This window comes from Micromonospora sp. DT228 (assembly GCF_049841595.1).
In the GTDB taxonomy this organism is placed as follows: Bacteria; Actinomycetota; Actinomycetes; order Mycobacteriales; family Micromonosporaceae; genus Micromonospora.
Genome location: NZ_JBNCKO010000001.1, coordinates 185400 through 242001, shown reverse-complemented (window position 1 = coordinate 242001; position 56602 = coordinate 185400). Strand labels below are relative to the sequence as shown.

51 protein-coding genes and 1 pseudogene (1 of these 52 running past the window's edge) are annotated in these 56602 nt (G+C 71.1%); 34 read left to right on the top strand and 18 right to left on the bottom strand.

Annotated features, from left to right (window positions below; genetic code table 11):
* Window positions 1-228: the 3' end of a class I adenylate-forming enzyme family protein gene (locus ACLQ29_RS01040; RefSeq protein ID WP_425769790.1), read on the top strand. The gene continues 1170 nt to the left of window position 1, outside the view; 228 of the gene's 1398 nt are visible here — the last part of the coding sequence; its start codon lies beyond the left edge, outside the window; the stop codon is at window positions 226-228.
* 51 nt (window positions 229-279) lie between these two features.
* On the opposite strand, the gene ACLQ29_RS01035 is transcribed toward ACLQ29_RS01040, so the two are convergent.
* On the bottom strand, window positions 280-402 hold the full coding sequence (locus ACLQ29_RS01035; RefSeq protein WP_030490864.1) for a 50S ribosomal protein L36: 123 nt from the start codon (window positions 400-402) through the stop codon (window positions 280-282).
* Window positions 403-598: 196 nt separating this feature from the next.
* Here ACLQ29_RS01035 and ACLQ29_RS01030 point away from each other — a divergent pair, with 196 nt between their 5' ends.
* Window positions 599-1516: a lytic polysaccharide monooxygenase auxiliary activity family 9 protein gene (locus tag ACLQ29_RS01030; protein ID WP_425769789.1), complete on the top strand. Its 918-nt coding sequence runs from the start codon at window positions 599-601 to the stop codon at window positions 1514-1516.
* A gap of 19 nt (window positions 1517-1535) precedes the next feature.
* On the opposite strand, the gene mgrA is transcribed toward ACLQ29_RS01030, so the two are convergent.
* Window positions 1536-2531, bottom strand: coding sequence for an L-glyceraldehyde 3-phosphate reductase (gene mgrA, locus ACLQ29_RS01025; protein WP_425769788.1), 996 nt, complete (start codon window positions 2529-2531; stop codon window positions 1536-1538).
* A gap of 70 nt (window positions 2532-2601) precedes the next feature.
* On the opposite strand from mgrA, the gene ACLQ29_RS01020 reads away from it, so the two are divergent.
* The 8 genes from ACLQ29_RS01020 to ACLQ29_RS00985 all read left to right on the top strand — a co-directional run bounded on the left by ACLQ29_RS01020 (window position 2602) and on the right by ACLQ29_RS00985 (window position 11157).
* The gene (locus ACLQ29_RS01020) at window positions 2602-3582 is read left to right on the top strand and encodes an aldo/keto reductase (protein WP_425769787.1); all 981 of its coding nucleotides are present in this window, start codon (window positions 2602-2604) and stop codon (window positions 3580-3582) included.
* A gap of 5 nt (window positions 3583-3587) precedes the next feature.
* Window positions 3588-4085, top strand: a complete 498-nt coding sequence (locus ACLQ29_RS01015; RefSeq protein WP_425769786.1) for a hemerythrin domain-containing protein — start codon at window positions 3588-3590, stop codon at window positions 4083-4085.
* 55 nt (window positions 4086-4140) lie between these two features.
* A complete protein-coding gene (locus ACLQ29_RS01010) occupies window positions 4141-5385 on the top strand; it encodes a histidine kinase (protein WP_425769785.1) in 1245 nt (414 codons plus the stop codon).
* Window positions 5382-6032 (top strand): response regulator transcription factor, encoded by a 651-nt coding sequence (locus ACLQ29_RS01005; protein WP_425769784.1) that lies wholly within the window; start codon window positions 5382-5384, stop codon window positions 6030-6032. The genes ACLQ29_RS01010 and ACLQ29_RS01005 overlap by 4 nt, the downstream gene beginning before the upstream one ends.
* Before the next feature lie 76 nt (window positions 6033-6108).
* Window positions 6109-7185 carry a hypothetical protein gene (locus ACLQ29_RS01000; RefSeq protein ID WP_425769783.1) on the top strand — a complete coding sequence of 359 codons (1077 nt, stop codon included), beginning with the start codon at window positions 6109-6111 and terminating at the stop codon, window positions 7183-7185.
* Window positions 7186-7242: 57 nt separating this feature from the next.
* Window positions 7243-8709, top strand: coding sequence for a sigma 54-interacting transcriptional regulator (locus tag ACLQ29_RS00995; protein ID WP_425769782.1), 1467 nt, complete (start codon window positions 7243-7245; stop codon window positions 8707-8709).
* Between the two features lie 2 nt (window positions 8710-8711).
* On the top strand, window positions 8712-10664 hold the full coding sequence (locus tag ACLQ29_RS00990; RefSeq protein WP_425769781.1) for a vWA domain-containing protein: 1953 nt from the start codon (window positions 8712-8714) through the stop codon (window positions 10662-10664).
* 28 nt (window positions 10665-10692) lie between these two features.
* Window positions 10693-11157 carry a hypothetical protein gene (locus ACLQ29_RS00985; RefSeq protein WP_425769780.1) on the top strand — a complete coding sequence of 155 codons (465 nt, stop codon included), beginning with the start codon at window positions 10693-10695 and terminating at the stop codon, window positions 11155-11157.
* A gap of 173 nt (window positions 11158-11330) precedes the next feature.
* Here the strand turns inward: ACLQ29_RS00985 and ACLQ29_RS00980 are convergent, their stop codons facing one another.
* Window positions 11331-12338, bottom strand: a complete 1008-nt coding sequence (locus ACLQ29_RS00980; protein WP_425769779.1) for a GlxA family transcriptional regulator — start codon at window positions 12336-12338, stop codon at window positions 11331-11333.
* A gap of 1 nt (window position 12339) precedes the next feature.
* Between ACLQ29_RS00980 and ACLQ29_RS00975 the strand changes: the two genes are divergently transcribed.
* On the top strand, window positions 12340-13695 hold the full coding sequence (locus ACLQ29_RS00975; protein ID WP_425769778.1) for an MFS transporter: 1356 nt from the start codon (window positions 12340-12342) through the stop codon (window positions 13693-13695).
* Between the two features lie 19 nt (window positions 13696-13714).
* Here ACLQ29_RS00975 and ACLQ29_RS00970 read toward each other — a convergent pair whose 3' ends face one another.
* Both ACLQ29_RS00970 and ACLQ29_RS00965 read right to left on the bottom strand, forming a co-directional pair.
* Complete coding sequence (locus ACLQ29_RS00970; RefSeq protein ID WP_425769777.1) at window positions 13715-14425, bottom strand: RICIN domain-containing protein; 711 nt, start codon at window positions 14423-14425, stop codon at window positions 13715-13717.
* 72 nt (window positions 14426-14497) lie between these two features.
* The gene (locus ACLQ29_RS00965) at window positions 14498-14968 is read right to left on the bottom strand and encodes an aminoacyl-tRNA deacylase (RefSeq protein WP_425769776.1); all 471 of its coding nucleotides are present in this window, start codon (window positions 14966-14968) and stop codon (window positions 14498-14500) included.
* 93 nt (window positions 14969-15061) lie between these two features.
* Here ACLQ29_RS00965 and ACLQ29_RS00960 point away from each other — a divergent pair, with 93 nt between their 5' ends.
* The 8 genes from ACLQ29_RS00960 (at window position 15062) to ACLQ29_RS00925 (ending at window position 24287) form a co-directional block, all read left to right on the top strand.
* Window positions 15062-16459: an FAD-binding oxidoreductase gene (locus tag ACLQ29_RS00960; RefSeq protein WP_425769775.1), complete on the top strand. Its 1398-nt coding sequence runs from the start codon at window positions 15062-15064 to the stop codon at window positions 16457-16459.
* Complete coding sequence (locus ACLQ29_RS00955) at window positions 16456-17799, top strand: class I SAM-dependent methyltransferase (protein WP_425769774.1); 1344 nt, start codon at window positions 16456-16458, stop codon at window positions 17797-17799. The genes ACLQ29_RS00960 and ACLQ29_RS00955 overlap by 4 nt, the downstream gene beginning before the upstream one ends.
* A gap of 100 nt (window positions 17800-17899) precedes the next feature.
* On the top strand, window positions 17900-18457 hold the full coding sequence (locus ACLQ29_RS00950; RefSeq protein WP_425769773.1) for a helix-turn-helix domain-containing protein: 558 nt from the start codon (window positions 17900-17902) through the stop codon (window positions 18455-18457).
* On the top strand, window positions 18450-19319 hold the full coding sequence (locus tag ACLQ29_RS00945; protein WP_425769772.1) for an SRPBCC family protein: 870 nt from the start codon (window positions 18450-18452) through the stop codon (window positions 19317-19319). The genes ACLQ29_RS00950 and ACLQ29_RS00945 overlap by 8 nt, the downstream gene beginning before the upstream one ends.
* A gap of 107 nt (window positions 19320-19426) precedes the next feature.
* Window positions 19427-19660 carry a zinc-ribbon domain-containing protein gene (locus ACLQ29_RS00940; protein ID WP_393366778.1) on the top strand — a complete coding sequence of 78 codons (234 nt, stop codon included), beginning with the start codon at window positions 19427-19429 and terminating at the stop codon, window positions 19658-19660.
* A 725-nt stretch (window positions 19661-20385) separates the two neighbouring features.
* Window positions 20386-22638 carry a putative bifunctional diguanylate cyclase/phosphodiesterase gene (locus ACLQ29_RS00935; RefSeq protein WP_425769771.1) on the top strand — a complete coding sequence of 751 codons (2253 nt, stop codon included), beginning with the start codon at window positions 20386-20388 and terminating at the stop codon, window positions 22636-22638.
* 39 nt (window positions 22639-22677) lie between these two features.
* Window positions 22678-23436, top strand: a complete 759-nt coding sequence (locus ACLQ29_RS00930) for a MerR family transcriptional regulator (RefSeq protein ID WP_425769770.1) — start codon at window positions 22678-22680, stop codon at window positions 23434-23436.
* A gap of 89 nt (window positions 23437-23525) precedes the next feature.
* Window positions 23526-24287 carry a hypothetical protein gene (locus tag ACLQ29_RS00925; RefSeq protein ID WP_425769769.1) on the top strand — a complete coding sequence of 254 codons (762 nt, stop codon included), beginning with the start codon at window positions 23526-23528 and terminating at the stop codon, window positions 24285-24287.
* Between the two features lie 7 nt (window positions 24288-24294).
* Here ACLQ29_RS00925 and ACLQ29_RS00920 read toward each other — a convergent pair whose 3' ends face one another.
* Window positions 24295-25647, bottom strand: coding sequence for a serine hydrolase (locus ACLQ29_RS00920; protein WP_425769768.1), 1353 nt, complete (start codon window positions 25645-25647; stop codon window positions 24295-24297).
* Between the two features lie 156 nt (window positions 25648-25803).
* Between ACLQ29_RS00920 and ACLQ29_RS00915 the strand changes: the two genes are divergently transcribed.
* Window positions 25804-26088: a putative quinol monooxygenase gene (locus tag ACLQ29_RS00915; RefSeq protein WP_425769767.1), complete on the top strand. Its 285-nt coding sequence runs from the start codon at window positions 25804-25806 to the stop codon at window positions 26086-26088.
* Window positions 26089-26179: 91 nt separating this feature from the next.
* Here ACLQ29_RS00915 and ACLQ29_RS00910 read toward each other — a convergent pair whose 3' ends face one another.
* Window positions 26180-27742 (bottom strand): gluconokinase, encoded by a 1563-nt coding sequence (locus tag ACLQ29_RS00910; RefSeq protein WP_425769766.1) that lies wholly within the window; start codon window positions 27740-27742, stop codon window positions 26180-26182.
* A gap of 240 nt (window positions 27743-27982) precedes the next feature.
* Here ACLQ29_RS00910 and ACLQ29_RS00905 point away from each other — a divergent pair, with 240 nt between their 5' ends.
* The 7 genes from ACLQ29_RS00905 (at window position 27983) to ACLQ29_RS00875 (ending at window position 34988) form a co-directional block, all read left to right on the top strand.
* Entirely contained in the window at window positions 27983-29125 is a 1143-nt protein-coding gene (locus tag ACLQ29_RS00905; protein ID WP_425769765.1) for a hypothetical protein, read from the top strand.
* Window positions 29126-29170: 45 nt separating this feature from the next.
* Entirely contained in the window at window positions 29171-29710 is a 540-nt protein-coding gene (locus tag ACLQ29_RS00900; RefSeq protein WP_425769764.1) for a WapI family immunity protein, read from the top strand.
* A 59-nt stretch (window positions 29711-29769) separates the two neighbouring features.
* Window positions 29770-31044 carry an RNA polymerase sigma factor gene (locus ACLQ29_RS00895; RefSeq protein ID WP_425769763.1) on the top strand — a complete coding sequence of 425 codons (1275 nt, stop codon included), beginning with the start codon at window positions 29770-29772 and terminating at the stop codon, window positions 31042-31044.
* 115 nt (window positions 31045-31159) lie between these two features.
* Window positions 31160-31834 carry a DUF998 domain-containing protein gene (locus tag ACLQ29_RS00890; RefSeq protein ID WP_425769762.1) on the top strand — a complete coding sequence of 225 codons (675 nt, stop codon included), beginning with the start codon at window positions 31160-31162 and terminating at the stop codon, window positions 31832-31834.
* Window positions 31835-31867: 33 nt separating this feature from the next.
* Window positions 31868-32248, top strand: coding sequence for a YciI family protein (locus ACLQ29_RS00885; protein WP_425769761.1), 381 nt, complete (start codon window positions 31868-31870; stop codon window positions 32246-32248).
* 204 nt (window positions 32249-32452) lie between these two features.
* A complete protein-coding gene (locus ACLQ29_RS00880; RefSeq protein WP_425769759.1) occupies window positions 32453-33589 on the top strand; it encodes an epoxide hydrolase family protein in 1137 nt (378 codons plus the stop codon).
* 139 nt (window positions 33590-33728) lie between these two features.
* Entirely contained in the window at window positions 33729-34988 is a 1260-nt protein-coding gene (locus ACLQ29_RS00875; RefSeq protein ID WP_425769758.1) for a hypothetical protein, read from the top strand.
* Window positions 34989-35091: 103 nt separating this feature from the next.
* Here ACLQ29_RS00875 and ACLQ29_RS00870 read toward each other — a convergent pair whose 3' ends face one another.
* Window positions 35092-35529, bottom strand: a complete 438-nt coding sequence (locus ACLQ29_RS00870; RefSeq protein ID WP_425758091.1) for a VOC family protein — start codon at window positions 35527-35529, stop codon at window positions 35092-35094.
* Between the two features lie 286 nt (window positions 35530-35815).
* Here ACLQ29_RS00870 and ACLQ29_RS00865 point away from each other — a divergent pair, with 286 nt between their 5' ends.
* From ACLQ29_RS00865 to ACLQ29_RS00850, 4 genes are all read left to right on the top strand, one after another.
* A complete protein-coding gene (locus ACLQ29_RS00865; protein ID WP_425769757.1) occupies window positions 35816-36931 on the top strand; it encodes an RICIN domain-containing protein in 1116 nt (371 codons plus the stop codon).
* Window positions 36928-38181 carry a cellulose binding domain-containing protein gene (locus tag ACLQ29_RS00860; RefSeq protein WP_425769756.1) on the top strand — a complete coding sequence of 418 codons (1254 nt, stop codon included), beginning with the start codon at window positions 36928-36930 and terminating at the stop codon, window positions 38179-38181. Before ACLQ29_RS00865 ends, ACLQ29_RS00860 begins: the two co-directional genes overlap by 4 nt.
* A 204-nt stretch (window positions 38182-38385) precedes the next feature.
* A complete protein-coding gene (locus ACLQ29_RS00855; protein ID WP_425769755.1) occupies window positions 38386-38685 on the top strand; it encodes a helix-turn-helix domain-containing protein in 300 nt (99 codons plus the stop codon).
* Between the two features lie 193 nt (window positions 38686-38878).
* The gene (locus ACLQ29_RS00850; protein ID WP_425769754.1) at window positions 38879-39619 is read left to right on the top strand and encodes a PT domain-containing protein; all 741 of its coding nucleotides are present in this window, start codon (window positions 38879-38881) and stop codon (window positions 39617-39619) included.
* Between the two features lie 121 nt (window positions 39620-39740).
* Here the strand turns inward: ACLQ29_RS00850 and ACLQ29_RS00845 are convergent.
* Window positions 39741-40096, bottom strand: a pseudogene (locus ACLQ29_RS00845) (DUF3427 domain-containing protein); the annotation flags it as partial.
* Between the two features lie 318 nt (window positions 40097-40414).
* Between ACLQ29_RS00845 and ACLQ29_RS00840 the strand changes: the two are divergent.
* Window positions 40415-42514 (top strand): MMPL family transporter, encoded by a 2100-nt coding sequence (locus ACLQ29_RS00840; protein ID WP_425769753.1) that lies wholly within the window; start codon window positions 40415-40417, stop codon window positions 42512-42514.
* 67 nt (window positions 42515-42581) lie between these two features.
* Here ACLQ29_RS00840 and ACLQ29_RS00835 read toward each other — a convergent pair whose 3' ends face one another.
* The 6 genes from ACLQ29_RS00835 to ACLQ29_RS00810 form a co-directional block, all read right to left on the bottom strand.
* On the bottom strand, window positions 42582-45668 hold the full coding sequence (locus ACLQ29_RS00835) for a DUF3427 domain-containing protein (protein ID WP_425769752.1): 3087 nt from the start codon (window positions 45666-45668) through the stop codon (window positions 42582-42584).
* Window positions 45655-46197 carry a type II toxin-antitoxin system antitoxin DNA ADP-ribosyl glycohydrolase DarG gene (darG, locus tag ACLQ29_RS00830; protein ID WP_425769750.1) on the bottom strand — a complete coding sequence of 181 codons (543 nt, stop codon included), beginning with the start codon at window positions 46195-46197 and terminating at the stop codon, window positions 45655-45657. The genes ACLQ29_RS00835 and darG overlap by 14 nt, the downstream gene beginning before the upstream one ends.
* An 85-nt stretch (window positions 46198-46282) precedes the next feature.
* A complete protein-coding gene (locus tag ACLQ29_RS00825; protein WP_425769749.1) occupies window positions 46283-47248 on the bottom strand; it encodes an aminoglycoside phosphotransferase family protein in 966 nt (321 codons plus the stop codon).
* Window positions 47245-47763: a flavoprotein gene (locus ACLQ29_RS00820; protein ID WP_425769748.1), complete on the bottom strand. Its 519-nt coding sequence runs from the start codon at window positions 47761-47763 to the stop codon at window positions 47245-47247. The genes ACLQ29_RS00825 and ACLQ29_RS00820 overlap by 4 nt, the downstream gene beginning before the upstream one ends.
* Window positions 47764-47820: 57 nt before the next feature.
* Window positions 47821-48360 carry an isochorismatase family cysteine hydrolase gene (locus ACLQ29_RS00815; protein WP_425769747.1) on the bottom strand — a complete coding sequence of 180 codons (540 nt, stop codon included), beginning with the start codon at window positions 48358-48360 and terminating at the stop codon, window positions 47821-47823.
* Entirely contained in the window at window positions 48357-49517 is a 1161-nt protein-coding gene (locus ACLQ29_RS00810) for a helix-turn-helix domain-containing protein (protein WP_425769746.1), read from the bottom strand. The genes ACLQ29_RS00815 and ACLQ29_RS00810 overlap by 4 nt, the downstream gene beginning before the upstream one ends.
* Window positions 49518-49749: 232 nt before the next feature.
* Between ACLQ29_RS00810 and ACLQ29_RS00805 the strand changes: the two genes are divergently transcribed.
* Window positions 49750-50856 (top strand): FAD-binding oxidoreductase, encoded by a 1107-nt coding sequence (locus tag ACLQ29_RS00805; protein WP_425769745.1) that lies wholly within the window; start codon window positions 49750-49752, stop codon window positions 50854-50856.
* A 14-nt stretch (window positions 50857-50870) separates the two neighbouring features.
* On the opposite strand, the gene ACLQ29_RS00800 is transcribed toward ACLQ29_RS00805, so the two are convergent.
* Together ACLQ29_RS00800 and ACLQ29_RS00795 are read right to left on the bottom strand one after the other, a co-directional pair.
* A complete protein-coding gene (locus ACLQ29_RS00800; RefSeq protein WP_425769744.1) occupies window positions 50871-52346 on the bottom strand; it encodes a hypothetical protein in 1476 nt (491 codons plus the stop codon).
* Between the two features lie 76 nt (window positions 52347-52422).
* Complete coding sequence (locus ACLQ29_RS00795; protein WP_425769743.1) at window positions 52423-53313, bottom strand: cellulose binding domain-containing protein; 891 nt, start codon at window positions 53311-53313, stop codon at window positions 52423-52425.
* A gap of 423 nt (window positions 53314-53736) precedes the next feature.
* On the opposite strand from ACLQ29_RS00795, the gene ACLQ29_RS00790 reads away from it, so the two are divergent.
* The gene (locus tag ACLQ29_RS00790) at window positions 53737-54123 is read left to right on the top strand and encodes a peptidase inhibitor family I36 protein (protein ID WP_425769742.1); all 387 of its coding nucleotides are present in this window, start codon (window positions 53737-53739) and stop codon (window positions 54121-54123) included.
* Window positions 54124-54168: 45 nt separating this feature from the next.
* Here the strand turns inward: ACLQ29_RS00790 and ACLQ29_RS00785 are convergent, their stop codons facing one another.
* A complete protein-coding gene (locus ACLQ29_RS00785) occupies window positions 54169-56574 on the bottom strand; it encodes a hypothetical protein (protein WP_425769741.1) in 2406 nt (801 codons plus the stop codon).
* Between the last annotated feature and the right edge of the window lie 28 nt (window positions 56575-56602).

Sequence of the window (56602 nt, the reverse complement as noted above, 5' to 3'; positions counted from 1 at the left end):
GTCGTCGGGGGGCCGGACGAGACGACCGGCGAGGCCGTGCACGCCTTCGTGGTACCGGCGGCCGGGAGAACGCCCGACCCGGACGTGCTGCGCGCACTCGTGGCCGTACAGGTGAACGATCTCGCGGTGCCGCGAACCGTCACGGTCATCGACCGGGTCCCGCTCGCGCCCAGCGGCAAGCCGGACAAGAGTCAGCTCCTCCGCGGGGGGAAAGACCAAACGCCCTGACCGGTTGACCGGTCAGGGCGTTTGTCGACTGTATGTCCGGTAAGGGCGGGGTCAGCCCTGGCGGCTCTTCCACTGCGGGTTGGCGCGGTTCACCACGACCACCCGGCCACGACGGCGGACCACCACCGAACCCGGCTTCTGCTTGAGCGCACGCAACGAGCTACGTACCTTCATGTCTGCCTCCTCGGTTCCAGCGGTTCCGTGTATCGAAACGCCGCACCCAGCCCGGAGATTCCCGCCGCCGTGGCGCCCCCACCTGGGGCCATCTCGCCGATCGCGGCGCGGCCCGCCTCGACCGGAAACGGTGACAGGTGCCGACGTCGAACCTTTGCCGTCCGCCGGCCGTACCAGTGGGCGGGAGGTCAACCTCATGACCGTACGCCGGCTCCTCGCCACGGTGCTCGTCGCTGCCGCGACCGTGCCGCTGGCCGCCACACCCGCCGCCGCGCACGGCGCCCCGACCGACCCGATCAGCCGGGCGGCGGCCTGCGGACCCGAGGGCCGGTACGCGACCACCGCCGCCTGCCAGGCCGCCGTCGAAGCGGGCGCGGCCGTCCGGGAATGGGACAACGTGCGGGTCGCCGCGATCAACGGGCGAGACCGGGAACGGATCCCGGACGGTGAGCTGTGCAGCGGCGGGCTGTCCGCGTACCGGGGGCTGGACCTGCCCCGCACCGACTGGCCGGCCACCGACCTGACGGCGGGCGCGACGTTCACCTTCCGGTACCGGACCACGATCCAGCACCGGGGCACCTTCCGGCTCTACGTCACCAGGCCCGGGTACGACCCCAAAGCCCCGCTGACCTGGTCGGACCTCGAAACACGTCCGTTTCTGACGCTTACCGACCCGGGGGTGCGAGCCGGGGCGTACCAGTTGCCGGGTCGACTGCCGACGGGCCGCACGGGTCGACACCTGATCTACACGATCTGGCAGAACTCCACCACCCCGGACACCTACTACTCCTGCTCGGACGTGGTGTTCCGCGACGCCAAGGCCAAGACCACCCCGACGAAGGCCGCGACGAAGGCGGGTGCGGCCGCGCCGCGTACCGCCGCGAGCCGGCCGGCCGCCACCGACACGGCGGTGGCGGCGGCGGCCGACCCGGGCGTGCCGGTGGCGTCGGTGACCGACCTCGGCGCGCGCTGGCCGGTGCTGGCGGGCGCCGCCGTCGTGCTGCTCCTGGTGCTGCTTGTCGGCGCGGCGCGGCGACGCCGCACCCCCGCGGCCCCGGTCGGCCGTCAGTGCGAGGTACGCAACCACCGCGTCGGGCGGCGCCGGATCTGGTGACCCGGCCCGCCCGCGCGGGTCAGCGCAGCAGACCGTCGATCTCGGCCAACTCCTCGGCGGTGAAGTCGAGGTTGTCCAGCGCGGCGATGTTCGTCTCCAACTGCCCGACGCTGCTCGCTCCGATGATCAGGCTGGTCATCCGTGGATCACGCAGCGCCCAGGCGAGCGCGAGCTGAGCGAGGGACTGGCCGCGTCGCTCGGCGACCGCGCCGAGCCCCCGGATGGTGGCCATCTTCTCCTCGCTGAGGTCGCTCTCGTTGAGGAAGACACTCGTGCGCACCCGCGAGTCGGCCGGGATGCCGCCCAGGTAACGGTCGGTCAACAGACCCTGGGCCAGCGGGCTGTACGCGATGCAACCCGCCCCGACCTGCTCCAGCGTGTCGAGCAGGCCGTCGGACTCGGTCCAGCGGTTGAGCATCGAGTACGACGGCTGGTTGATCAGCAACGGCGTACCCAGGTCGCGCAGGATCGCGGCGGCCCGCACGGTCTGCTCCGAGGTGTAGTTCGAGATGCCCACGTAGAGCGCCTTGCCGGAGCGGACGACGGCGTCCAGCGCGCCCATCGTCTCCTCCAGCGGGGTGTCCGGGTCGAACCGGTGCGAGTAGAAGATGTCGACGTAGTCGAGCCCCATCCGGCCCAGCGACTGGTTCAGCGACGAGATCAGGTTCTTCCGCGAGCCCCACTCGCCGTACGGGCCGGGCCACATCAGGTAGCCGGCCTTGCTGGAGATGACCAGCTCGTCGCGGTACGCCCGCAGGTCGGTGGCGAGCAGTCGACCGAAGTTCTCCTCCGCCGAGCCGGGCGGCGGCCCGTAGTTGTTGGCCAGGTCGAAGTGGGTGACCCCCAGGTCGAAGGCCCGCCTGACGATGTCGCGCTGCCGGTCGAACGGGCGGTCCGGGCCGAAGTTGTGCCAGAGCCCGAGGGAGACGGCGGGCAGTCGCAGGCCACTGCGTCCGCTGCGCCGGTAGGTCATGGTGTCGTAGCGGTCATCCGCGGCGAGGTAGGTCACGATCATGAGCCTAACTCCGGGCCGTGGTACCCCGGATCAGGCGTGCGAATCAGGACAGCGGGGTAGTTTCGACGCCATGCGGTTCATCGCCCTCGACACGCCCAAACCGTTGTCCAGGATCGGGTTGGGCACCTGGCAGTTCGGCTCCCGGGAGTGGGGCTACGGGCCGGACTTCGACAGTCGGGCGGCGCAGATCGTCCGGCGGGCCGTCGAGGTGGGCGTGACGGTCTTCGACACGGCGGAGATCTACGGCTTCGGGCGCAGCGAGCGGATCCTCGGCGCGGCGCTCGGCGACGACCGGGCCACGGTCGTGGTCGCCAGCAAGATCCTGCCGGTCCTGCCGGTGGCGGCGGTGGTGCAGCAACGGGCGGTCGCCTCGGCGGCCCGGCTCGGCGTCACGCGCATCGACCTCTACCAGGTGCACCAACCCAACCCGCTCGTCGCCGACCACACCACGATGCGCGGCATGCGGGTGTTGCAGGACGTCGGGCTGATCGGCGAGGTCGGGGTGAGCAACTACGGGCTGCGCCGCTGGCAGGTCGCCGAGGCCGCGCTCGGCCGGCGGGTGCTCAGCAACCAGGTCCGCTACAGCATGCTGGACCGCGCGCCCGAGCAGGACCTGCTGCCGTACGCGCGGCAGGCCGGTCGGGTGGTCATCGCGTACAGCCCGCTGGCGCAGGGTTTCCTCTCCGGCCGCTACGACGCGAACAACCCGCCGAGCGGCGCGGTCCGGCGGGCCAACCCGTACTTCCTGCCGGAGAACCTGGCCCGCGGCGCGGTCCTGATCGACACCCTGCGCCAGGTGGCCGACGCCCACGACGCCACCCCCAGCCAGATCGCGCTCGCCTACCTGCTGCACCACCCGAACGTGCTCGCCATCCCCGGAGCGTCCGGGGTGGAGCAGATGGAACGCAACGCCGCAGCCGCGGACCTCGACCTCGCCGACGACGAGTACGCGGCGCTGGCCGAGGCCGCCAAACGCTTCCGACCGGTCACCGGGCTCGCCGCGATGCCCCGCATGCTGCGTGCCCGGTTCGCCGGCCCAACGGGAAAGTGAGCACAGTGGACGACATCACCGCACTGATCCTGGACGACCACGCCGCCTTCCGGCGCGGCTTCGCCCGCCTCGACGACGCCCGCGACGAGCAGGAGCTGCTCGCCATCTGGGACGCGCTCGCCCTGCACCTGGACATCCACGCCGAGGCGGAGGAGGCGATCCTCTACCCGCACCTGGTCAAGCACGGCGACGACGGCGAGGACGAGACCGCCGACGCGATCGGCGACCACAACAAGATCCGGGACGCCGTCGCCGAGGCGAAGCTGCACCCGGTCGGCTCGGAGCAGTGGTGGGCGGCGGTCGGCACGGCCCGCCGGGAGAACAGCGAACACCTCGCCGAGGAGGAGGACGAGGCGCTGCCCGACTTCCGCCGGCACGCCAGCATCGAACTCCGCGCCGAGCTGGGCCAACGTTGGCTGACCTTCTACGGCGAGCACAAGAACGGCCGTAATTTGCCGTTCCGCGACAAGGACCCCCAGCAGTACGTGGCCGACCACCGCTGAGATCTCCCCGGCGCGGGGGAGTCGCCGCAACCGATCCCGGCCGCAGAATGACGAGATGACCCTCCGCGCGGCGCTGGCCCCGCTGGTCGCCGGCACCACCTGGCGACGCGGCGTGTTCCTGCTGCTCGGCGGAGTGTTGGCGCTGCCGTACGGGCTGCTCGTGGTCACCTTCGCCCAACTGCTCGGCGACTCGGCGATCCCCCGCTCCCTGACCTACGCGCTGCTGGTGATCGCGGTGCTGATCGCCGTGGTGCCGCTGCTGCTGGACGGCAGCCGGGCCCTGGAGATCGCCGCCGTGCGGAGTCTGCTCGGCGTCGACCTGCCCGAGCCCGCGCTGGGGCATCGCGGCGACCGGGAAACCCGACTGCGGTGCGCGCTCTGGATCGCCACCCACCTCATCGTCGGCGCGGTGGTGATGATCGCGCTGTTCAGTGCCCTGCCGATGGCGCTGGCCTTCATCGCCCAACAGTTCGGCGTCGACACCGAGTTGACAAGCCAGGAACAGTTCGGGCCCCTGGACGGGCGGGACAGCGGCTGGCTGACCGTGACCGGGGTGGCGATGCTCGTCGGTCTCGGCTACGCCGTCGCCGGGCTCGGCGCGCTTGCCGGTCTGATGGCGCCGGTGCTGCTCGGCCCCGCGCAGGCGGAGCGGATCGCCGCCCTGGAGGCGCGGGCCACCCGGCTCGCCGAACGCAACCGGCTGGCTCGGGAGCTGCACGACTCGATCGGCCACGCGCTGACCGTGGCCACCCTCCAGGCCGGGGCCGCCCGCGAGGTCCTCGACAGCGACCGGGAGTTCGTCCGGCGGGCGCTCAGCGCCATCGAGGAGACCGGACGGACCGCGATGGACGAGTTGGACCACGTGCTCGGCCTGCTCCGGGACAACGGCAACGACCGGCGGGTGGTGCCGCCGCAGCGTACCCTCGCCGACCTGGACCGGCTGGTCACCGACGCCCGCGCGGCCGGGCTGGCGGTGCACGCACACCGCGTCGGCGACCCGGCACGGGTGCCCGCGGCGGTCTCCCGGGAGGGCTACCGGATCGTCCAGGAAGGCCTGACGAACGCCGCCCGGTACGGCCACGGGCCGGTGACGCTGCGGCTCGACCTGCACCCGGGAGCACTGGAACTGGAACTGGTGAACGCGGTGGACCGTCCCGGACGGGCCGACCCGGGCCGCGGCGGTCGAGGCCTGGACGGGATGCGGGAACGGGTGCTGCTGCTCGGCGGCCGGATCACCGTGGGCCCCGACGGCGACCGCTGGCTGATCCGGGCCCGTCTGCCGTACGAGGAGGCGACATGACCACCGGGGTGTTGATCGTCGACGACGACGAGTTGATCCGGGTGGGGCTGCGCGCCATCATCGACGCCCAACCCGACCTGCGGGTGCTCGCCGAAGCCGCCGACGGCGCCGAGGTACCGCCGCTCGTCGCCCGGCACCGGCCGGACGTGGTGCTGATGGACGTGCGGATGCCGAGCATCGACGGCATCCAGGCCACCCGACACCTGCTGGCCACCTCCGCCGACCCGCCCCGGGTGCTGGTGGTCACCACGTTCGCCAACGACGAGTACGTCTACGAGGCGTTGCGCGCGGGAGCCTCGGGTTTCCTGCTCAAACGGGCCCGACCCGCCGAGGTGGTGGAGGCGGTCCGGGTGGTCGCGGCGGGCGAGTCGCTGCTCTTCCCGGCCGCGATCCGTCAGCTCGTCGGGGCGTACGGACCGGTGGGCGGCGACCGGCTGCGCGCCGCCCGACTCACCGAGCGGGAGGCCGAGGTGCTGCGGTTGATGGCCACCGGCCGGTCCAACCCGGAGATCGCCGCCCACCTGGTGGTCGGGGTGGAGACCGTCAAGACGCACGTCGGCAACGTGCTGGCCAAGCTGGGCGCCCGCGACCGGACCCAGGCGGTCATCGCCGCCTACGAGTCCGGCTTCGTCACCCCGTCCGGCTGAACGGTCCCTCACCCGGGGGAGCGGGTTCACCGCCGGCCGGGAGGGATTCGCCGGGCTGTCGGTCGAGGCTGAGAGCATGACGACGATCACTTCCTCCCCACCCCGAACCGACTCCCGGTGGCCCGACCGGTTTGCCCCGCTGGCCGCCGGTTGGCTCGGCCTGTGGGGCGTCCTCGCTCTGGTGGGCACGCTCACCGGCGCCGGCTATCCGTTCGGCGCGAACGACACCCATGGCGGCGACGTCAACCTGCTGCGCCTGATGCCGGTGGACCTGGCCACCCCGCTCTTCGCAGGCGTCCTGCTCACCGCCGCCGTGGCCGCGCTGGCGATGAGCCGCCCGGCGGTCCGTCCGCCCGGTCCGCTGCGGGCGCTGCTCGCCGGCTACGGCTGGGCGGTGGCGTTCCTGCTCGCCGTGGTCGTCCCGGACGCCCGGGTGCTTGTCGTCCTCGGCTACCTGCCGATCCTGATCGTCGGAGCTCCGTTCGGCTGGCCGCCGATCGACTACTCCGAGGTCCTCAACTGGGCGCTGTTCGGCCGGTTCGCCGCGCTGGCCGGCGGACTGCTGCTGGCCGGGGCGGTGCTCGTCTGGCAGCGCCGCACCGCCGAGGCCTGCGTGGGTTGCGGCCGCGACGACGCCGACCGGGGTTGGACCACCCCGGCCGCCGCCGCGCGCTGGGGTCGCTGGGCCGCCGGCATCGCCGCGACCATTCCCCTGGCGTACGCGTCGACCCGGTTCGCCTGGGCGGCCGGCATCCCGCTCGGCATCTCCCGGGAGTTCCTCACCGACATGCAGGACACCGGGCTGGTCTGGGCCGGCTTCGGGCTGGGCGCGTTCGCCACCGTCGGCGCGATCCTCACCCTCGGCCTGGTGCAGCGCTGGGGCGAGCGGTTCCCGGCCTGGATGGTCGGCCTCGCCGGTCGCCGGGTGCCGGTGCGGCTGGCAGTGGTGCCGGCCACCCTGGTCGCCATCGCGGTGACCGCGGCCAGCCTGGGGCTGCTCAGCAACCCCGAGTTCTACCGGCTCACCGGCGGGTTCAGCCCCACCGGAACCCCGATGCTGCTCTGGCCGCTGTGGGGCGTGGCGCTCGGCGCGGCCACCTACGCGTACCACCTGCGCCGGCGCGGAGCCTGCCGGCGCTGCGGTCGGCGTTGAGGGTGGGAGTGGGGGTGCCCCCTGATGCTCGGGGCGCCCCCGCGAATGTGAGCTAGCGTGGGTCGGGTGACTGCGTCTAACCCGGTAATCCCGGTTCCACCGGCCGACCTGCCCGGCACGCTCGGCGCGCTGCGGGCGGCCGGTCACCGATACCGCACCGTCAAGCAGGAACTCCGCGACAACCTCCTCGCCCGGATGCGTTCCGGCGAGGCCCGTTTTCCCGGCATCGTCGGCTACGACGACAGCGTGCTGCCCGAGGTCGAGCGGGCCCTGCTCGCCGGCCACGACATGGTGCTGCTCGGTGAGCGCGGCCAGGGCAAGACCCGACTGATCCGCTCGCTCGGCGCGCTGCTCGACGAGTGGACCCCGGTCATCGTGGGCTCGGTGCTCAACGAGCACCCCCTGCACCCGCTCACCCCCGCGTCCCGCGCCCAGGTCGCCGAGGCCGGCGACGACCTGCCGATCGGCTGGCTGCACCGCTCGATGCGCTACGGCGAGAAGCTCGCCACCCCGGACACCAGCGTCGGCGACCTGATCGGTGACGTCGACCCGATCCGGATCGCCCAGGGCCGCACCCTCGGCGACCCGGAGACCATCCACTTCGGGCTGGTGCCGCGCACCAACCGGGGCATCTTCGCCGTCAACGAGCTGCCCGACCTGGCCGAACGCATCCAGGTGGCGCTGCTCAACGTCCTGGAGGAACGCGACATCCAGGTCCGTGGCTACCAGCTGCGGCTGCCGCTGGACCTGCTCCTGGTGGCCAGCGCCAACCCGGACGACTACACCAACCGGGGCCGGATCATCACTCCCCTCAAGGACCGGTTCGGCGCGGAGATCCGTACCCACTACCCGGTCGACCTGGAGTTGGAGTTGGCGTTGATCCGGCAGGAGGCCGACCTGGTCGCCGCCGTGCCGGAGCACGTCCTGGAGGTGCTGGCCCGCTTCGCCCGCGCGGTCCGGGAGTCGCCTTCGGTGGACCCGCGCTCGGGTGTCTCCGCCCGGTTCGCCATCGCCGCCGCCGAGACGGTCGCCGGTGCCGCGCTGCGCCGCGCCGGCCTGCTCGCCGGCGCCGGCGCCGGTACCCCGGAGGGCCGCCCCGAGGCGGCGGTGGCCCGGGTCGGCGACGCGGTGTCGGTGACCAGCACGTTGCGCGGCAAGGTGGAGTTCGAGTCCGGCGAGGAGGGGCGGGAGATCGAGATCCTCGCCCACCTGCTGCGGACCGCGACCGCCGAGACGTTCCGGGCGCACCTGGCCGGGCTGGACCTGTCCGGGTTCACGGCACTTGTCGAGGACGGCGCGGCGATCGAGACCGGCGAGCTGGTCAGCGCGACGGAGCTGCTGCGCCAGGTCGGCACCGTACCCGGGCTGGCGAAGGTCCTCGACCGGCTCGGCCTGGGGGACGCGCCCACCCCGGAGGAGGCCGCCGCCGCCGTCGAGTTCGTGCTCGAAGGGCTGCATCTGACCCGCCGACTGGGCAAGGACGTCACCGACTCGGGGCGCACCGTCTACGGCGGCCGGGGCTGACCATGGCCGGCAACCGGTTCCGGTACGGGCAGTGGACCGGCGGGCCCGACCCGCTGGCACCCCCGTACGACGTACGTGAAGCTGTCGACGAGGTCGGCGCGGAGGTGCTGGCCGGCGGCAGCCTGCGGGAGGCGCTGCGGGATCTGCTGCGCCGTGGTCCGCAGGGGCGGGGCGGGCTGGACGACCTGGCCGCGCGCGCCCGGCGACTCCGCCGGGAGGCGCTCCGCCGGGGCGATCTGGACGGCGCGGTGACCAGGGCACGGGCCCTGCTCGACCAGGCCCTCGCCGCCGAGCGGGACGAGTTGCGCGGCCGCGACGACGACGGCGCGCGGTTCGCCGAGTCGGTGCTCGACAATCTGCCCCGCTCGACGGCGCGGGCGGTGGAGGAGCTGTCCGGCTACGAGTGGGCCAGCGAGGACGCCCGCCGGTCGTACCAGCAGATCCTCGACCAGCTCCGCGACGACGTGCTCGGTCAGCGCTTCGCCGGCCTGCGCGACGCGGTGCGGGCGTCCGCCGACCCGGCCGCCCAGCAGCGGCTGGCCGAGATGATGCGCGACCTGAACGACCTGCTGGCCCGGCACGGCCGCGCGGAGGACACCACCGACGCGTTCGCCGAGTTCATGCGCCGACACGGCGACTTCTTCCCGGAGCAGCCGGAGACCGTCGACGAGCTGATCGACGTGTTGGCCCGCCGCTCGGCGGCCGGCGAGCGGCTGATGAACTCGCTCTCCGACCGGCAGCGCGCCGAGCTGGCCGGTCTGATGCAGCAGTCGCTCGGCGACCGCCTCGCGGGGGAGTTGTCGGCGCTCGACGCCAACCTGCGGGCGCTGCGCCCGGATCTGCGCTGGGGGCGCGGCGAGCGGGTCCGGGGCGACCAGCCGCTGGACTACGCCGACGCGGCGGGCGCGCTGGGTGAGATCGGTGAGCTGGACGACCTGCTGGACCAGCTCGACCAGGAACACCCCGGGGCCACGCTCGACGACGTGGACGTCGACGCGGTCGCCCGCACGCTGGGCCGGGAGGCGGCCGACGAGGTGCGCCGGCTGCGGGAGTTGGAGCGGGAGCTACGCCGGCAGGGCTGGGTGAGCCGGGACGCGGAGGGGCTCACGCTGAGCCCGAAGGCGTTGCGCCGGCTGGGCGGGACCGCGCTGCGACGGGTCTTCGCCGACCTGACCGCCGGGCCGCGCGGGCAGCACGACCTGCGTTCGGCGGGGGCGGCCGGCGAGGTCAGTGGTGGGTCCAGGCCCTGGGAGTACGGCGACGAGCAGCCGTTGGACGTGGTCCGGACGCTGACCCGGGCGGTCCGCCGGGCCGGGCCCACGGTTCCGGTGCAGCTCGCGGTGGACGACTTCGAGGTGGTGGAGACCGAGAGGCGGGCCTCGGCGGCGGTGGTGCTCTGCGTCGACCTGTCGTACTCGATGATCTCGCAGGGTCGTTGGGGGCCGATGAAGCAGACGGCGCTGGCGTTGGCGCACCTCATGGAGACGCGTTTCCCGCAGGACGCCCTGCAGATCGTGGGCTTCGGCCGGGAGGCGATGACGCTGACCCAGCAGGAGTTGGCCGCCGTCGAGCCGGATGGGGAGCAGGGGACGAACCTCCAGCACGCGCTGCGGTTGGCCGGTCGGCACCTGCGCCGGCATCCGGACGCCGAGCCGGTGGTCCTGGTGGTCACCGACGGCGAGCCGACCGCCCACCTGGACCCCGACGACGGGGAGGCGCTGTTCCACTGGCCGCCGCTGCCGGAGACGATCGAGGCGACGGTCCGTGAGGTGGACCGGCTGAGCCGTTACGGCGCCACGCTCAACCTGTTCATGCTCGGCGACGACCCGGGCCTGCGGCGCTTCGTCGACGCGGTGGCCCGCCGCAGCCGTGGCCGCATGTTCACGCCCGACACCAACGACCTCGGCGAGTACGTGGTCAGCGACTACCTCCGCTCCCGCCAATCCGGCCGCTAACGTCCCGCCGGGCAGGTTGACTGGGGGCATGGAGAGTGGAGGGCTGCGGCGGGCCTATGGCGGGGTGTTCGTCGAGCTTGACGCGGGGGAGTTCGGGACGGCCCCGGAGGGGCAGCTCAGCGCCGAGCAGATCGTCGCGCACCTGGTCGCCAACGACGAGCTGATGATCCAGGCCACCGAGGCGCTGCTGGCCGGGTCGCCGTTCGCCTACTACGAGCTGGAAGAGGACACCCACCGTCCACAGCTCGACGCGTTGGCCGCCGAGCACGGCGGTCTGCGCGGGCTGACCGCACTGCTGCACGGCACCAGCGACCGGTTGTGCGGGCTCGTCGACCAGCTCGGCCTGGCGGCGGAGACCCCGGTCGAGACCCACCTGCGGGAGGGCTTCGACCTCGTCGTGGACGAGCCGCTGCCCTGGTCCCGCACCCTGGACCTGCACACCAGGGTCCACCTGCCCAAGCACCAGGCCCAACTGCACGTCCTCCGCGCCTGAGCGACGCCGCCCCCCAAACTCTCCGCCGATCTTGCACTTTCTGTCCCGACTAAAGTCGCATAACGGGTCAAGTCGGCGACAGTAAGTGCAAGATCGCGGGGCGTGGGGCGTGGGGCGTGGGGCGTGGGGCGCGGGGCGCGGGCGTGGGGCGTGGGGTGGGGGTGGGGGTGGGGTTAGGTTTTGGTTAGGGCTGGGCGGGGGTGGAAGGTGCGGCGGTAGGTGGAGGGCGCCACGCCGATGCGTTGGTGGAGTTGCTGGCGCAGGGCGGCGGTGGTGCCGAACCCCGCGCGGTGCGCGATCTGGTCGACGGTGAGGTCGGTCGTCTCCAGCAGCAGTCGCGCGTGATCGGTGCGCTGGTGCAGCAGCCACTGCGCCGGGCTCAGGCCGGTCTCCGACCGGAAGCGGCGGGTGAAGGTGCGTACGCTCATCCGCGCCTGCTCGGCCAGGTCCCGCAGGGCGATCGGCTCGTGCAGCCGCTGCCGTGCCCACTCCCGCGCTCCCGCGGTGCTGGACTCGGTGACCTTCGGCACCGGCCGTTCGATGTACTGCGCCTGGCCGCCGTCGCGCCACGGCGGCATCACGCAGCGGCGGGCCGCCCGGTTGGCCACCTCGCTGCCGTGGTCGAGGCGGATGACGTGCAGGCAGAGGTCGATGCCGGCGGCGACTCCGGCCGAGGTGAGCACCCGGTCGTCGACGATGAAGAGCACGTCCGGGTCGAGGTCCACCCCGCCGTGCAGGCGACGGAACTGCTCCGTGAACGCCCAGTGGGTGGTCGCCCGACGCCCGTCGAGCAGGCCGGCGGCGGCCAACACGAACGCCCCGGTGCAGATCGACATGATTCGGGCACCTCGCTCGTACGCCGCCCGTAACGCCGAGGCCACCTCTGGCTCGACGATGCCCGAGGTCAACGCACTGCCGGCGTGGATGCCGGGGACGATCACCGTGTCGGCGGTGTCGAGCAACTCCAGACCGTGGTCGGGGAGCACCTGGAAACCGGCGGTGCTGCGGACCGGCCGCCCGCCCGGGGTGCACACCCGGACGTCGTAGAAGTGTGTGTCGTCGGCGGCCCGGGCGGTGCTGAAAACCTGCGACGGGGTGCCGAGGTCCAGGCCGACCACCTGGTCGAGGGCGAGTACGGCGATCCGGTGCGGGCGAGGCGTCATGGCCCGATTATTGCGCATGATGGCTTTCCGGCCACTCGTCGTGCTGCTCGGCCCCGCCCAGACTTGTCGCGTGAGGAAGAACCGCCGTCTGCATCCCGCCTGGCTGGTCGCCGCCGTCGCCTTCGTGGCGCTGGTCGGCGCGGCCGGCTTCCGCGCCACCCCGTCGGTGCTGCTGCACCCCCTGCACGAGGAGTTCGGCTGGCCCCTGGCCACCATCTCCGCCGCCGTCTCGGTGAACCTGCTGCTCTACGGGCTCACCGCGCCGTTCGCCGCCGCCCTGATGGACCGGTTCGGCATCCGCCGGGTGGTCTCGGTGGCCCTGCTGCTGGTCGCCGCCGGCAGTGGGTTGACGGTCTTCATGAGTGCCAGCTGGCAGCTGCTGCTCTGCTGGGGTGTGCTGGTCGGGCTGGGCACCGGGTCGATGGCGCTGGCGTTCGTGGCCACCATCACCGGGCGCTGGTTCGTGCGCCGAAGGGGCCTCGTCACCGGAGTGCTGACCGCAGGTGGGGCTGCCGGACAACTGGTGTTCCTGCCGCTTATCGCCATCCTGGTCCGCGACCACGGCTGGCGTACCGCCGCGCTCGTCGTGGCCGGCGCCGCGCTGGCGGTCGTACCCCTTGTGGTGTGGTTGCTGCGCGAGCACCCGGCGGATCTCGGGCTGCCCGCCTACGGGGCGACCGAGGTCGTCGAGGCGCCGCCGGCGACCGGCGGCGCGGCGGCCCGGGCGCTGGGAGCGCTGGCGACGGCGGCCCGGACCCGCCCGTTCTGGCTGCTGGCCGGTGGGTTCGCGATCTGCGGAGCGACCACGAACGGCCTCGTGGGCACACACTTCGTGCCGGCCGCGCACGACCACGGCATGCCCCAGACCACCGCGGCCGGGCTGCTCGCCCTGGTCGGGCTCTTCGACATCGTCGGGACCATCGCCTCCGGCTGGCTCACCGACCGGGTGGACAGCCGGCTGCTGCTCGGCATGTACTACGCGCTGCGTGGGCTGTCGCTGCTGGTCCTGCCGAGCCTGTTCGCCGGCACCGCCAGACCGAGCATGCTGGTGTTCATCATCTTCTACGGCCTGGACTGGGTGGCGACCGTGCCGCCGACGGTGGCGTTGTGCCGGGAGTACTTCGGCGCCGCCGGGGCTGTGGTGTTCGGTTGGGTGTTCGCCGCCCACCAGTTCGGCGCGGCGCTCGCCGCGACCGGCGCGGGGCTGGTGCGGGACCAGTTCGGTGACTACGTGACGGCCTGGTACGTGGCCGGTGCGCTGTCGATCGGCGCCGCCGGCCTGTCGTTGCTGCTGCGGCGCAGGCCGGGCCGGGCGGTGCCGGCGGCCGTGCTGGCCGCCGCGACCGCACCGAAGGCGTGGAGCTTCCGGGGCTGAGCTGCCGTGCGACGGCCGGTCAGCCCACGCTCCACTGCTGGGCCGGCCGGCCGTCGCAGGGGCGCTGCCGGATGTCGTCGCCGGCCTCGACGCCCTCCTCGTCGGCCTGGGCGCACTTGCCGCTGTGCACGGCGACCAGCAGCACCGGGCCGGTGCCGGTGGGGCTCAGCCGCCACTGCTGGTTGGCCTGGCCGTGGCAGGGAAACTGCATGAGCCGGGTGCCGTCGTCACGACTGCCGCCCTCGACGTCGAGGCACTGACCGTGGGCGGCGTTCGCCACTGTCACCGCGTCCGCCCCGACCGGGTTGACCACCCACTGCTGCTCCGGGCCGCCGGTGCAGGTCGCCAACTCGGCCGCCGCCTGCCGTCCGTCGCCGTCGAGCCCCAGGCAGAGCCCCGAGGCGGCCTTGAACACCCGGGGACCGGTCGGCGGGGCCGGCGGGACCGACGGGGTCGGCGACGGCTCGGCGGGTGCGCTCGGGCTCGGCTCGGCCGCGGCGCCGGTGGGCTGCGCGTCGGTGGACGGCGCGCCGACCGTCGCCGGCACGGCCGGCTCGTCGTCACCGTCGAGCAGCCCGGTGGCGAAGACCACCCCGAGGAGTACGCCGACCAGCCCGACCGCCAACGCCACCCGCAGCAGCGGATCGGCCAGTGGACCGGATCGTGCCGCTCGTCGGCGGCCGCCGTAGACGGTGCCGGCGGGGTCGGGGCGTTCCTCGGGCGCGGACATACGCGCCATCCTCACCCACCGCCGTCAACCAGTGCCAGTCGGTGCGGCGGTGGGCGATCCGGATTGACGCGTTCAGCGGGTGGGTTGCGGGTCGGTGACGTCGGCCACCGTGGCGTCGAGAGCCGTGATCGCGGCGTCGGCGTCGATCGCGATGGCGAGGCCCCGCTCCCCGGCGCCCAACGTGATCTCCCGACCGCGCAGTCGCTCGTCGGCGATCACCGGCCAGGCCGTGCTCGCGCCGAACGGGGTGATGGTGCCGCGCTCGTAGCCGGTCGCGGCCAGGGCGCCGGCGGCGTCCGGCATGGAGAGTCGGTGCACTCCGAGCAGGGCGCGCAGCTTGGGCCAGGAGATGACCCGGTCGCCGGGGGTGAGCACGAACAGGTGATCGTCCGCACTCCGGCGGACCACGATCGTCTTGACGACATCGGGGACGGCCACGCCCCGGACCGCGGCGGCCTCCGCGAGGCTGTCTACCGCACCATGGCTGACCAGCCGATATGTGAGGCCGGCGGCGTCCAGGGCGGTGATCGCGGGCGATGGCATGCCCGCCACGGTAACCGCCTGGCCCGCCACCGGACGGGAAACCGCCACGGCCCACATCCCACGGTTTCCCAGGTACGAGCGTAAGGTGATCACATGCGCGCTGAGCGTGTGGATCACCCCATTGACCATGATCAAGCGGTGGACACGCTGCGACGGTCGTACGCCGCGGTGCCCACGGGCGAGCCTGTCCGGCTGGCCAAACGCACCTCCAACCTGTTCCGCCCCCGGTCCGCGCCCCGGACTCCGGGGCTCGACGTGAGCGGCCTCAACGGCGTGTTGTCGGTCGACCCGACCGGGCGCACCGCCGACGTGCAGGGCATGTGCACCTACGAGGACCTGGTCGACGCGACGCTGCCGCACGGGCTGATGCCGCTCGTGGTGCCGCAGTTGCGCACCATCACGCTGGGCGGCGCGGTGACCGGCCTCGGGATCGAGTCCACCTCGTTCCGCAACGGCCTGCCGCACGAGTCGGTGCGGGAGCTGGACGTGCTCACCGGCTCCGGCGAGATCGTCACCGCCCGGCCCGACGGGGAGCACGCCGACCTGTTCGCCGCGTTCCCCAACTCGCTGGGCAGCCTCGGTTACGCGACCCGGCTGCGCATCGAGCTGCAACCGGTCGGCCGGTACGTGGCGTTGCGCAACGTCCGGTTCACCGACCTGGAGGCGCTCACCGACGCGATCGCCGAGGTGACCGCGACCCGGTCGTGGGCCGGTCAGCCGGTCGACGCGATGGACGGCGTGATGTTCAGCCCCGGTGAGGCGTACCTGGTGTTCGCCACGTTCACCGACGCCGCCGGCCCGCCCAGTGACTACACCGGTCAGGAGATCTACTACCGGTCCCTGCGCCGGCGCACCCGCGACGTGCTCACCGCGTACGACTATCTCTGGCGCTGGGACACCGACTGGTTCTGGTGCTCGGCGGCGTTCGGCGCGCAGCATCCGGTCGTCCGCCGGCTCTGGCCGTCGCGGTACCGGCGCAGCGACTTCTACCACCGGCTGGTGCGGCTGGAACACCGACACCAGGTGGCGGCCCGGATCGACCGACTGCGCGGGCAGCCGGGCCGGGAACGGGTCGTACAGGACGTGGAGATCCCGCTGGACCGTACCGCCGACTTCCTGCGCTGGTTCGCCGGCGCGGTGGGGATGAACCCGGTGTGGCTGTGCCCGCTGCGGCTGCGTGAGCCGGCGGGCGCCGGTTCGGCGCGGTCCTGGCCGCTGTATCCACTCCGGCCGGGGCAGGACTACGTCAACATTGGGTTCTGGGGGAGCGTGCCGATCGCGCCGGGCGCCGCCGACGGCGACGTCAACCGCACGATCGAACGCAGGGTGTCGGAGTCGGGCGGCCACAAGTCGCTCTACTCCGACGCGTACTACGACCGGGACGCCTTCGATCGCCTGTACGGCGGCGACACGTGGCGGGCGGTGAAAGACCGCTACGACCCGGACCACCGGCTGACGGGACTGTACGAAAAGGCGGTAGCACGAGCATGAGCCTGACCGACAGAGATCAGGGGGCGGCGAGCGTCCCCGCCACCCCGCCGGCGGGCGGCCGGCACACGGGTCCGACCGTGGCGGATGTCATCCGCGCGGTCACCACCGGGCCGTTGCCGGTGCGGATCAGCGGGTACGACGGCAGTTCCGTCGGCCCGTCCGACGCCGGTCTCACCCTGGCGATCCGTTCCGAGCGGGGTTTGTCCTACCTGCTCACCGCTCCGGGTGACCTGGGCATGGCCCGGGCCTACGTCAGTGGTGACCTGGCGTTGCACGGGGTGCACCCGGGTGACCCGTACGAGGCGTTGCGGGTGCTCAAGGACGAGCTGCGGCTGCGCCCACCGTCACTGGCCGAGGGGCTGGCGCTGGTCCGGGGGTTGGGCTGGGAGCGGCTGATGCCTCCGCCGGCTCCGCCGCAGGAGGCACAGCCGCGGTGGAAGCGGGTGATGAACGGGCTGCGGCACTCGCGGGTGCGCGACAGCACCGCGATCTCGCACCACTACGACGTCTCCAACGCCTTCTACGAGAAGGTGCTCGGCCCGTCGATGACGTACACCTGTGCGGTCTTCCGGTCCCCGGACGACACGCTGGAGCAGGCCCAGGCGGCGAAGTACGACCTGGTCGCCGGCAAGCTGGCGCTCAGGAAGGGGATGCGGCTGCTGGATGTGGGCTGCGGTTGGGGTGGGATGGTGCGCCACGCCGCCCGCGAGTACGGCGTGAAGGCGCTCGGGGTGACCCTGTCGAAGGCGCAGGCGGAGTGGGCGCAGGCGGCGATCGAGCGGGAGGGGCTGACCGGGCTGGCCGAGGTGCGGCACCTGGACTACCGGGACGCGCCGGCCGAGCAGTTCGACGCCATCTCCTCGATCGGGCTGACCGAGCACATCGGGGTGCGTAACTACCCGACCTACTTCGGGGCGCTGCGGTCCCGGCTGCGGGCGGGGGGTCGGCTGCTCAACCACACCATCACGCGCGCGGACAACCGGGCGCCGCACCGCTCCGGCGCGTTCATCGACAGGTACGTCTTCCCGGACGGCGAGTTGGCCGGCCCGGGTCGGCTGATCAGCGAGGTGCACGACGCCGGGTTGGAGGTGCACCACGAGGAGAACCTGCGCCAGCACTACGCGCTGACGCTCGCGGCCTGGTGCCGCAACCTGGTGGAGCACTGGGACTTCTGCGTCTCGGAGGTGGGTGCGGGCACCGCCCGGGTGTGGGGGCTCTACATGGCCGGGTCCCGGATGGCGTTCGAGCGTAACGGCATCCAGTTGCACCAGGTGCTGGCCACGCACAACGGCCCGGACGGGGTGAACGGCTACCCGTTGCGGCCGGACTGGTTGCCCTGATCACCTGCTGACAGTTGCCTGAAGCCGCGTCGAGAAAGTCGGCGCGGCTTCTCGCGAACCGATTGACAAACAAATTTTGTACGTACAAACTGATTTTGCCATGAGAGACGTCCTGTACCTGGAGCAGATCGAGCAGGCCGAAGTCCTGCTCAAGCCGCAGCGCGTCGAGGTGCTGCGGCAACTCGCCGAACCGCGTACCTGCACCGAGGTCGCGGCCCGACTCGACCAGACGCCACAGCGCGTCTACTACCACGTCAAGCAGCTCGTCGCGGCCGGCCTCGTCGAGCTGGTGAACGAACGCAAGGTCCGCGGCATCACCGAGGGGATCTACCAGGCGGCCGCCCGGTCGTACTGGCTGTCCCCGCGCCTCGTCGGCCGGATCGGCCTGCGCCGGGCCCGCGACGAGCTGAGCCTGGGCTACCTGCTCGACCTGATGGAGGAGGTCCAGGCCGACATCGCCGGCCTGGACCGGGCGGCGCCCGAGCTGCCCTCGATCGGGGTCTCCGGCCAGATCCGGGTCCCCGCCGAGCAGCGCCAGCAGTTCCTGCACGACCTGCAAACCGCACTTCAGGACTTGTTCACCCGCTACGGCGGCAGCGAAGGCGACGCCTTCAAGCTGGCCGTCGCCTGCTATCCGAAAGGGAACGACAATGAGTGAGCCGTTGAAGGTCCAGGCCCGCCTCTCCGCGCCCGTCGGGCGCGTCCGCGCGGCCCTGACCGACCCGGCCGAGCTGCGTCTCTGGCTGGCCGAGCACGCCGAGGTCGAGCTGCCCCAGCGCTACGAGTTCTGGGGCCGCTACACGCCCGAGGGTGACGCCCCGCACCAGCGGCTGCTGCACGCCGACGACGACACGCTGCGCTTCGGCTGGCTGCTCGACGGGGTGGAGACCACCACCGAGCTCCAACTCACCGCCGAGAGCCCGGACAGCACGGTGCTCACGTTGACGCAGAGCCACTTCGACTTCGCCGAGGCGATGAGCGGCTCCAGCATCCGGGGCGTGCTCCAGACGTACTGGGCGCTGTCCATCGCCAACCTGGCCGCCCACCTGGAGGGCAAGCCACTGCTGCCCCGCACCGACTTCACCTCCGCCGACCTGCGCGGCGAGCTGGTCATCGCCGCCCCCGCCGACAAGGTGTGGAAGTCGCTCACCGACTCCGAGCAGGCCAGCGCCTGGTTCGGCTACCCGATCGGCATCGAGCCCTGGGTCGGCGGCCGGTACGCCATGGGCGGCTTCGAGACCGGTTACGCCGCCAAGGTCGTCGACCTGGAGCCCGGGCGCCGGATGTCCGTCGACTGGGGTCCGGTCGGCGTCACGAGCTGGGAGCTGGCCGAGTCCGGTGGCCGGACCACGCTGACGTTCGTGCAGAGCGGCTTCGACGAGGCCAACCCGCCGTACGGGGCCTGGAGCGGTTCGGTTGCCGGGCTGTTCGAGCTGCGCCGCTTCCACGAGGTGCCGAACTGGCAGCCGATCTGGATCGCCGAGGAGGTCCCCGGCCTGGAGCCCGCACCGGCCAACTGAGTCACTGACACCCGCCGCGAGCGCCGACCCAGCAGAGGTCGGCGCTCGCGGCGCGTTCATCGGCGCTGCGAGGTGACTTTTCGCGTTGGGGTGGGTACTGCCGGGCGATGTTCTTCATCTTTGGTCTGCGTACCAAGGTCGACCGCTCCGGTGTGGTGCAACAGGTCTGCCGCCACTGCGGCAACCACGCCGCGCAGGTGATAACCCGCCGTTCGACGAAATTCACCCTCTTCTTCATCCCCCTCATTCCGATCCGGACCCGGTACGCGCAGCAGTGCACGTTCTGCGGGGCGCAGTACGAGATCTCCCGGTCCGACGCCGAGCGCCTCCCGGTCGGCTGAGCCCCGCCATGGATCGCTTCCTGTGCTGGTTGATCGGCCGACCGGCGCCACCGGCCGACGTGGCGGTACACACCGCCGCCCGTCCGCCCTGCACCCCCGGCCGGCGCAAACGCCGTCGCGCACGCCGCCCCGCGGCCGGCACCGCGCTGCCCCGCTCACCCTGGAACCGCTCCGGCGGTCGCTGTTGATCCGGGTCGAGGTGGCCGTCGCCGGGGTGGTGCCACCACTCTCGGTCCCTGTAGAGCTGCCCCAGGTGTGGGGCAGTGGTCAGGCGCTGCATGGGGGGTCGGATTGGAAGCATCCCGGCTAGGGCGGGTGTCAAAGCCCCTGGCCGGCCTGCGGCGGGCCCAGACGACGACCGGCCGCGTTGGAGACTGGCCCGGATACCGGTGTTGTATCCAGGCGAATCTCCGCCTTGCCGGACCGCCGCCTGGACTCCGCCTCGGCTCGACCGAGGACTCTGACACACGCCCTGGGGGCCGCGTGCCTGTCTGCCCCACCTGCGGGGCAGGTCTACAGGGGGCAGATGAGGGAGGCCGGGACCTCGGGCCCGGCCCTGCGGCGTCGAGCCCGGGGTTTGCCGGGCCCGGCAGGGCTCGACCGGCGCGGGCGTTCGGCTCTGGCGGCGTACCTGGGCGCTGGTTAGGCTTTCGGGGTTTGCCGTGGACCGGTCCTCCTGAGGGTGCACGCACGACGAAGCCGGAGCGACCGTGTCCCGTCAGGACGTGAAGCAGGCTGTGGGGAAGCTCAACCCCGCCGGTGCGATCTTCGCGGCTGGGGTCATCCTCGTGGAGGCGTGCTGGCTGTTCGCCGCCCTGCCCGGGGCCGCGCTGGTCAGTGACGTCGGCGCGCTGCTGGTGGCCGGTTGGGCGACGGTCGCGTGCATCGGCGTGGCCCGTCGACATCCCGCGCCGCTGCGCAGGTTCTGGATGCTGCTCGCCGTCACCATGGCGCTCGCCGCGCTGGGCCGGGCCATCTGGACGGTGCAGCGTCTCGCCGGCGGCGACCTGCCGCACACACCTGTGGTCGGGGTGGTCTTCACCGCCGGCATCCTCACCGGCACGGCCGCGCTGCTCAGTTCGCCGTCCGCGCCACGGAGCGCGGTGGGGCGGGCCCGCACGCTGCTGGACGGGGTGATCGTCGCCCTGGCCCTGGTGCCGATCGCCTGGGTGCTGGTGTTTCGGGGGGTCGCCGCCTCGGAGTTGGCCGACCCGGCGAAAACGCTGGGGCTGCTCTACCCGATGTTCGACCTGATGCAGCTCACCATCCTGGTCGCGGTGGCGGGGCCGGTCCGGCCGATGTGGCGGCCGATGAGTCTGCTCGCGGCGAGCCTCACCCTGCGGGTCGTCGCCGACGTCGTCTACGTCTCGCTCGTCGTGCGTGCCGACTACGCCGCCGGTCACCTGATCGACCTGTGCTGGCCGGTGAGTTACCTGCTGATCGGCCTGGCCAGCCACAAGCCGCCGCCGCCGGACTGCGACGGCACCGACGACGCCGCCGAGTCGCCGCTGCCGCCCTGGTGGCGGGTGGCGTTGCCGTACCTGCCGGTGGGTGGAGCGATCGTCGCGGTGGTGCTGGCCCGCCGGCCCACCGGGCAGACCCCGCAACTGATCTTCGTGACCATGATGGTTCTGCTCGCGGCCCTCGCCGTGCGGCAGGGGTTGGCCGCCAACGAGAACCTGCGGCTCGTGGTCCGGCTGCGCCGCCTCGCGTACGGGGACCAGCTCACCGGGCTGCCCAACCGGTTGCTGTTCAACAGGCGGCTGCGGCTGGCGCTGCGAGACGGCCGGCCGGCTGCCGTGCTGCTGCTCGACCTGGACGGGTTCAAGCAGGTGAACGACCGTTTCGGCCATGCCACCGGCGACACCCTGCTGACCGGACTGGCGGCCCGGATGCGGGCTGTCGTGGCCGACGACGGCATCATCGCCCGGCTCGGCGGGGACGAGTTCGCGGTGCTTGTCGCCGGCGAACGACAGGTCTCCCCCGAGCGGCTCGCCGAGCGGCTGCTGGACGCGCTGCGGCCCTCCGACGGCGACGACGACGTCGGGGTGCACCCGTCGGCGAGCATCGGCATCGCCGAGTTCGGCCCGCAGCACGCCTCGCACACCGATCTGCTGCGTGACGCCGACATCGCCATGTACGCGGCCAAGGCGGCGGGGAAGTCCGCGTACCGGACGTGCACCTCGGCGCTGCGCGAGTCGGCCGTGTCGCGCGCCGAGCTGATCGCCGACCTGCGCCGCGCGGTCGACGAGGATCAGCTGTGTCTCGAGTTCCAACCCATCGTCGACCTGGCCACCGGCGAGGTGCGCAGTGCGGAGGCGCTGGTGCGGTGGCTCCACCCCCGGCTGGGGATGCTGCCGCCGGCGAGGTTCCTGCCGCTGGCCGAGGAGACCGGGCTGATCATCCCGATCGACAGGTGGGTGATCCACGAGGCGTGCCGGGCCGCGGCGACCTGGCGGGACCGGGCGCCGGACGCGACGGTGGCGGTGAACATCGCCGCGGCGCACCTGCGCCGTCCAGACCTGATCGCCACGGTCACCGCTGCCACGAGCGCCGTCGGGCTGGCGCCTCGGGCGTTGACCCTGGAGTTGACCGAGTCGGCGCTCATCGAGGGCACCGAGGCGGTGTTGGAGCGGCTGCACCAGTTGCGCGAGTTGGGCATCAAGATCGCTATCGACGACTTCGGTACGGGCTACTCGTCGCTGAGCTATCTGCACCGCATCCCGGCGACCGAGTTGAAGATCGACAGGTCGTTCGTGACCCGGCTGGGGTCGGACGAACGCGCGTACGCCACCGTGGAGATGGTCACCCGGCTGGCCGGCGCGTTCGACCTGACAGTCGTCGCCGAGGGGGTGGAGACCGAGCGTCAGCACGAGGCGGTCACCGCGATCGGCTGCCCACGCGGTCAGGGCTATCTGTACGGGCGGCCGGACGCACCCGCGATGGTGGGCCAGAATCAGGGCTTGACCCTGACGTAACGGCAGGTGGGAGCCTGGTTTCCGGAAGGGAGGGAAACCATGGCGTACACGGTGGGTCAGGTGGCGAAGCTCGCCAGCGTGACGGTGCGGACGTTGCACCACTACGACGAGATCGGCTTGCTCTCGCCCAGCGGGCGGACCCTTGCGGGTTACCGCCGCTACGACGACGCGGACCTGCAACGGCTGCAACTCGTCCTGTACTACCGGGAGTTGGGTTTCCCGCTTGAGGAGATCACCGCGATCATCGACGACCCGGCGGCCGACCCGGCCGCGCACCTGCGCCGCCAGCACGAACTGCTGACCGGACGGGTGAAGCGGTTGCAGGAGATGGTCACGGCGATCGAGTTCGCGATGGAGGCGAGCAAGTTGAACATCCAACTCACCCCGGAAGAGCGGTTCGAGGTCTTCGGTGACGTCGACCCGGAGGAGCACCAGGCCGAGGCGGAGCAGCGGTGGGGTGACACCGAGGCGTACCGGGAGTCGAACCGGCGGGTCTCCCGCTACACGAAGGCCGACTGGCTGCGGTACAGGGCGGAGAACGAGGATTGGGGCCGGCGGATCGTCGCGGTGCTGGCCTCGGGCGTGCCGGCGGACAGTCCGGAGGCGATGGACCTGGCCGAGGAGCACCGGCAGCTCATCGGCCGCTGGTTCTACGAGTGCACGTACGAGGGGCACACCGGGTTGGCCGACATGTACCTGGCCGACGAGCGGTTCACCGCGTACTACGAGAACATCGCCCCGGGGTTGGCCGTGTACCTGAACGAGGCCATCCACGCCAACGCGATCAGCCGCGCCTGATCGGTGGCGGCCGGCGTCCCACCCGGGGCGGCGGTGCGGTGCGGTCCGGCTAGTCTGGCCGGACCGCCACCGCCCCGGGGGAGAAGACCGTGCAGAAGCCGAAGCTGATCGCCGCCGGTGCCGTCCTCGCGGTGGCGGTTGCCGCCGGGGTGTGGGCGCTGGTGGCCACCGGCGACGAACCCGACGCGGGTCCCCCGGCGGCGTCGGCGGGCCCGACCGATCCGGCCGGTGTGCTGACGGCCGCCGCCGCGAAGGTCGACCAGCGGACCTACAAGCTGACATTGAGCACCGGCGGGACAGCGGGCGGCGACGGCACTGTGGTGCTCTGGGATCCGACGACGAAGCGGGGCCTGGAGACCACCTCGCTCAAGGTGCCCAGCGGCGAGGTGAAGATCGAACGGCTCACCACCGGGCCGGACGTCTACGTGCGGATCAGCGCCCCGGACCGCCGCGTCCCGGTGTGGGACAGCAAGACCTGGTGGCACGTCGGGGCGCCGGGTTCGCCGCCCGCTCAACAGGGCTTGGACAACACCAAGCTGGCCGGCACGCTCAGCACGGCGACGGCCGTCCGGCAGACCGGGGAACGGGAGTACGCCGGCACGCTGGACCTGCGGGAGAGCAGCGCGGTGCTCGGCACCGGGGTCGGCGACCGGGCCGGTGCGGTGCCGTTCACGGCGGCCGTCGACGAGCAGGGCCGGTTGGTCCGCTACCGCATCGAGTTGGCCAGGGAGCAGTCGGAGACCGCCCAGCTCGAACTGACGTACTCGGACTTCGGGTTGGCGGTGTCGGCGGAGCGGCCGGCGGCCGACCTGGTCGGCGAGGATCCGCCGGCGAACATCCCGGGCGCCTGATCGTCGGTCACTCCTCGACCGCGCCGGCGGTGGGTGTGACCAGGAAGTCGTAGACGGTGCGGGCCATCCGGCGGACCGTCTCGTCGCCGCTGGCCATCGGCCCGGCGGTGAGGAACGCGACGGCGGTCTCGGTGCCGGGGATCAGGTAGTAGCCGACGTCGTGGGAGGCGTCCGGCAGGTCGCCGGTCTTGTGGGCCACCGGCACCCCGGGTGGCAGCGCCGCCGGGATCTTGGTGTTGAGGGTCTGCTCCCGCATGAACCCGATCATCAGGTCGCGGGAGGCGGGGGTGAGGATCTCGCCGTCCCAGACCGCGCCGAGCAGGGACACCACGTCGTCCGGGCTCGTGTAGTTCTCCTCGCCGCGTTGCGCCGCCGCGCTGTCGAGCATCCGGCGGGCCAGGATTGTCGATCGCTGGTTCATCGAGTCGATGAGCGCGTTGACCGGGGCGAAGCCGCCGAGGTAGGTGATCAGCACGTTCGCGGCCACGTTGTCGCTGTACTTGATCAGGTACTGGGCGAGCCGACGCAGGGTGACCACCTGCGGGAACGTCTCGAACTGGAGCTGACCGGTGCCGCCGACCACGTCCTGCGGGGTGACCAGCACGCCGTCGTCCAGGGCTGCCTGTCCACAGTCGACGCGGCGGAGCAGCTCGACGAGGATCCACAGTTTGATCACGCTGGCGGCCTTGGGGCGAAGCGCGCCGTTGACGGCGATCTGCTGGTCGCCGTACCGGCCGGACAGGTCGCGCACGGTGACACCGGCCGGGTTGAGGCTCGCGTCGGCGACCACCCGGGCGAGTTGTCCGCTGAGCGGGAACAGTCGGGCGCCCGCGACCGGGTCGGTGGGCGGCTGCGGGCTGGTGACCACCACTCCGGTCAGCTCGACCGGCGGGCGGTGTCGTTGGATCACCTCAAGCGTGCCCTCGCCGCGCCCGGTCAACGGCACCCGGTAGCGGTAGGCCATGCCGCCGACGACGACCGCGCCGCTGGCCACCCCGGCGGCGACACGCATGCCCGGGTCGGCGACCCGACCGGTGTCACCGTCACAGGCCCGGTAGCGCACGGTGTGCCCGAGCGAGTCCACCGCGAACACCCCACCGGGAAACGACAACCAGGACACCTCGCTTGTCGGCGCCCGCTCGGGCGTCGGCTCGACACCGGGCTCGTGGCCCTGCCCGCCGCCCGGCTCGCCCGCGTACCCGGGTCGCGCCGGGTCCGCGCCGGGCCCGGGGCCGTCCGCGGTGGCCGGCCCGGTCGTGGCCAGCACGGCGAGCGTGACCGCCGCCGCCAGCCCTTTCCGAGGTACGCGGGCAGCGGCACCCAGCAGGGAAGATGAACGGCTCTTGTCGCTTTTTCTCACGTTTGTACGATATGAAGCGTCGGGGGCGGGTGGGGTCGGCGGGACTGGTGTCACCCGTCCGGGCGGCGATGCCCCGGCGAGCGGCATGACACACAGGTATAGAAATGACTCAGCGCCATCGAACCCAGCAGCCACACCGACCCCTGGAGGCCCCCCTTGTTGATCATCGCAGGCAGTTTGCAGGTCGAACCGGCCACCCGCGAGGCGTACCTGTCCGGCTCCGAAGAGGTCATCGCGCAGGCACGCGCCGCCGCCGGCTGCCTCGACTTCCTGCTCGCGGCCGACCCGCTGGAGCCCGGTCGGATCCACGTCTACGAACGCTGGGAGTCCGCGGAGCAGTTGGCGGCCTTCCGTGGCTCCGGGCCGAGTGACGCGCAGGAGGCGGCCATCCTCGACGCCGACGTGCGGCGCTACCTGATCGCCGGCGTCGAGGCACCCTGACCCGACCGCCGCGGCAGCGGGCGAGCAAGGAGCAAGCCCAGGCAGCGCTCGAGATCGTCACCAGCGGCCCGAGTCGGGCCGGCCGACGGGGTCACATCGGGGGTCCGGTCGCGGGCTCGGGTTCCGCGGGCAGGCCGGGTGCCAGCCGGCGGATCGAGGCGAACGTGGGCGTCAGCGCGTCGTACAGCTCGGCGAAGAGCGGCAGCAGCGCCGCGTACGTGGCGGCAGCGGCGGCGTCGGGGCGGATCGTCTCCTCGATCCGGACGAGGTCGGCGGCGACGTCGATGCTGGGGATCAGCCCGAGCGCCTGCATGCCGAGCAGCGCCGCGCCGAAGCTGGACCCCTCGTGTGCGGCCGGGAAACTCACCGGCAGGCCGAGCGCGTCGGCGAGCATCTGCCGCCACAGGCCGCTGCGGGCGAAGCCGCCACCGGCACGGATCTCGCGGACCTCGTTGCCGGCCGCCCGCACGGAGCTGAGCACCAGTGCGAGCTGCTGGCAGACCCCCTCCAGCGCGGCGCGGACCAGGTGCTCGCGGCGGTGGCTGTGGGTCAACCCCACGTACGCGCCGCGCGGCAGCGCGCTCCAGTGTGGTGCCCGTTCGCTGTGCAGGTACGGCAGCATGATGAGCCCGCCCGAGCCGACCGGCGCGCGGGCCGCCAGGGCGACCAGGTCCTCTTCGGAGTGCTCACCCAGATCCGGGGCGAGCGCCTCGCCGGCCCACTTGAGGACGATGCCGCCGTTGTTTATCGCACCGCCGACCGCCCAGCGGTGCTCGGTCAGCGCGTAGCAGAACACGCCGCCCAGCGGGTCCACGCCGGGCCGCTCCACCATCACGCGCATCGCGCCGCTGGTGCCGATCGAGCAGGCCACCATGCCGGGGTGCACCGCCCCCAGGCCCAGGTTGGCGAGTGGCCCGTCGCCGGCGCCCACCACCACCGGGGTGCGCTCCGGCAGGCCGGTGCTTGCCGCGGCCTGCGGGGTGAGGCCGGGCAGCACGGCGGTGGTGGCGACCAGTTGGGGAAGCTGCTCCTCGGTGATGCCGGCGATGGTCAGCGCCTCGCTGTCCCACTCCAGACGGTGGATGTCCAGCAGGCCGCTGGCCGAGGCCATCGAGTGGTCGGTGACCAGCGCGCCGCAGAGCCGCAGCAGCACCCAGTCCTTGATGCCCACCCAGTGCGCGACGCGCTCGAAGAGTTTCGGCTCCTGCTCGGCGAACCAGAGCAGCTTGGGCAGCGGCGACATCGGGTGCATCGGCGTGCCGGTGCGCCGGTGCAGGGCCAGCCCGGACGGGACCGCCCGTAACCGTTCGGCCTGCAGGGTGGCGCGGGAGTCGGCCCAGGTCACCGACGGGGTGAGCGGGTTGCCGTCCGGGTCGAGCGCGATCAGGCTGTGCATGGCCGAGCTGAACGACAGGCCGGCCACCGGCTGGACCAGCTCGGCCACGACCACGCTCACCGACTTGAGCACCGCGTCGAGGATGAGGTGCGGGTCCTGCTCGGCGTAGCCGGGCTGTGGGTCGTTCAGCGGATAGCCGACCGAGTGGCTGCCGAGCTGCCGCCCGTCGGTGTCGTACGCGACGGCCTTGGTGCTCGTGGTGCCGATGTCGACGCCGATGACCACTCCGGGCCGGGTGTCCTGCGGCAAGACGCTCACCCCCCTTCGCGCGGCGGTGCGGCGGCGACGCCACCCGGCTGCGGCTGACGTTACCGAGACGGCGACCGCCCTCGCACGACACGCGCACAGGACAACCGTCGACGGGGCAGTATCGGCCTATCGTCTAGTTTCCTCCACCGATCGGATATTTTGGCCCGTTCTGGCGTGTCCGGGTACCACGCCCAGCCTGTTGAACGAGGAGACACCCAGATTGGTGGCCTACGCGGCGAAGGAGTCGGCGTGGCAAAGACTGATTCGACGGGTTCTACCTGGCGGTACCGGTGGGCGCACCGGCAGAACGTGCGGCGGGTCAGCACGTACCGGGGCGCCGAGACGGCCTGGCGGCGTCGTGACGACGAGTTGCGGCGACTGCGCGCTCTCGCCGTCGACTTCCAGGGCTCCGCCGCTGCCGGCGACGGCCTGCCCCTGGAGTTGGCCGCCGACGAGGTGGTGCTCTGGGTGCTGCCCGCCGCGCAACTTGTCGAGGTGCGGCACACCCCGGTGCTGCCCGCCCCGGATCTCACCGTCGCCGTGCCGGCCGGACCGCTGCGCCCCCGCCGCCCGGACGGCGTGCGCGTCACCGACGCCGGCATGGCCGTGATCACCAGCCGCCGCCTGGTGCTGCTCGGCGGACGCGGCCGGCGCGACTGGGCGTACGGCCGGATGACCGGCCTGGCCCACGACCCCGCGTCGCCGGTCACGCTGATCCAGGTGCTGGACCGGCGGTCGACCGCCGGGCTGCTGCTGCCCGCCGACGCGGCGCCGGACTTCCGGTTCAAGCTGACCCTGGCCTTCGCCGACGCGATCGAACAGCGCGCCGCGGTCCTCGCCCAGCTCGACGAGCTGATCGCCGAGCACGCCCAGCTCAAGCCGTTCCGGCCGGCCGCGGCGACCCCGGCGCAGGCCCGGCTCACGTCGTTCGTCCCCGGTGGACGCCGGACCATCGCGGTGGCTGCCGCCCTGGCGCTGCTGGTGCCGGCGGCGCTCATCGAGTCGGATCCGTCCGACCCGACCGGCGGCCCGGAGGTCGCCGCCGCCGCCACTCCGAGCGGGGAGCCCGCGCTGATCCGCCCGGCTGCCCCGGCGCTCGCCCGCGCCACCCCACCGCCACCGCCGCCGACGAGGTCGCCACGCCCGGCGCCCCGCACGACCGGCGACCCGCTCTGCGGAGCACCGGAAAACCCGCTGGGGTACGGCTTCTGCGGCGGCACCCGGATCCGTCGGCCCGCCGCCGAGGTGTGCGACTGGTTCGACTGCGTGCCACAGTTCTGGGCCGGACGGGGTTACCTCGTGCAGTGCCGCGACGGTTCGGTAAGCCTGGCCGGCGGCAGCCGCAAAGCCTGCGGCGAGCACGGCAGCGTACGGCGAATCATCACGAAGTGACCGGTTTGGGGTTTAAAGTCTGCTTCAATCCGCCACAATTACCGAGTGGAGATCAGGTCTGACGATGGCGCGCGGGTGCGGATACGCCCCGTCGGCTACCAGCCTGGCATCGACCCGCCCGACGACCCCGACCGAGCCGCGCCCGGCTGGCACGACTGGCTGCTCGTCGAGGTGGACGCCCGCACCGCCGACGGCCAGACCTGGTCGCACCACTACCCGAGCCTGATGGTCGAGGAAGCCCGAGCGCTCGGCGGCTGGCTGCGCGGGCAGGCCACCTCGGCGCTCGAATCGAACTCGCCGCCGGCGATGGTCAGCTTCACCGAACCCAACCTGGCCCTCCGCTCCCGGGTGCTCCGCCGCCGCCGGCTGGAGCTGATCGTGGAGTTCTCCGCCGAGTCGCTGCCGCCGTGGATGCGCCGCCCGTCCGGCGCGATCTACCCGCTGATCCTCACCGTCTCGGCGGACGCCCTCGCCGCCGCCGCCGAACAGTGGGCCGAGCACTGCGTGGCGTACCCGCCGCGGACCCGGTCGAGGTTCCCCGCCGAGGACCCCAGGTCGGTGCACCACCCGCGCCGCGCCGGCTGAACCGCCCACCACGCCCGGTCCTTGTGGAGCCGGTGCCGCCCCTGCTCTGATGTGCGGTCATGGGGGTTGAGCAGGTCCACCGCACGGTGGAGGCGGTATGGCGCATCGAGTCCGGGCGGGTCGTCGCCGCCCTGGCCGGGCTGGTCCGCGACGTCGGCTGGGCCGAGGAGCTGGCCCAGGACGCCCTGGTCGCCGCGCTGGAGCAGTGGCCGCGAGACGGCGTACCGGCCAACCCGGGCGCGTGGCTGACCACCGTCGGCAAACGGCGGGCGATCGACGCGCTTCGCCGGCGGAGCCTGCTGCAACGCCGGGTGGCCGACCTCGGGCGGGACCTCGACGACGAGCAGTTCACGCCCGACTTCGACGCCGCGTTCGAGGGCCGCATCGACGACGACCTGCTGCGGCTGGTGTTCACCGCCTGCCACCCGCTGCTCGCGCCGCAGGCGCGCGCGGCACTGACCCTGCGGGTGCTGGGCGGGCTGAGGACCGAGGAGATCGCCCGCGCGTTCCTGGTGGCGGAGACCACCGTCGCGCAGCGCATCACCCGGGCCAAGAAGACGCTCGCCGAGGCGAAGGTGCCGTTCGAGGTGCCCGGTGTGGCCGAGCGTGGCGAACGGCTCGCCTCCGTGCTGGAGGTCATCTACCTGATCTTCAACGAGGGTTACTCCGCGACGGCCGGCGACGACTGGATGCGCCCGGCGCTCTGCGCGGAAGCGCTGCGGCTGGCCCGCCTCGTCCAGGAGTTGATGCCCGAGGAGCCGGAGGTGCACGGGCTCGCCGCGCTCCTGGAGATCCAGGCGTCCCGTACCGCCGCCCGGGTCGACGCCGACGGCGCGCCGATCCTGCTGTTGGAGCAGGACCGGGGGCGCTGGGACCGGCTGCTGATCCGCCGGGGCCTCACCGCCCTGGACCGGGCACGGGCGGCGAACGGCCCGCCCGGCCCGTACACCCTCCAGGCGGAGATCGCGGCCTGCCATGCCCGCGCGGCTACTCCGCAGGAGACCGACTGGGCGCGCATCGCCGCCGGCTACGCCGAGCTGGCCCGGGTCGTACCGTCACCGGTCGTGGAGCTGAACCGGGCCGTCGCGGTCTCCTTCGCCGACGGCCCGGCCGCCGGTCTGGCACTGGCCCGGGCGTTGGCCGACGAGCCGGCGCTGGCCGGCTACCACCTGCTGCCCAGCGTGCTCGGTGACCTGCTGGCCAAGCTGGGCCGCCACGACGAGGCGCGCGCCGAGTTCGAACGGGCCGCCGACCTGACCGGCAACGAACGCGAACGCGCGCTGCTCCGCGCCCGTGCGGCCGACTGCGCCCGCGGGGTCACGCCAACCCGCTGAAGAATTCTTCGACTGTCCTGTCGTATCCCGCCCCGGCCGCTCGACGCGTCAGCGAAAGCCGGCTCGCACCGGCAAGCGGGACCGGCGACCGGCCGGCACAGACAAGGAGAGCGACATGACGACGACGGCGAAGGTGACCAGGGCGGGGTCCGCGGTGGCGGGCGTCGACTCCCGGCGTACGACGACCAGGGCGCTGTTGGCCGGCGGAGCCGCCGCCGGCCCGCTGTTCGTGGTGGTGGCAGCCGCCCAGGTGCTCACCCGCGACGGGTTCGACCTGAGCCGGCAGCCGCTCAGCCTGTTGGCCCTGGGCGACCTGGGCTGGATCCAGACCGCCAACTTCGTGCTGACCGGGCTGCTGGCCCTGGCCGGCGCGGTCGGGCTGCGCCGGACGCTGCGGGGTGAGCCGGGCGGGACGTGGGGGCCGGCGTTGATCGCCGTGCACGGCCTCGGCCTGGTCATCGCCGGGGTGCTGGTCTCCGACCCGAGCATGGGCTGGCCGGCCGGTGCGCCGGAGGGCGCACCCGACACGATGAGCTGGCACGCCGCCGGTCACGGGGTTGGCGCGGGGCTGGCCTTCGGCTCGCTGCCCATCGCCTGCCTGGTCTTCGCCCGCACCTGGTGGCGGGCCGGGCAGCGCGGCCGGGCCGCCTACTCGCTGGGCAGCGCGGTGGCCGTCGTCGCGATCCTGGCCTGGCCCGACCAGGGCACCCTCAGCATCCGGATGGCGCTCGCCTGCCTCGTCACCTTCGGCTGGCTCACCGCGCTCTGCGCTCGACCGAGCACCCGCTGACCGTCATTCACCGATCACGAGAGGACCACACCGATGCGCTACATGATGATGCACAAGCTCGACGAGAACCTGCCGGGAGTCTTCAACCCGGGCCCGGAGTTCGTGGCCCGGATGGAAGGTTTCATGAAGGAGGTCGCGCAGGCCGGGATCCTGGTCGCCGCCGAGGGGCTCTGCCCGACCGTCACCGACGCCACCCGGATCACGGTGAGCGGCGGCACGACCACCGTCACCGACGGGCCGTTCACCGAGACCAAGGAACTGATCGCCGGGTTCGCGCTCGTGGACGTGCGTTCCCACGAGGAGGCCGTGCACTGGGGGCGGCGGTTCGTCGACGTCTTCACCGAGACGTTCGATGGGGTGGAGGTGGACATCCGCCGGGTCTACGAGGCTCCGGAGGCGGGCCAGCAGGGCTGACCCTCGTCGCGCCGCCGCCCGGGTCACCCGGGCGGCGGTCCGACGTTCACCCCCGGCCGGGGAATGGGTAGGGTGATCGTCGTCAGCCACGAGAAGGAGGTGAGCCCGGTGACCACGCGACGTCAATCCTGGGCGCTCTTCTCGGCCGTCCCCCTCAGCTGACCACTCGCGTCGGGGAGTGCGCCCTCCTTTCTCGGAGGACACATGTCCATCTCCCCGTTCCGCATCGACGTACCCGATGCGGTCCTCGACGACCTGCGGACCCGACTGGCCCGTACCCGCTTCACCGACCGCAGCGGCCACCAGCCGTGGCAGGGCGGCGTCGACCCCGACTACCTGCGGGACCTGGTGTCCTACTGGCACGACGGGTTCGACTGGCGAGCACGCGAAGCCGCGCTGAACGCGTACCCCCAGCACCTGGCCCTCGTCGGCGGCCGGAAGCTGCACTACCTGCACGTCCGGGCGGCACGCCCGGCCGGCACGCCCACGCCGTTGCCGTTGCTGCTCAGCCACGGCTGGCCCAGCAGCTTCGTCGAGATGCTGCCCCTTGTCGATCGCCTGACCGATCCGGACCGACCCGGGGGCGCGTTCGACGTGGTGGTGCCCTCGCTGCCGGGCTTCGGCTTCTCGGCGGTCCCGGACGAGCCGGTGACCCGGGCGCTCCTCGCCCGGACACTGCACGAGCTGATGACCGACGTGCTCGGCTACCAGCGGTACGGCGCCTTCGGCGGCGACGTCGGGGGCGTGGTGACCGGCTGGCTCGGTGCCCTGTACCCGGAGCAGGTCGCCGGCATCCACCTGATCCATCCGCCGTTCCCGGCCAGCTTCGACGCCCGTCCGCTGTCGGCGGCCGAACAGGCGTACCTGGACGCCGAGGCCGCGTACGACGAGACCGACGGCGGCTACAGCGCCATCATGGGTACCCGCCCGGACACCCTCGCGGCGGCCCTTGCCGACTCACCGGCCGGGCTGGCGGCCTGGCTCGTGGACAAGTACCGGGACTGGACCGACAACCACGGGGACCTGGCCAACAGCGTCGACCGGGACACCCTGCTCACCATCATCACGCTCTACTGGGTGACCGGCTCGATCGGCTCGTCGTTCCGGCAGTACGCCGACTTCGCCCACAACACCCCGCGACCCATGATCGAAGTGCCGGCGGCGTTCACGGTGAGCACCGAGCCCTCGCAGGCCAACTTCCCGCGCGAGATTGCCGAGCGGGCCTGCACCGACATCCGGCACTGGAGCGAACCGGGCCGGGGCGGGCATTTCCTGCCGCTGGAGGAGCCGGACCTGCTCGCTGGTGAACTGCGGCAGTTCTTCACCTCGCTGCGGCCGTAGTGCGGGCTGGGCGGCTGCTCCGGCCTCCACCGGAGCAGCCGCCGACGTCCGTCAATTCTCTCCTTTCGGGCGCAACGGGATGCATCGATCGTGGTCGCGTTCCCTGTCACGTACGTGAGCGGTTGTACCGCGTGTGACCGTGACCTCTGTCGCCTGCGCCCCGTGGCGGCTCGCCTGGGCCGAGCGCGAGAACGAGCGCCGGCAGCGCGCGTACCGCGACGCCACCGACGCCTGGCTGCGCCGCGACGACCACCTGGCCCGGCTCCGCATCGAGGCTGCCGGCTTCCTCGGGTGTACGCAGCCCCGCACCGGCCTGCCGGTGGACCTCGACCACGACGAGCTCGTCTTCCGCGTCCTTCCCGTCGCCACTCTCGTCGAGGCCGAGGCGCGGCACGTCCCCGGCCTGCCCAGCCCGGGTCCCTGCGACTTCGCCGACACCGTTCGCGCGGCGCTGCCAGCGGGCCTGCGGGTGCTCGACACCGGGATGGCCGTCGTAACCAGCCACCGCGTGGCCTTCGCCGGCCGCGAGCACCGGCGCGAGTGGCGGTACGCGGACCTGGTCGGCCCCGCCCATCACCCCGACGTGCCGATCACCCTGCTGCCCGACCACGGTCGCGGATCCGCCGAGACCGCGCGGCCCAGACTCTCCGGGCTGCTGGTCCCGGCCACCGCCGTGGTGAACTTCCGCTTCTATCTCACCCTCGCGGCCGTCGCCGATCGATCCGCCGTCACCGCGCGGATCGACGCCCTGCTGGCCGCCCACCGGCACGCCCGGCCCGCGCCTCCGGTGGTGGCGGCGCCCGACGACGCGCCCCGGACGGCGGTACGCCTCGACCGGCGGGCGCTGGGGGCTGCCGCCGTCGCAGCCGTGGTGTTCGCGACGCTGGGCCCCGGCGCCGTGGGGCCACAGCAGGCCGGCCCTCTGCGACGGGCGGAAGCGGCGACCATCGCGACGGTCGAGCCGACCGTGCGGAACGCCGCGGTGACCGCCTCGCTGCGAGCGCCTTCCGTCCTGGTGGCACCGCCGAACCCGCGCACGGCCGCCGGTCCGGCCGAGCCGGCACGGCCTCCGGCGGCCGGTCCGCCGCGGCCCGCCGCGCCGGTCCCGTCGGCCGCTGTGGCGGCTGCTCCGATCCCCACCACCGCTGCGGTGCCGTTCACCGAGCCGGTGCCAACCACCGCTCCGATCCCGTTCACCGAGCCGGCGGCGTCCGGCGCTCCCGCCCCGTCGGCAAGCGCGACGCCGACGCCCACTCCGACGCCGACCGACCCGCCCACGGCCGCCCGGCCGGGCTTACCGTCACCGACCACGACGCCCGACCCCGCGCTGGTGACGGCGTGCCTGGACCCGCTGCTGCCGCTTGTGGACCGGCTGCTGTGCTCGCCGACCGGCCCGTGATTCCGGGCCGTTGCCGTCTCGTGCCCGCGGCTCGGCCGTCGTCGTCGCCGACGCTGCTGCGGTCGGCTCGGCCGTCGTCGTCGCCGACGCTGCTGCGGTCGGGTCAGGTCGTGGTGCCGAAGTCGGGGAGGGTGAGGGAGCCGTCCGGGCCGAGGGTGAAGCCGGGGTTCCAGGCGATCTCCCAGACGTGACCGTCCGGGTCGGCGAAGTAGCCGGCGTAGCCGCCGTAGAACGTCTCCCGCGCCGGCTGGGTCAGCTCGGCGCCGGCCTTGCCCGCGGTGGCCAGCACCTCGTCGACCTCCGCCCGGGAGCGGACGTTCTGGGCCAGGGTCATGCCGCCGAAGCCGCCGGTGTCCGGGTTGGGCACGCCCGCGTCGGCGGCCAGCTTGTCCCGGCTCCACAGCACCAGGGCCAGGCCGCCGGCCTGGAAGAAGACCGTCTCCTCGACCTCCTGGCCCCGCCAGCCGAGGTGCTCGTAGAAGGCTTTGGCGCGCGCCAGGTCGGAGACGCCGAGGGTGATCAGACTGATCCGCTGCTCCATCCTCGTAACCTAACGCGCGATCACCCGGCCGGCGCGGTACGGGCAGAGGTAGACCAGATCAATCCGAGGAATCTACACTCTTCTCTGTTAGCGCTCACACTCGTCCCAGTGCTGAGGCAGTAACGCCATGCCGATGTGACGATCGGCGACCGCCGGGTAAGGACCCGGCAGCCGGCGGCTGCTCGGTCCGGCCGGCCCCGCTCCCAGACGGTTGCCGGCTGCCCGTGGCGGCCCCACCGGCCGGCCCATGCCCTCGGCCAGCTCGACCAACCCAGGGGAGACAGCTATGCGAACGAGGGCACGATGGCTCGCAACGCTCGCCGCGCTCGGTGTCGTGGCCGCCGGAGTGGTGACACCCACCGGGCCGGCCAACGCAGAATCCAACGGCGGCGTACGGGTGATGCCGCTCGGCGACTCCATCACCGAGGGCACCCAGGTGCCGGGCGGTTACCGCATCGGGCTCTGGCAGCGCCTCGCCAGCGGCCGGTACACGGTGGACTTCGTCGGGTCGCAGTTCAACGGGCCGGCCAGCCTGGGTGACCACGACCACCAGGGGCATCCCGGCTGGCGCATCGACCAGATCGACGCGAACATCGTCGGCTGGCTGAACACCCAACGACCGCAGACCGTCCTGCTGCACATCGGCACCAACGACATCCTGCAGAACTACAACGTGAGCACCGCGCCGAACCGGCTCTCCACCCTGATCGACAAGATCACCACCACCGCGCCCACCGCCGAGGTGTTCGTGGCGCAGCTCATCCCGCTCTCCAACAGCGGCCAGGAGTCGGCCAACCGCACCTTCAACGCGGCGATCCCCGGCATCGTCCAGAGCAAGGTCAACGCCGGCAAGCGGGTGCACCTGGTCGACATGCACAGCGCCCTCACCACCGCCGACCTGATCGACGGCGTCCACCCCACCGCCGGCGGCTACGACAAGATGGCCGCCCGCTGGTACAACGCGTTGCAGTCGGTGCCCGGAAGCATCGGCAACCCGGGCAGCGGCGGCGGACAGACCACCACCACGATCGTGGGCACCCGGTCCGGCAGGTGCGTCGACGTCCCCGGCTACTCCACCGCGAACAGCACCCAGCTGAACCTGTGGGACTGCCACGGCGGCACGAACCAGCAGTGGACGTACACGTCCAGCAAGGCCCTCACCGTCTACGGCAACAAGTGCCTCGACGCCGCTGGCAACAGCACCGCGCCGGGCACCCAGGTCACCATCTACGACTGCCACGGCGGCACGAACCAGCAGTGGAACGTCAACGCGAACGGCACCATCACCGGCGTGCAGTCCGGCCTCTGCCTGGACCCGTACAACCAGGGCACCGCCAACGGCACGAAGCTCGTCCTCTGGACCTGCACCGGCCAGGCCAACCAGCAGTTCAGTCGCCGATGAAGCAGCCGACACGATGGCTGACGGCCGCGCTCGCGGTGGTCCTCGGCCTGGCAGTGGCTACCACGACGCGGGACGCGGCAGCCGCCGACAGCCCGTACCAACGGGGTCCGGATCCGACCCCGGCCAGCGTCGCCGCCACCCGCGGCCCGTTCGCCACCACGCAGGCGACGGTGCCCGCGGGCAACGGCTTCAACGGCGGGTACGTCTACTACCCGACCGACACCAGCCAGGGCACCTGGGGTGCGGTCGCGATCGTGCCCGGCTATTCCGCCCTGTTCGCCAACGAGGAAGCCTGGATGGGCCCCTGGCTGGCGTCCTTCGGGTTCGTGGTGATCGGCATCGAAACCAACAGCCGCACCGACGGCGCCGACGCCCGCGCCACCCAACTGCTCGCCGCACTTGACTACCTCACCCGCACCAGCCCGATCCGCAACCGGGTCGACGCCAACCGGCTGGGCGTCATGGGGCACTCCGCGGGCGGGGCCGGCACCCTCCTCGCCGCCCTCCGGAGGCCGACCCTGAAGGCGGCGGTCGGCCTCGCACCCGGTACGCCCGGAAACAACCTGAACATGTCCACCACCCAGGTCCCCACCATGCTCCTGTCGGGACAGAACGACGGCACCGTCACGCCCTCCTACGTGCAGGGCATCTACAACACGCTGCCCGCCGGCGTGGAACATGCCTGGGCGGAACTGGCCGGCAACGACCACCTCTCGTTCACCAGGCCGAACGCCACCGAGATGCGACTCCTGATCCCGTGGCTCAAGACGTTCCTGGACAACGACACCCGCTACACCCAGTTCCTCTGCCCCCTGGCGAACAGCACGGGTGTCTCGCGGTACAACGCCACCTGCCCCCTGGTGCCGCCGGACGGCCCGCCGGCACCGCCCACGTCCGCACCGCCCACGTCCGCGCCGCCCACCACGGGTACGCCGACCACGCCGCCACCCTCCGGGGCCGCCTGCACCGCGACCTACCGCACCGTCAACTCGTGGTCCGGCGGCTTCCAGGGAGAAGTCACCGTGACCGCCGGCACCGCCGCCATCAACGGTTGGACCGTCAGGTGGGAACTGAACAACGGCCAGCGCATCGACCAGGTCTGGAGCGGCACCCTGAGCACCAGCGGCTCCACCGCGACGGTCCGCAACGTCTCCTACAACGGGTCGCTGGCCGCCGGTGCCACGGCGAGCTTCGGCTTCCTCGGGTCCGGTACGCCAACCGCCACGTCACCGACCTGCGCCAGCCCCTGACCAGCCGTAGGTCGTGAACCCGCGGCCCGAAGCGGGAGTCAGCAGTTGATCGCCGCGTGCCTCGACCCAACGTCGAGGTGCGCGGCGAGACTCGTCGACGTACTCCTCCAGGGCACCGTCAACCCGATCGACGACACGCGTCCAGATGAAGCTCTCGGATAACCGGCCAACCCATAGCATTGATGCTATGGGTTGGGCAGAGCGATGAGTGATCGCCTGGACTGGAATGACCTGCGTGAACGCCGGATGGCGGAGCCGGGGGCGTCCGAGACCTATGACGTCACCCGGCTAGCCTTCGAGCTCGGTCAGGAGGTGCGCCACCTGCGGGAGGGGCATGGTTGGAGTCAGAGCCAGTTGGCGCGAGCCGCTGGCATGACTCAGTCTGCGGTAGCCCGCTTCGAGGCGGGCGGCACCGTGCCGACCCTGCCGCTTCTGGAGCGTCTGGCCCGGGCCCTGGACCGTAGGCTGGACGTCAGGTTCATTTCAGGTGCGGACGCGGCTTGAAAATCCGACAACCCGCCGCACACGTTCGCGTCACGTGCGCCAGTATTTGTTGATCTCGCTTCTGGGTCATGCGTGAGTTCTTCACTCGAGGCGCGATGGCGAAGGTCTTGGCGTAGATCATTGCGGTCTTGCTTCCTCGCTCGCCGACTGTAATATCTCCATGTTTTGATTCACAACGGGGAGGAATATCCACATGCGATGGAAGTTCCCGGCCGGTGCCCTCATAGCGCTGGCTTTTCTGGTTCCGGCGGCACCGGCGATGGCGCAAGCCAACGCGCCCGGCCTGGACGCGGCCTGCCAGACGGTTGAGCGCAAGGTGTACAAGGACATTCGCGAGCTTGTCACCATCGACCTGGATACCGCCACGGACGAACAGCTGCAGTTGTTGGCCGCCCAGATCCTGCACAGGGCAAACGTAGAGAAGTTGCCCGGCCTGTCGAAGGCGATCCAGGAGCGGCTGAGGGGCACCCGGGAAGAGCTCCGCGCGTACCTCAAGACGGGTGTGCTGGAGGACTGGCTGACTGCTCTGCGGATCTCGGTGGGCCAGACGATGACGGGTGCTGGTCCCAACGTGAAGGCGGCCGCGCAGGACGTGCTCGACGAGCAAGCCGTCGATGCCTACCTGGCCTACCTGAACGAAGGCCTGTACGCCGCGCGTGCGGAGGACTGCAAGTCTCAGCCGACGGCGACCCCGACGTCTCGGCCCACCGCGACGCCGACTGCCTCGCCGAGCGCCACGCCCAGCGCCACGACGACCGTCGTACCGACCCCTGCTTCCTCCACCACCCCGGCCGCGGCCGGTGGCGAGGGCGGCGGGCTGCCGGTGACCGGTGCACAAACCGCGACCGTGGCCGGCATTGGCGGTGCGCTTCTGCTCATCGGCGGCGCGGTCTACGTGCTCGGACGCCGACGCCGGGCACGCTTCGTCGCATAGCTCATTCGACGCGCCCGGCCCGATGCTTCGTCGAGCCGGGCGCGTTCAGCGTGGCGCGGAAGGCTCAGGTAGCGATCGTCCGCGCGGTGGCGTACACGTCGGCGGGCAGGGCATGGTCGAGCTACCAGAGGACGCGCATGGGCCGGTCGCCGGTGTGCGAGACGTACGTCATGGTGCCGGCATAGAGGTAGGGCGGTGCGCCCAGGTCCCGGTCGGCGATCCGGGTCTCCCGCACGAAGAGGTGCACCGACGAGCCACCGGACGTGTAGCGCTGCCCGGTCGCCGACGCCGCCGAGGTGGTGCTCTGCGACTCCACTGGAACAGGCTGTCGGTGATGGCCCGGCCGGCGTACATGGTGGTGGGGGAGTAGTGCGCCGCCGACTTGACCAGGGTGACGAAGAACAGGTCGGCCTGGGCGTCGGACAGCCACTTCACGCCCTCGCGCAGCGACCCGGGGTTGGTCATCCCGAAGGCGGCTCTCGGTGGGCCGCATCATCAGGATCGTGTCGACCATCGGCAGGTCGACGCCCTCGTTGAACAGGTCGACGGTGAAGAGGACCCGCAGCTTGCCGGCCACGTTGTAGCTGAGGCAACACACGCAGCCCTCCGAAGCTGAAGTATCCGAAAAGGAGTGGCGGGCGACTGTAGTCTGCACAGCGGGTAGCGAAGACCACCCGGAAGAGTGATGGGGTGCGCGCCCTGGGCGCTCCAGGCCCAGACGACTGTGGTGTCGAACGCACGGGGGGAACCATGTTCGAGCGGCTGGGCAGATTCGTTGTGGGCAGAGCGTGGTGGGTGATTGCCGGGTGGGTGGTGGTGGCGGCAGCCATCATCCTCACCACACCATCGCTCAGCGACATCACCTCAGCGGATCAGGAAAGCTTCCTGCCCCGCTCGTACGAGTCCGTGCAGGCCACCGAACTCGGGCAGAAGGCGTTTCCACAGCAGGCCACCGCGACCGCGGTCATCGTGGTCAAGCGCGCCGACGGGCAGAAGCTGACGCCGGCGGACGAGTCGACGGTGGGCAAGCTCGCCCAGTCGCTCAAGGCCAAGAACATCCCGCACACGTCCGGCTACCTGACCGGTCCGCCAGCAGTGGCACCGGACAGGTCGGTGCAGATCGTCAACGTCGGGCTCGACGCCCCCACCCCCGACGACCCGACGCTGCTCGACGCCGTCCGCGATCTGCGAGCGGACATCGGCCCGGAGTTGGCGAACAGTGGACTGACCGCGGGCGTGGCCGGCGACGTGGCGAGCTTCGTCGACAACGAGGACACCTTCAACAACGCCTTCGCCGTGGTCGGCATCGCGACGATCATCCTGATCATCGGACTGATCCTGATCATCTTCCGCAGCCCCATCGCCGCGCTGCTGCCCGTGGTGGTCGTCGGCGTCGTCCTGAGCATCACGACGGGTCTCGTCGCCGCCGCCGGCAAGGCATTCGACCTCAGTGTCAGTCAGGACCTCCAGACGATCCTGCTGATCGTGCTGTTCGGCATCGGCACCGACTACATCCTGTTCCTGCTCTTCCGCTACCGGGAACGGCTGCGCGCAGGCGACGACAAGCGCACCGCGATGATCGTCACCGTCCAGCGGGTCGGCGAGGTCATCACCTCGGCCGCCGGAGCGGTAATCGTCGCGTTCCTCGTGCTGCTCCTCGCCTCCCTGGGCTTCTTCGGCTCGCTCGGCCCGGCGCTCGCGATCGCGGTCGGCGTCATGCTCGTCACCTCGCTCACCCTCGTCCCGGCGGTCGTCTCGCTGCTCGGCCGTTACGTCTTCTGGCCGTCGAAGGCATGGCAGCGTACGCCCAAGGCCACCATCTCGCACCGGCTCGGCAGCATCGTCGGGCGCCGGCCGGCACTCGTCGCGGCGATCTCCGGCATCATCCTGGTCGCGCTCGCCGCAGGCGTGCTGAGCTACAAGGCCGACTACGACTTCAGCGCCGGCTTCCCGCAGGACACCGAGTCGGCGAAGGCCGCGCAGGACCTGCAGCGCGGGTTCGCCGCCGGTGCGCTCGCCCCCACCGAGGTCTACCTGACCACAAGTAACGGGTCACAACTGACCGAGCAGCAGGTCAACGACTTCGCGGCGGCCGTAGCGAAAGCCCCGGGTGTGGGCCAGGCGCAGCCCCCGGAGCGCAGCACCGACCCGAGTGTGGCCCGGGTCAACCTGCTGCTCAACGAGAACCCGGTCTCCAACGAGGCGATCACCCTCGTCCGCGAGGACCTGCGCGATGCCGTGCACGCGTCGGCGCCGCCCGGCACCCGGGCGCTGGTGGGCGGGACCACCGCGATCTTCGCGGACATCAACTCGGCGAACAACCGCGACCTGTCGGTGATCCTGCCGGTCGCAGCCGGCCTGATCGCGCTCATCCTCGCGCTGCTGCTGCGCAGCCTGGTCGCGCCGATCTATCTGGTGATCGCGGTGCTGCTCAACTTCGCCGCCACACTGGGCGCGACCGTCTACCTCTTCCAAGGGCTTCAGGGCGAGCCCGGTGTCACCTTCCAGTTGCCGATCATCCTCTACCTCTTCGTGGTGGCGATCGGGACCGACTACAACATCCTGATGATCGCCCGACTACGCGAGGAAGCGCGGGAGGGCAACGCACCACACGAGGCCGCCGCCATCGGTGTGCAACACGCCGGCCCAACCGTCGCGGCAGCCGGACTGATCCTGGCCGGCACGTTCGCGGTGCTGCTGCTCGCGCCGATCTCCTTCCTTCAGCAGATGGGCTTCGCGGTGGCGATCGGCATCGTGCTGTCGGCGTTCGTCATGTCGATGTTCTTCGTCCCGGCGCTGACCGCGCTGATCGGGCACAAGGCGTGGTGGCCGGGCCACGGGGACGAGCGGCCGGCCGGCGGGCGACACGCCCGCGCCGTCGACCAACCGAGCTAGGCCTACTGCGCCAGCAGGAGGCGAGTCAGTTCGACACCGCTGTCCCTGACCCACTCCAGGAGCAGCACTAGGCGGCGATCGTGCGGGCGGTGGCGTAGACGTCGGCGGGCAGGGCGTGGTGGAGCCGCCAGAGAATCCGCATGGGCCGGTCGCCGGTGTGCGACTCGTACGTCATGGTGCCGGCGTACAGGTACGCCGGAGCGCCCAGGTCCCGGTCGGGGACCCGGGTCTCCCGGACGAACAGGTGCACTGCCGAACCGCCCGTTCTGTAACGCTGCCCGGTCGCCGACGCCGCCGAGGTGGTGCTCTGCGACTCCCACTGGAACAGCGTCTCGGTGACGGCCCGGTCGGCGTACATGGTGGTGGGGGAGTAGTGCGTCGCCGACTTGACCAGGGTGACGAAGAACAGGTCGGCTCGGGCGTCGGGCAGCCACTTCACCCCCTCGCGCAGCGAGCCCGGGTTGGTCATCCCGAAGGCGGCGCACGCCTCGTTGCGGCTGTATCGGGCGTGCACCCGCAGCGGCACCGCACCCGGGGCGGCGGTCGGCGTGACCCGGTGGATGCGGTCCCGCAGCGCCTCGGCCACCTGCCGCACCTCGGCACAGCGCGCCGGGTCCTTCCACAGCCGCGTCAACCGCTCGTCCCGCATCACCAGTGGCGCGGTTGGCCCCCACAGGCTGAAGTGCAGCATGTCCAGCAGGCGGCCGTTTCCGTCGTACACCTGCTGACCTGGCGCGGGCGGTCCGGCCGCGACACGGGTCAGCAGCTCCAGCCGGTCGACGTCGTCGGTGTGCAGCATGCGACCGATGGCCCGGCCCAACTCCCGGTCATCCTCGCCCGGCGCGGACGTGTCGATGCCGGCGAGCCGCCGCAGCCCGGTCCAGCCGCCGATGCTGGCCGAGCGGTACACGTCCTCGATCTCCAGGCCGGTCTCGTGCAGGAACGTCGTCAGGCTGACGTCACCGAGTTGCCGCAGCTCGGACAGCAGGCCTGCCTTCGAGGTGGGCAGCGCGCTCTTCAGGTTGGCGAGCACCTTCTCCTTCGCCACGCGGTCCAGTTCGATGTGGCAACCGCTCGGCAGGCTCGGGAAGTCGTCGCGGACGGCCTCGGTGATCGCCCGCCGGCTCACCCCGGTCAGGGCACGCCACCGCCTGTCGAAGCGGAAGTTGGCGTGCTGCCCGCCGATGAAGTCGAGCACGGTCAGGCAGGGCTTGTCGTCGTCGAGGCGCAGGCCACGGCCGAGCTGTTGCAGGAAGATCGTGGCGCTCTCGGTGGGCCGCAACATCAGGATCGTGTCGACCATCGGCAGGTCGACGCCCTCGTTGAACAGGTCGACGGTGAAGAGCACCCGCAACTTGCCGGCCTTGAACTCCCGCAACAGCCCCTTCTGCGTCGCACGGTCCACTCCCGACGTCACCGCCGCCGCCTCGACGCCGTGCTGCCGGAACCAGTCGGCCATGAACTCCGCGTGCCCGATGCTCACGCAGAACCCGAGCGCCCGCATCCGCCCGACGTCCACCTTCTCGCGAACCGCGCGCAGCACCGTCCGTGCCCGGGCGTGGTCGGCGGTGTAGAGGACGGTGAGTTCGCCCAGGTCGTAGCCCTGGCCGCGTTTCCAGGTGACGTGCGACAGGTCAACGTCGTCGTGCAGCCCGAAATACTGGAACGGCGCGAGTAACTGCCGCTCCAACGCGTCCCACAGGTGCAGCTCAACGGCCGCGCGCCCGTCGAACCACCGGCGCACGTCGCCGCCGTCGGCCCGGTCGGGGGTCGCCGTCAGCCCCAGGAGTACGCGGGGACGCAGGCGCTCCAACAACCGCGTGTACGTCGGTGCTTCCGCGTGGTGGAACTCGTCGACGATCACCATGTCGTACGCCTCGGGGTCGACCTCCCGCCGATGCAGGGACTGGATGGAGGCGAAGACGTGCTTCCAGCCGTTCGGCCGCTCGCCCGCGACCAGCGTCTCGCCGAAGCTGCCGTCGCCCATGACCTGCCGAAACGTCGACAGGCTCTGCCGCAGGATCTGCTCCTGATGAGCGACGAAGAGCAGCGAGTCTGCCCTGCCCGCCTTGTGCAGCCGGCGGTAGTCCAGCGCGGCGACCACGGTCTTGCCGGTGCCGGTCGCCATCACGACCAGGTTGCGCCAACGCCCGTGCACCAGCCGCTCGGCGTCCAGGTCGGCCAGGATCTCGGCCTGGTACGGGTACGGGCGCACGTCCAGGTTCGAGATCTCGGTGGGTGCCTGGTCGCGGCGCTCCCCGCTCAACGCGTGCCGTAGCCGCTCGGCGTCCCTGGTCGCGTCGTACGTCTCGAACGCCGGGTCGTTCCAGTAGTCCTCGAAGGTCGCCGTGAACGTGTCGATGACATGTGGCTGCTCGATGTTCGAGATGCGGACGTTCCACTCCACGCCGTCCACGAGGGCGGTCTTCGACAGGTTCGACGAGCCGACGTACGCGGTGGTGGTGCCGTTGGCCCGGCGGAACAGCCACGCCTTGGCGTGCAGCCTTGTCGTCCTCGTCTCGTACGACACCTTGATCTCGGCACCAAGCTCTTTGAGCCGGTCGAGTGCTCGCTGATCGGTGGCGCCGAGGTAGGTCGTGGTGATGACGCGGACCGTGCCGCCTCGGGCGATCAGCTCGCGGATGGCCGGCTCGACGATGCGCAGGCCGTACCACTTGATGAATGCGCAGAGCAGGTCGACGCTCTCGGCGGAGGCCATCTCGTGGTTGACCTCGTGGCCGATGCGCGGCTGGTGACGGCCGTTGACCAGCAGCGCGCCGGTGGAGAGGGGAGTGGTGGGGCGCTGCGGGAAGGTGGGCTCCGCGGGTGGGGTGGGCGGGGCGGCGATGGCGTGGAGCAGGTGCTTGGCGTCGGTTACCTGGTCCTGATCGGTTGCCGCTTTCGGGCTGAGGGCGGCGATGGCGTCGGCGATCTGGTTCGCCATCTCGATCTGGTGGTGGAGCTTGTCGTCGCCGTTGGGGACGGCTTGGAGGGCGCGGGCGGCCAGGGTGGCGAGGTGGCGGGCGAGGGTGTGGTGCGCGTCGGCGGGGTCGAGCTTGTGGTGCTGGACCAGGGCGGGGTCGACGTGCTGGAGGCGGGTGGCCAGCTCGCGGGTGATCAGGTGCTCGTAGACGCCCCGCTCAAGATCCGTCATCACGGCACGGTAGCTCTCTCTGCGGTTGTACTGCCGCTCGCCGCGCTGTGGAAGTTGACGTCGGGCTGTCGCTCGCACCCTCCGGTGGGAACACCAGCACCCGTACGTGCGGGAGGGCAGCGAAGGCCCGTTCTATCAACGGTCGGATGTCGTCCCAGTCGAGGCCGCCGTTACCGCAGCCCAGCGCCGGCACCGCGACCGAGGAGATGTCGTGCGCGCGGACAACGCGGACGAGGTCGCTGAGCCCGGCCTGCACGTCTGTCACCTTCGATCCGGTACGCCAGTGGCCCTTCGTCGGAAAGTTGATCACGTAGCGGCCTGGTCCTGGACGAGCCGAATCAAAGAGAAACATTTGACCGAGCTTCACCTCTTTGGCGGCGCATGCTGCCCGGTAGGCGGCGTAGTTGGCCGGGTAGGCGCGCTTGAACTGGAGAGCGATCCCCTTGCCCATCACACCCACGGTGTTGACCGCGTTGACCAGAGCCTCGGCGTCAGCGGTCAGCAGGTTGCCCTGCGCGATGATGATCAAACTCGTGCCTTCCCCATGGTGATCCTTGGTACCAGTTGGGTCTGACATCGACGAGCACGGCGTTGAGGCTCGCGGCAGCCACTTCTCAGCACGTGCTGGAAAGGCCCTCGCCCTCAGGTGGTGATATCGGAGATTTCCGCTCGGGCTGAGGCGTGACGAGGTCGGCGAATGGCCGCCAGGGCTGGGCCTCGCTCCCCTTCTGCACTGAATGGAGGCGGTTGACGAATTCCGCAGCCACGGCCGTTGAGGTCGTCAGGAGCGGCACCGCGGCTGCGATCATCTTCAACTCCCGTGCTTGCCGCAGAAGCGGCCAGGACGGGTCCGAGGTGACGTCGAAGCCGTACGTGGTGGCCAATGCGCGGTGTCCCCCTGTTCCTCCGAACCTTGCCTCGCCGACCGCAACCGCTGCTAGATCGACCTGCCAGGGGCCGATGCATGTCGCGTCAAAGTCACACAGGACCGTTCGACCCGACGTCTCTCTGAGCAGGTTGCCTGCGTGGGCGTCCCCGTGGATCAGCGTCTGCGTCCCACCCTTGATGAGGGTCGTGACTTGTGGCTCCAGGCGGTCACACCAGTCGACCAGGAAGTCCCGCTCGGGCTTGCTGAGCCCGTCGGCGTCGGCCAGCCTTCGCCGTGCGTCGCCAATCGGGTCCCAGACGGGCAGCGGGAAGGGTGGCACGCCGAGTGCGTGAAATTCACGCAGGACCGTGCCAAGGTCCTCCGCCGTGAGGGTAGGTGGTTGCGGCGGGACGTATTGCCAGACCGAAGCGACGAGATCCCCGACTTCGATTGGCTGCTCGACGTCTCGCGCGAGACGGATCGTCGGGGCGTCGATCTCGGCGAACCAATGCGCAAGCCGGACCACCTTCCGCACCCTGTCCTGAAGCTGATGGGTCCGTGCGATACGGATGACGATTCCGGCCCGGGGCAGCGCGAAGACGGCGTTATTGGTCATTCGCAGCAACTGGGCGTCGTCAGCCGAGACGCCCAGGGTGCTGGCAATCTCCCGCAGGACCCTCGTCATCGCCGCCTCGGAGAACCGTCCGCTCATGTTGGACGAACTAACCGCAGCGCCTCGATGACCACGCCCCAACGGCTGGACGTGTGGGCCGCGTTAAGTGGCATCCCCTCGGCCACGACAATGCCGGCTGCGCGCAGCACCGCCATGTGCCCCGCATACGCGGGATGCGCGGCCAGCTCCGCCTTGACGTGCGGAAAAGCAAGGATCGGCAGGCCTGCGCCCGTTGACTCGTTGAGGACGCCGAGCGCCAACGTGTCGTTGATGCCCAGCGCCCACTTCGTCACCGTGTTGAACGTGACCGGCGCGGCCACTACCACGTCGGCCGGCGGGTGCGGCTCGGGATCGCCGGGCATGCGCCACTCGACGCGTACCAGATAGCCGGTCTTGTCCTGCAACGCCTCACGGTCGAGCCACGCGGCGGCGGTGGGACTGACGATCATGCATACCCGCCACCCGTCGGCGATCAGCAGGTCGACCAGCTCGTCGATGTGTTCCGCCGGACCTGCGGCGCTCACGACCAGATACAACACCGGGCGTTCCGTCATGACAGCAGTCTGCCCGAGTCGGACCACATGCAGTCGACGGCATCGGCGCTGCACCTGTCAGAGCTTGACGCCGATGTCGTCAATCTTAATGAGCTGCCCGGCACCGATGAACCGACGCGCAACCAGCAGGCCGGCATCGTGTGCGGCTTGTCCGCCGTGGCTGGCGCACGCGTCCGTCACCAGCCACGGTGTGACATCGCGCTCGAACGCGTCGACCGCCGATTTCAGCACGCAACTTTCCGTCGCCACGCCGCAGAACACCAGATCGGTCCACCCCTCCTCCTCCGCCAAGGCAGCGCCCTCGGGGGAGAAATACGAGTAGATCTTCTTGTCGATCACCGCTCGGGCGCGGCTGGCGTGCTGTGCCAGCTCGGGCACGATGTCTGTCTCGGGCGGGTGCTGCACCGAGGACCAGTGGATCAATCGCTCGAATGGGCTGCCGGGGTAGTTGTGATAGCGGGTAAACACCACCGGCCGCCCGGTCGCCTCCCAGTGCTCGACCAGTTCGACGATCTTCGAGATGACGCCTCGGCTGCGGTCGTTGATGAACCCGTTCTGCATATCGATGACGATCAGGGCGGCGCGCGTCTCGCTCATGTGTCGACTGTGCCACTCAACGTGGCGGTCTCGCGAAGGGCAGATTGGGCCTGGGTCAGGCGTTCTGGGAGGCCGCTCGTTGAGAGCATCGCCTCGCGCATCATGCAATGCTGCGCTGTCTCACGCGCCCTGGCCGTCGTCATCCGCGAGTGAGCAGCACGGAGGAAGCGCCAGCCGAATTCCGGTGGCATGGCCGGGTCTTGCCCGTCCTCGATCTGGCGCTGAATGTGGCGGCAGTAGGCCCAAAGCATCTGCACGTCGACCTCGCATGCCACCAGGTCGTCAACCATGAGCGCCTGCTCGGGGGAGAGAGCGTGGTAGGCGACCCCCGCCCAACTGGCGTAGCCCACGGAGACGCCGTGAACTCCGAAGGACTGAACTGACGGTTGATCGAAGCCTTGGGCCAGCAGGCCGCGTTCAACATGGTCGTCGACCGGTTCTGGAGAGGGATGGGCGCGCCGGTTGACCAGTACCGACGGCAGGCTCATGAGACGCAGAGCGTTCTCAAGCTCGACCCCGACCCATGCGGGTTCTTGCAGGATGTACATCGACAGGACGTATTCCGGAACGGCGTGATTGGCGGTCAGATTGGGCGACATAAGCCTCGCGACCTGATCCGCTGCCCAAGGCATGTCCTTGTCGTAGCTTGCGTATCGCCAGGCAGCCAGCGAGGCCAACGTCGGGAGGTGCAGCTCTTGCACGATGTGCAGCACCACGACGCCGCAGGCGAAGACGTGAGCGGTGCACGTCCCCTCCGGATGAGGAACTCCGGTGACGGAAACCTCAAGCCACTCGTGCGGTCGTGGGCGAAAAGCGCTCTGCGCAGCGAGTTCCGCGGCTGCTGACGCGCCTGTGAAGGCCGGTATGAACTTGTGCGACTGGACCTGATATCCGGCCCCGATACGGCCGTCTTGAGGGTCAGCCTCGCTGGTGGCAGCGACAAAGCGTGCCGCTGCTTGACCTTCGGCTCTGCTCAGCGCGGTGTCGAGTGCGGCCTGCATCTCAGGCCGGGGACGCACCGCGTCTCGACCGGCTTCCCACTTGGAGACGGTGCGCTCACTCACCCCGAGGTCTTGCGCAAAGTCGCGAATGCTCATCCGCAGCGCCTGCCGCAGGGCGCGAGTTTCGCGACCTGTCCATGCTTGGACAGTAGGCAAGGTCTCGCCCCCGATCGAGTCGTGGCCGCTTTGGGCAGCTTAACGACTTCGATGCAGATTAGGTACAGCGCAAGTACAGCGAGTAGTCATTTTGCGGTACCGGCTGCTCGACCAGGGTGAACGCATGGCCCGGGGCGGGTGCCTTGTCCCGGAGTTGCGCCGGCCCTCAACGGCGCAGCTCCGTCCTCGCCCGCCCCGGTGCCGCTCGATCCGTCAACGTCTCGGAGCCGGCATGCCCACCCTGATCGACGACGACCATCCGTCTCCCGCGAGCCTGGCCGCAGCCTGGGCGTCGGTCGACGTGCGGGCCGCCGGCGACTTCTGGTGCACTCTCGAAGACCGCCGACCCGGCCTGCTCCGGCACCGCGACGCGCCACTGTTCTTCACCGCGCTGGGCCACCTCATTGTCGGCGGCGACGACCCGGCGGGCCGAGCTGCGCTGCTCAGCGTGCTCGGCCGCGCGTACCGTCATTTCGACCTGCTCCCGCACTCCACCACCATCGGCGATGCGCTGCTCGCCACTCTGGCCCGGCACGCACGCCCACTGTGGACACCGCAGCTCACCCTCGTCGCGGAGCGTGCCCTGTGCCGCGCCACGCACGCCGTCCGCCAGGCCGCCGCGCGGGTCGGCGACGGCCGGGCCTGGTGGCACGTCCAGGTGATCGGCCACGAGCGGCCGTCGCCAGACATCGCCATCCTGACGGTACGTCCCTGGCGGCGCCTGCCCTTCCAGCCGGGTCAGGCGGTCCCGGTGTGCACGCCGCGCCTGCCGGGGCGCTGGCGCTGGCTCTCGCCGGCCAACGCCCCGCGCGCCGACGGCACCGTCGAGCTGCACATCCGCGCCGTACCCGCCGGCACCGTCTCCCACCGCCTGGTCCACGAGGTACGCCCCGGCGAGCAGCTCTGGCTCGGCCCACCCGGCGACATCGGGCTGAGCCTCGATCCGTCGCGCACGAACGATCTGCTGCTCGTCGCCGGTGGCACCGGGCTGGCGCCACTGCGCGCCCTGGTCGAACAGGTCGCCGCCGCACCGGACGGCAGGCGGGTGACGCTTGTCGTCGGTGCCCGCAGTTTCACCGACCTGTACGACGCGATCACCCTCGACAAGCTGCAATGCGCCCACGACTGGCTGACGATCGTGCCGGCGTTCTCCGCCGATCCCTGCGCCGAGCCGGCCGAGCAGGGCGACGCCCTCACCATCGCCCTCGACCACCACCGACCCGACCAGGACATCTACCTGTGCGGCCCACCCGCGATGCTGGCCGGTGCCCGGTCACGGCTGCGCGCCATCGGCATGGCCGCCGAGCGCATCCACCTGCCCGACAGCTTCACCTGCTGACTGTCGACGTCCGGTTAGAGGCGTGCGCTGAGCTGCATGGCGGCCTGGCGGAAACGCCGGGGCGGCAGGATGGACCGAAGCTTGTCGACGGCGTCAGTGAAGTCCGAGATCGTGGTGACGCAGCCGTGGCCGAGGTGGGCGAGCCGGATGACGCCAAACCGCTCGACCACGAGCGCCTGGGACAGCGGGACGGTGTGCACATTGCCGTCGCCATCGACTGTGGAGATCGCGTCGATGCCGATGACCAGCGAGCCCTTGTTGCGGAACCGCTTGGCGAACGGCGGCCTGACCACCTCGCCCGCCGGCACGAAGCGGGTGGTGGGGCAGGAATCGGCGGTGGCGCCAGGCAGGTTGGGTTTCGTCCCGTACGGCACGACGAGCATGGCGGATGGGAGCCAGCTCGACACGACGTCCCGCGCCACCTGCGGGGTGATCCCGGCCAGCTCGGCGAGCGCTTCCGAGCCGTAGATCTCAGCCGTGCCGAGCAGCTCCCGGTGGGTCAAGGGTTCGAGGTCGTGAATCGCCTGCGTCCATTCGATATCGCCCATCATGGGCATCCGCAGCGTTGGCACCAGGTCGGCGAGCTCCACTCGATCAATCCCGTCGGAGACGAGCCGTTGCAGCTCGTCCCAGATCAGCTCGGCCACGGCGGTGGCGTCGAACTCCTTGCCCCTCCGGCCGTACTCAGGCTCGACCCTCAACCCGAGCTCGTGCCGTGTGCTGTCGACGACCTCGCACATAAATTCGGCACCTCTGGCCGCCCCGGCCAGGTCTACTGCTTCGGCGACCCGCGACCGCAGCGCCCACATCAGAAGGACCGCTTCCGCGCTGGGCTCGACGCTGACCATCAGCGCGACGCCGCGGACCTCGTCCGCGTACCAGATTGGCCCGATCTGGTGGTTGGCGAGTGCGGTGCCGCGAGTGACTCGCGGGCCGGCGGGCAGCGGAAGTCGCATCGCCTCAGGTGCGTCGCCGGTCAGGGTGAGGACGGCGTTGCCACTTGTGAAGAACCCTGCGACATGCCGTCGGATCTCGTCCGGCGTGAAGAGTCGGTAGTCCACAGCCGGCCAGCGCGACAGGCCAACTCCGCGCGGCCCGAACCGGCGCGACAGCAGCGCTCCCCAGGGGTCGAGCACGCCCTCGTCGATGTTCGTGACGCTCCGGCTGTCCGCATCGAGACCTGCAACGGCGTCGGACAGATCCTCCGGCGGCAGAGCACTGATGGCCGAGCAGATGGTGGCGAAATGCTCCACGACCTGGTCGGGCGGACCGCCTGCGAGGAACGACGTCTCGTTCATCCAGTCGTAGTTCTCGAAGTTTTCCGCGACGTGATCATCGGTCCAGTCCACCAGGTGCTGCACGAGGTGAGTGAGGCCGATGGAGTCGATCTCGTCGTCGCGGCCACCACAGCCGAACGTCAGTGACGCGGCCAGCATGCCGGGCAGATTGCCTTGGATGACAGTAACTCCGTCTATCTCCTCGCGCCGCATGTGCGGATCGTAGGGTGATCGGTCAAGACCGAGGACTGTGACAATCGACAGCCAGGAGAGGCGATCCGACAGCGGGTCAATTGTTCGGGTCGCCGAACTCGCGTACGCGGTCGACGTCGAGTGTGATCCGGGCGTTCTCGGTCCACTGGCTGGTGGCGGTGAGCCAGCTCGGGTCGTCGCGCTCGTCGATGTCACTCCAACTGTGCCGGTGATGCCGTAGCTGGATCGGCCCGGTCGACTCGCCCGGCTCCAGCGTGCCGTCGGTGACGGTCAGCTCGACCCAGCCGAAGACCGGCGTACCCGGGATCGGGTAGCCCGGTGGTGTGGGTGTGGGTGTGGTCAGCGGGGGCGGCCCGGCCGGTGGGATGAAGAACTGCACGGTCTGCCGGATCCGGTCGCAGCCCAGGGCGGCCCAGTCGCAGTTGGGCACCAGCGAGGTGTTGGCGCCCTCGAAGCGCAGGTAATAGCGCACCCGCACGGTGCTCAGGTCGAGCGGCCCGGTGCCGGTGTTTGTGACGTTCAGGGCGTGCTGGATCTGGTTGTTGGTCGGGGACCAGTCGAGGTTGAGGTAGCTGACCGTCGCGCGGCCGGTGGCGGTCCGCACGGTGGTGACGGGTGAGGGGTCGGAGAAGCCGCCGAGCGCGCGGGCGGCAACCGCGATCTGGTACGTCGTGCCGGGGGCCAGGTCGGTAAGCGTGATCGTGGTGTCGGTCGACGTGCCGAGCCAGCGGTACGTGTGCGGACCCAGCGGAACCTGCACCTCGTAGGTGATCGGCTGCTCGGCGGCCGGATCGCCGATCCAGGTGGCGGGTGCCCAACTGAGGGTGAGCTGGTGTGGTTGGTTGACCACCACCGTGGGGCTGCCGGGGGTGCTGATCGCCGGGCCGTCGGCGCGGGCGGTGTCGATGGCGAGCAGGCTCGCCAGCGCGGCGAGGGCGACGGCGGCGGTGACGCGGCGGAGACGCATGTCCCGAATGGTAGGGAAACTATCCGCTGCCATCAATGTCTGTTCCCGCATTCTGTTGAATTGTGGGAATGCAAGTTCCATGGAATCCGCCAGCGGTTGGGCATAACGAGTTCGATTGATCCTATTTGGGTATTGCTGGCACGGGATGAGCGGGACTTCTGTCCGGTGGCGGTCGGGGGGTCACCTTCTTATGCTGGTCGAGCGGTGGTTCACGAATTCTCCGCGTCTCGCATCCCTGGCTCACGCTGGCCGAGGATGCTCACCTTCAGGTTCCTACGCGCTCACATCGCGAGGTGTCGAATGGTAGCTACTCATCCTTTCCGGGCATTGTTGGCCGCGGCTCTGGGCTGTCTCCTGATCGTTTTCATGGTGCCTGCTCCAGTCCGCGCCGCTACGGCTGACCAGGCTGGGCTACGCCAGGAAATGGCCAATTACCTGGCGGAGCATCCCGGCGGTAAGGCGATCAACGACAACGAGATCAGTTACCAGGACGGCCAGCTCGTTGTCACCCTGCGCGCACCCGTCGGGGTGCTCGCCACCGCCGACTGCCCGTCGGGTTGGTACTGCTTCTACGAGTACCCCAACTTCGGATATCCGCGGGGCCGGCTCTCCTCCTGCGGCCGCCAGAACCTCGCCTCCTGGCAGTGGCAGTACCGGATCGAATCCGCGCACTACAACCTCGGCAGCGGGTCCGTCTCGTTCTACTACTTCGACCGTGTGCTGTTCACCATCGGTGCCGGCAACCGGGTGCGCAGCGACGCCGCGCCCTACCGGGAGTGGCCGAATTACGTCGACAGGTATTGCCCCTGACGGCGGGCGGCAGGTCGACCGACGCGGACCGGGACCGAAGCGGGTTCAGTCGCAGTCCCGGTCTGCGGTCGTGTCGGTCCTCGTGCGGGCCAGCAGCAGGTCATAGCTGATTTGAGCGCCCCCGACGGTTGTCAGCTCGTGCATGAGCAGACGCCCACCCTCGTCGAACATCAGCGTGTCGCGGTGGCCCTCACCGTCGTCAGCGCTGAACGCGTAGCCACGTCGGTCCGCCAGGTCGCCCTGCGCCTTGTGGTACGTGATCCCCCTTGTCGCGGCCAGATACGACAGGAGCGCCGCCCGCTGGCGGGGCGTCAACAGATGGTTCTGGTGGAACCGGACCACGAGCCGCAGAGCCCCCGCGGCATCCTGCCGCGCCGGCGGCCCCTGTTCGAGAAGCTGACTGAGCTGGTCCCGCAGCGCGCCAGGGTCCTCCGCCGGCAGCGGGAGGATCTCCGTCAGCTCTCCATCGCCGTACGTCTCCACGTCCGGGACGACCGCCGGATAGCCCTGAGCCACCGCGGTGGTCGTGACGGACCGGCCCGAGCGGCTGGCATTCCACCACAGCCGTACCTCTTGATACAGCGTCTTCGGATCGTTCGGTTGATCAGACGTCTCGGGAGCCCACACCCTGCGGCAGGTGAAGGTGTAGCGACCGGGAGGCACCGGCTCCCGCAGCGCCGCGACCTGGAGCGCGAGATCGTTCAACCGCTGGCTGGCCTCGTCCCAGCGCCTGGCGTCGTCCCGCGACGATCCACGGTCGGGCACATCTGGGGCATTCCGCGTCGGAAGCGCGGTGGGGCCCTCCGGTCGATCGGGTGTAATCGAACCAGGTGCTCCTACCGTGCCCAGGGTCGCTCCGCCGATGACGGCCGCCGTGATCAACCCAAGTCTCCGCTTCGCGGTGTTCCGGCGCTTCGCGGGCTTCCCCGTCCACGCCACGCCGTCATTGAGCGGCTGACGTGGACGCGGTACACCCTCCCGGATCGGGACGGGCATTCGGCTGCCGGGCCCCGGGGCAGGATTGATCGAGTTGCCGGTCGGTCCGGTGTGCGCCGCCGGCGCCGAGTTGCTGGCCTTGCTCGCGTTGGGTGCCGGTCGGGAGGAGTCGGCGTGCAGAGACCCGCGCTCGGCGTACATGTTGTCCGCGTAACCCCCGTCGAAGGCGTCGTCGCCCTGCCGCTGCTGGGGCGGGTGGTTGGCGGTTCGAGGCCGTACCGGCTGGTCGTTCGCGCGGTGCGGCAGCGCGGGCGGTCCGGAAGGGGCGGGCGTCGTGGCCGTCGAGGGAAATTCCCTGGCGTACGTCTCGGCAGCCAGGCGGAGGCACCACCGACGGCCGCCCTCGCTGAGATTGTCGTAGGTCGTGCAGATCAGTGCCTGGGCGATCAGGGAGAGCCGGAACTGCGTCTGCCACTCCTGGCCCAAGCCGCCCTTGACGGCGTTCCGACCGATTCGATCGGCGGCGTCCACCAGATCGTCGAGCACGCGGGGCAACGCTGGGCTGCGCCGGTTCGCGCTCGGCTGGAGCAGCTTGCTGATCAGTGCGGTGGCCTGTGTGGCGGGGAGTCCCCGTCCATCCTCGGCGAGTGGCGCGACGTGGCGCAGCAGGGTGGTGAGCAGGAGGCAGACCAGGTCCCGGGTGAGCGGTGCGGTGGCCTCGAAGGTTTCGAGGTCGACCAGGCGGAACTTCTCTGGTCGCAACACGTCCCCGTCGAGCGGGATGACGATGTTGCCGCCGTGCAGATCGCCGTGCGCGAACCCCTGGACATACTCGATTCGTCTCAACCCGATGGGCGAATCCACCACGAGCATCCGCAGCGGATTCGGTAGGACGACGCCGTCCACGACGATCCAGTTGCCCGTCGGGTCGACCAGGTCGGGGCGATCGCCCAGCTGCGACACCTCGTCCAGGGCTCCGGCCAGCAACAGCTCACGACGGAGGTAGTCGCCGACGGTGGTGATGGCGGTCGGTCGCCCCTGCCGACCGCCGCTCTCCGGTGGGCTGTTCCAGTCGTTCAGGAGCGCCTCCGCGACCACGCGAAAGCTACTGAGGAGGGCGTTGTCGGCGAGCACGTCCATGGTGGTCACCGGGCGGCCGTCGTTGGCGATCTCCTGGAAGGTCAGGACGCGTTCGTCGTCGACCGGGTATGGCGCATGGAGCTGCCGGACCAGGTGACGGCAGGCGAACTCCGGGTTGGACTGCCGTGCCTGCTCATGCCGGGCCTGTTCGTCGGTCCGGCGGTTGTGCGCCTTGACGAGGACCTTCTCGGTGATGCTGCCCCGACCGAGAACTGGACGGCTGAACATGAGGGTGAACAGAAAGGCGTTGGTGTAGCCGTGGGTTCGCAGGGGGACCAGCGGTGCCCGGGCCGTGCCGCCGTTCAGCCTTGCCCAGGACCGCGTGGCCGCGGAGACCGAACTGTCCCGCACGAGGTCATCGACGCCGTCGTCCATGTCCGTTCGGTCGACCCTTCGTGGCTGA

What these genes read in the sequence shown, in the direction of transcription:
- ACLQ29_RS00870 (WP_425758091.1), bottom strand. Translation starts at nt 35,529, where the DNA reads ATGGAGCAGCGGATCAGTCTGATCACCCTCGGCGTCTCCGACCTGGCG.
- ACLQ29_RS00820 (WP_425769748.1), bottom strand. Translation starts at nt 47,763, where the DNA reads ATGACGGAACGCCCGGTGTTGTATCTGGTCGTGAGCGCCGCAGGTCCG.
- ACLQ29_RS00960 (WP_425769775.1), top strand. Translation starts at nt 15,062, where the DNA reads ATGCGCGCTGAGCGTGTGGATCACCCCATTGACCATGATCAAGCGGTG.
- ACLQ29_RS00855 (WP_425769755.1), top strand. Translation starts at nt 38,386, where the DNA reads ATGAGTGATCGCCTGGACTGGAATGACCTGCGTGAACGCCGGATGGCG.
- ACLQ29_RS01010 (WP_425769785.1), top strand. Translation starts at nt 4,141, where the DNA reads ATGACCCTCCGCGCGGCGCTGGCCCCGCTGGTCGCCGGCACCACCTGG.
- ACLQ29_RS00835 (WP_425769752.1), bottom strand. Translation starts at nt 45,668, where the DNA reads ATGACGGATCTTGAGCGGGGCGTCTACGAGCACCTGATCACCCGCGAG.
- ACLQ29_RS00970 (WP_425769777.1), bottom strand. Translation starts at nt 14,425, where the DNA reads ATGTCCGCGCCCGAGGAACGCCCCGACCCCGCCGGCACCGTCTACGGC.
- ACLQ29_RS00865 (WP_425769757.1), top strand. Translation starts at nt 35,816, where the DNA reads ATGCGAACGAGGGCACGATGGCTCGCAACGCTCGCCGCGCTCGGTGTC.
- ACLQ29_RS01030 (WP_425769789.1), top strand. Translation starts at nt 599, where the DNA reads ATGACCGTACGCCGGCTCCTCGCCACGGTGCTCGTCGCTGCCGCGACC.
- ACLQ29_RS01000 (WP_425769783.1), top strand. Translation starts at nt 6,109, where the DNA reads ATGACGACGATCACTTCCTCCCCACCCCGAACCGACTCCCGGTGGCCC.
- ACLQ29_RS01035 (WP_030490864.1), bottom strand. Translation starts at nt 402, where the DNA reads ATGAAGGTACGTAGCTCGTTGCGTGCGCTCAAGCAGAAGCCGGGTTCG.
- ACLQ29_RS00975 (WP_425769778.1), top strand. Translation starts at nt 12,340, where the DNA reads ATGGCTTTCCGGCCACTCGTCGTGCTGCTCGGCCCCGCCCAGACTTGT.
- ACLQ29_RS00800 (WP_425769744.1), bottom strand. Translation starts at nt 52,346, where the DNA reads ATGCGGCGCGAGGAGATAGACGGAGTTACTGTCATCCAAGGCAATCTG.
- ACLQ29_RS00880 (WP_425769759.1), top strand. Translation starts at nt 32,453, where the DNA reads ATGTCCATCTCCCCGTTCCGCATCGACGTACCCGATGCGGTCCTCGAC.
- ACLQ29_RS00895 (WP_425769763.1), top strand. Translation starts at nt 29,770, where the DNA reads ATGGGGGTTGAGCAGGTCCACCGCACGGTGGAGGCGGTATGGCGCATC.
- ACLQ29_RS00850 (WP_425769754.1), top strand. Translation starts at nt 38,879, where the DNA reads ATGCGATGGAAGTTCCCGGCCGGTGCCCTCATAGCGCTGGCTTTTCTG.
- ACLQ29_RS00795 (WP_425769743.1), bottom strand. Translation starts at nt 53,313, where the DNA reads ATGCGTCTCCGCCGCGTCACCGCCGCCGTCGCCCTCGCCGCGCTGGCG.
- ACLQ29_RS00930 (WP_425769770.1), top strand. Translation starts at nt 22,678, where the DNA reads ATGGCGTACACGGTGGGTCAGGTGGCGAAGCTCGCCAGCGTGACGGTG.
- ACLQ29_RS00985 (WP_425769780.1), top strand. Translation starts at nt 10,693, where the DNA reads ATGGAGAGTGGAGGGCTGCGGCGGGCCTATGGCGGGGTGTTCGTCGAG.
- ACLQ29_RS00815 (WP_425769747.1), bottom strand. Translation starts at nt 48,360, where the DNA reads ATGAGCGAGACGCGCGCCGCCCTGATCGTCATCGATATGCAGAACGGG.
- ACLQ29_RS00990 (WP_425769781.1), top strand. Translation starts at nt 8,712, where the DNA reads ATGGCCGGCAACCGGTTCCGGTACGGGCAGTGGACCGGCGGGCCCGAC.
- ACLQ29_RS00785 (WP_425769741.1), bottom strand. Translation starts at nt 56,574, where the DNA reads ATGGACGACGGCGTCGATGACCTCGTGCGGGACAGTTCGGTCTCCGCG.
- ACLQ29_RS00825 (WP_425769749.1), bottom strand. Translation starts at nt 47,248, where the DNA reads ATGAGCGGACGGTTCTCCGAGGCGGCGATGACGAGGGTCCTGCGGGAG.
- ACLQ29_RS01005 (WP_425769784.1), top strand. Translation starts at nt 5,382, where the DNA reads ATGACCACCGGGGTGTTGATCGTCGACGACGACGAGTTGATCCGGGTG.
- ACLQ29_RS00940 (WP_393366778.1), top strand. Translation starts at nt 19,427, where the DNA reads ATGTTCTTCATCTTTGGTCTGCGTACCAAGGTCGACCGCTCCGGTGTG.
- ACLQ29_RS00965 (WP_425769776.1), bottom strand. Translation starts at nt 14,968, where the DNA reads ATGCCATCGCCCGCGATCACCGCCCTGGACGCCGCCGGCCTCACATAT.
- ACLQ29_RS00955 (WP_425769774.1), top strand. Translation starts at nt 16,456, where the DNA reads ATGAGCCTGACCGACAGAGATCAGGGGGCGGCGAGCGTCCCCGCCACC.
- ACLQ29_RS00860 (WP_425769756.1), top strand. Translation starts at nt 36,928, where the DNA reads ATGAAGCAGCCGACACGATGGCTGACGGCCGCGCTCGCGGTGGTCCTC.
- ACLQ29_RS00950 (WP_425769773.1), top strand. Translation starts at nt 17,900, where the DNA reads ATGAGAGACGTCCTGTACCTGGAGCAGATCGAGCAGGCCGAAGTCCTG.
- ACLQ29_RS00945 (WP_425769772.1), top strand. Translation starts at nt 18,450, where the DNA reads ATGAGTGAGCCGTTGAAGGTCCAGGCCCGCCTCTCCGCGCCCGTCGGG.
- ACLQ29_RS00885 (WP_425769761.1), top strand. Translation starts at nt 31,868, where the DNA reads ATGCGCTACATGATGATGCACAAGCTCGACGAGAACCTGCCGGGAGTC.
- ACLQ29_RS01020 (WP_425769787.1), top strand. Translation starts at nt 2,602, where the DNA reads ATGCGGTTCATCGCCCTCGACACGCCCAAACCGTTGTCCAGGATCGGG.
- ACLQ29_RS00890 (WP_425769762.1), top strand. Translation starts at nt 31,160, where the DNA reads ATGACGACGACGGCGAAGGTGACCAGGGCGGGGTCCGCGGTGGCGGGC.
- ACLQ29_RS00980 (WP_425769779.1), bottom strand. Translation starts at nt 12,338, where the DNA reads ATGCGCAATAATCGGGCCATGACGCCTCGCCCGCACCGGATCGCCGTA.
- mgrA (WP_425769788.1), bottom strand. Translation starts at nt 2,531, where the DNA reads ATGATCGTGACCTACCTCGCCGCGGATGACCGCTACGACACCATGACC.
- ACLQ29_RS00790 (WP_425769742.1), top strand. Translation starts at nt 53,737, where the DNA reads ATGGCCAATTACCTGGCGGAGCATCCCGGCGGTAAGGCGATCAACGAC.
- ACLQ29_RS00805 (WP_425769745.1), top strand. Translation starts at nt 49,750, where the DNA reads ATGCCCACCCTGATCGACGACGACCATCCGTCTCCCGCGAGCCTGGCC.